This window comes from Pseudomonas sp. QD4 (assembly GCF_049199125.1).
Taxonomy (GTDB): Bacteria; Pseudomonadota; Gammaproteobacteria; order Pseudomonadales; family Pseudomonadaceae; genus Aquipseudomonas.
Map to the genome: position 1 here is coordinate 1,712,225 of NZ_JBLZOM010000002.1, position 54,124 is coordinate 1,766,348.

The window sequence follows — 54,124 nt, forward strand, 5'->3', positions numbered from 1 at the left end:
GAGGCGGAAAAGATACTGCCCACAGCAATCTGTACGCCCTGGTCGAGCAGCGCGCGGTTGAGCTTGAGGGTGTCGAAGCCTTCCGGCAGTTCGATCCACAGCATAAAGCTGCCCTGGGGCCGACTGGCGCGAGTGCCCAGGGGGAAGTAGCGGCTGACCCAGTCGAGCATCATGTCGCGATTGCGCTGGTATTGAGCGCGCATCTTGCGCAAGTGGGGTTCGAAATGGCCGGCCTTGAGGAACTCGGCAATGGCGATCTGCGGTTGCGGCGCGGTGGAGCCGGTGCTGATGTATTTCATGTGCAGCACCCGCTCCAGATAGCGCCCCGGCGCGACCCAGCCAATACGCAGGCCCGGGGCCAGGGTTTTCGAGAACGAACTGCACAGCAGCACCCGACCGTCTTCGTCGAACGACTTGATGGTGCGCGGGCGCGGGTAGGTGTAGGCCAGTTCGCCATACACATCGTCTTCGATGACCGCCACGTCAAAGCGTTGGGCCAGGGTCAGCAGCGCGCGCTTGCGCGACTCGGGCATGATGTAGCCCAGCGGGTTGTTGCAGTTGGGGGTCAACTGTATGGCCTTGATCGGCCACTGCTCCAGGGCCAGTTCCAGGGCTTCGAGGCTGATGCCGGTCAGCGGGTCGGTGGGGATCTCCAGGGCTTTCATGCCCAGGCCCTTGAGGGTCTGCATGGCGCCATGAAAGCTCGGCGAGTCCACCGCAACGATGTCGCCAGGCTCGCAGATGGCGCGAATGCTGGTTGAAAGCGCCTCATGGCAGCCGGTGGTGATCACCAGGTCATTGGCTTGCAGCTGGCAGCCGGAGTCGAGCAGCAGGCGGGCGACCTGTTCGCGCAGTTCGAGCACGCCGTAGATGTTGTCGTAATACAGGCCGGGCATGTCCTGGCGCCGGCTGATGCGGGCCAGCCCGCGGAGCAGGGGTTTCAGGGTTGGTGTATTGATATCCGGCATGCCCCGGCCCATCTGTATGACGTCTTTGCGCGGCACGCTGCGCACCAGTTCCAGCACCTGTTCCCATTGCGATATCTCCACCGGCCGTTGCGCCGGGCGGCCGATGGCGGGCAACGCCGGCAGTTCGCGGCTGGCCGGTACAAAGTAGCCGGACTTGGGCTTGGGCATCGCCAGGCCGTTATCTTCCAGCACTCTGTATGCCTGCTGCACAGTGCTCAGGCTGACACCGTGCTCAACACTCAAGGCGCGCACCGAAGGCAGGCGGTCGCCGGGGCGGTAGAAGCCCTGCTCAATGCGGGTGCCCAGCAGTTCGGCAAGGTTGACGTAGAGGGTCATGGCAGGCACTCGCGCAAGGGATTGATTAAAGAACCAGTACAGATGGACGGAAAATACAGGATTCAGCCATCAGTGGGGGAATTCTGTATGGAAATAATACCAGCGCTTTGAATCTGTCATGGTTTCAGGCACCCGCGCATCATGTTTGCTCATGGCCACCCAAGTAAACAGGAGCAAACAACAATGAACGGCTTGAGCGATGTGCGTCTGTCGTTACACAGTCAGGAACTGGCGGTTGGGCACGAGCGGGCGATGCAGGCGGTGATGTCCCGCAACTCGCCGCGCGCCCTTGGCCGCTGGGGCCTGTACTGGCATCGGCTGCGTACCCGCAAGGCCTTGCTCGCCCTGACGGCTGACGAACTGCGGGACATCGGGCTTAGCCGGGAGCAGGCGCGCCGCGAAGGGCTCAAGCCGTTCTGGCGTCTCTGAAGAAGGGCTCTGGCGCTGCTGCACGCCGTCAGGCCATTGGGCGGCAGCAATGCCAGGGGGAGGGCGGTGCGGTGTCAGCCGAGCTCCTTGAGGCGGTGCCAGAGCATGCCCAGTGCCAATAGCGGCGAACGCAAGTAGCGGCCGCCTGGGAAGGTGATGTGCGGCACCTTGGCGAACAGCTCGAAGCCGCCACCCTGCTGGCCGCTGATGGCTTCGGCCAGCAGCTTGCCGGCCAGGTGCGTGGCATTCAGCCCATGACCTGAATAGGCCTGGGCGTAATACACATTCGGCTGGTCCTTGAGCCGGCCGATCTGCGGCAGGCGGTTGGCGCCGATACCGATCATCCCGCCCCATTGATAGTCGATCTTGACCCCGGCCAGTTGCGGGAACACTTGCAGCATCTTCGGCCGCATGTACGCGGCGATGTCCTGCGGGTCACGCCCGGAGTAATGGCAGGCGCCGCCGAACAGCAGGCGCCGATCCGCCGAAAGCCGGTAGTAATCCAGGGCCACCCGCTGGTCGCAGACCGCCATGTTCTGCGGCAGCAACTGCTGTGCCTGCTGCTCGCTCAACGGCTCGGTGGCGATGATGTAGCTGCCGGCGGGCAACACCTTGCCACCCAGCTCCGGGTTGAGGCCATTGAGGTAGGCGTTGCAACCGAGCACCAGGGTCTTGGCGCGGACCAGGCCGCGGGCGGTGTGCACCCTGACCTGGCTGCCGTAATCGATGCGTGTCACGGCTGAATGTTCGAACACTTGCACCCCCAGCCGCTGCGCCGCGGCGGCCTCGCCCAGTGCCAGGTTCAAGGGGTGCAGGTGCCCGGAGCCCATGTCGATCAAACCGCCGACATAGCGCTCGGAGCCGACCACGCTGTGCATTTCATGGGCTTGCAGCAGGCGGGTTTCGTGGCGATAGCCCAGCTCGCGCAGTTCTTCGGCGTCTTCGGCGAAACCCTCCAGGTCCCTGGGCTTGTTGGCCAGGTCGCAGTAGCCCCAGGTCAGGTCGCAGGCGATCTGGAACTGTTCGACCCGCTGGCGCACGATGTCCACCGCTTCCAGGCCCATCAGCTTCATCTGCCGAACGCCGTCGTCGCCCAGCACCTTGCTGAACTGCTCCAGGCCATGGCCGACGCCGCGAATCAGTTGGCCGCCATTGCGCCCGCTGGCGCCCCAGCCGATCTTGCGCGCTTCCAGCAGCACCACACTGAAGCCGCGCTGGGCCAGTTCCAATGCGGTGTTCAGCCCGGAGAAGCCGCCGCCGACCACGCAGACATCGGCCTGCAACTCGCCGGCCAGCGCCGGATGATCGGGCTGTGGCAGGCTGCTGGCGGCGTAATAGGAGGCGGCGTGACGGTCGCTCGGGGCAGGTTGCTGAACACCGGGGTTCATGTGCGTGAATCCTGATTGGGGTGTTTGGAAAATTTGACGGAGCATAAGCCTGACCTTTCGTCGGCGGCAACAGCGGTCGGGGTGCGCTGTCTGTTGGTGGGCTTTTAGGGCAAAATCCCCGGCTGTATTTGCCCGGTAACCTTGCCAATGAGCTGCAACAGCCAGAAAGTCCGCCTGCTGCGTCAGCAGATTCCCTCGTTCGAGTGCGTCCCCGGCTGCCATGACTGCTGCGGCCCGGTGACCACTTCAACCGAGGAGATGTCGCGCCTGCCACGCAAGACCGCGGCCGAGCAGGACGCTGCCATGGACGAGCTGAACTGCGTGCACCTGGGCCCCAACGGCTGCACTGTATACGACGAAAGGCCGCTGATCTGCCGCCTGTTCGGCACCACCCCGAGCCTGCCGTGCCCCAATGGCCGGCGCCCGGTGGAGATGATCCACCCTCGGGTCGAAAAGCAGATCCACGAGTACATGGCGAGCACCCGCCAGGTGCTGGTCTAGCGCTTTACTTGGGTCACCCCGGCACTCTCGAGTCGGCCTGCGCCGGATTTCAGTCCGGAATCGGCAGGCTCAGGCTCTCCTTCACCTCTTCCATCACGATATAGCTCTTGGATTCGCGCACGTGGGGCAGCTTGAGCAGGATGTCGCCCAGCAGCTTGCGGTAGGACGCCATTTCGGAAATTCGGGCTTTCACCAGGTAGTCGAAGTCGCCCGAGACCAGGTGGCACTCCAGTACGTGGGGCAGCTTGAGCACGGCGCGGCGGAACTCTTCGAAGGTGTCGCCGGACTTGTAGTCCAGGCTGATTTCGACGAACACCAGCAGGCTGCCCTTGAGGTGCTGCGGATTGAGGCGCGCGTTGTAGCCCATGATGATCCCTTCGCGCTCCAGGCGCCGGACCCGTTCGGTGCAGGGAGTGGTCGACAGGCCGACCTTCTCTCCCAGCTCGGTAAACGAGATACGCCCGTCGGCCTGGAGGATGCGCAGGATGTTGCGATCTATCTTGTCCAGCTCGCGTTTTGTCTGGTGATTGGTGCGCATAGGGGATGCACCTCCGTCAAAAGGGTTTTTGCCGAGAATTGTCGCCAAATATAGGCAGTTATATAGTGAAATGCACTGCCCATTGCTTTTTATACTGCGCACATCTTCGCTCTGAATAACAAACGTCAGCGGTTTAGCCGCGATGAGGGATATGAAAATGCGCGTTATGGTCTTGGGTAGCGGCGTAATCGGTACCACCAGTGCCTACTATCTGGCCCGAGCAGGTTTTGAAGTGGTGGTGGTCGACCGTCAGCCGGCCGCTGCCATGGAAACCAGTTTCGCCAACGCCGGTCAGGTGTCGCCGGGCTATGCCTCGCCATGGGCCGCACCTGGCGTGCCGCTCAAGGCCATCAAGTGGCTGCTGCAGCGCCACGCGCCGTTGGCGATCAAGGCCACCGCCGATATCGACCAGTACCTGTGGATGGCGCAGATGCTGCGCAACTGCACCGCCAGCCGCTACGCCGTGAACAAGGAGCGCATGGTCCGCCTGTCCGAGTACAGCCGCGACTGCCTCGACGAACTGCGCGCCGAGACCGGCATTGCCTATGAAGGCCGCAGCCTGGGCACCACCCAGCTGTTCCGGACCCAGGCCCAGCTCGATGGCGCGGCGAAAGACATCGCCGTGCTCAAGGAGTCCGGTGTGCCTTTCGAACTGCTCGACCGCGAGGGCATCGCCCGCGTCGAGCCCGCCCTGGCCAACGTCACCGATATCCTCGCCGGCGCCCTGCGCCTGCCGAACGACCAGACCGGCGATTGCCAGATGTTCACCTCGCGCCTGGTGGAAATGGCCACCCAGCTGGGTGTGGAGTTCCGTTTTGGCCAGGACATCCAGCGCCTCGACTTCGCCGGCGACCGGATCAATGGCGTATGGATCGACGGCAAGCTGGAAACCGCCGATCGCTACGTGCTGGCCCTGGGCAGCTACTCGCCGCAACTGCTCAAGCCGTTGGGGATCAAGGCCCCGGTGTATCCGCTCAAGGGTTACTCCCTGACCGTGCCGATCACCAACCCGGCGATGGCCCCGACCTCGACCATTCTCGACGAGACCTACAAGGTCGCGATCACTCGCTTCGACAACCGTATCCGGGTCGGCGGCATGGCCGAGATCGCGGGCTTCGACCTGTCGCTGAACCCGCGCCGGCGCGAAACCCTGGAGATGATCGTCAACGACCTCTATCCTCAGGGCGGCGATCTGGCGCAAGCCAGCTTCTGGACCGGCCTGCGGCCGACCACCCCGGACGGCACGCCGATTGTGGGTGCCACACCGTTCCGCAACCTGTTCTTGAACACCGGTCACGGCACCCTGGGTTGGACCATGGCGTGCGGTTCCGGTCGCTTGCTGGCTGACCTGATGGCGAAGAAAACGCCGCAGATCAGCGCCGAAGGCCTCGATATTTCTCGTTACGGTAATTCTCAGGAGACAGCCAAGCATGTCAATCCAGCGCCAGCTCACCAATGAACGCATGAGCCAGATTGTCGTTCACAGCGGCACCGTCTATCTGGCGGGGCAGGTCGGCGACGACATGACCGCCGGAATTGAACAACAGACCAGCGAAACCCTCGCCAACATCGAGCGTTTGCTGGACCTGGCTGGCACCGAAAAGAGCAAGTTGCTGTCAGTGACCATTTACCTGAAAGACATCGACGCCCACTTCGAGGGCATGAACGCTGTCTGGGACAAATGGCTGCCAAAAGGCGTCGCTCCTGCCCGTGCCACAGTCGAAGCCAAGCTGTGCGAGCCCGAGATCCTGATCGAGCTGTCCGTAGTCGCCGCTTTGCCTTAAACACCGATCCCTCTGCCGGTGCTGTCGGCGGCTCACGCCTTCGGCCAGCACCGGTTTTTTCTTCCCCCATGACCGCCTAGAAGTCTGCCGCCATGCGTCCTGCCCGTGCCCTGATCGACCTTCAAGCCCTGCGTCACAACTACCAACTGGCCCGCGAGTTGTCGGGCGTCCGTGCCCTTGCCGTGATCAAGGCCGATGCCTATGGCCATGGCGCGGTGCGCTGTGCGCAGGCACTGGAAGGCGAGGCCGACGGTTTTGCCGTGGCCTGCATCGAAGAAGCCCTGGAGCTGCGCGCGGCGGGGATTCGTGCGCCGGTGCTGCTGCTCGAAGGCTTTTTCGAGGCCGATGAGTTGGCGCTGATCATCGAGCATGACTTCTGGTGTGTGGTGCATTCGCTGTGGCAACTCGAGGCCATCGAGAAGGCAACCCTGGCCAAGCCGCTGACGGTCTGGCTCAAGCTCGACTCGGGCATGCACCGGGTTGGCCTGCATCCCAAGGATTATCAGGCTGCCCATCAGCGGCTGCTGGCCAGTGGCAAAGTGGCGAAAGTGGTGTTGATGAGCCACTTCGCCCGGGCCGATGAGCTCGATTGCGTGCGCAGCGACGAGCAGGTGGCCGTGTTTCAGGCTGCCCGCGAGGGGCTGGCGGCCGAGGTCAGCCTGCGCAACTCGCCGGCGGTCCTGGGTTGGCCGAGTATTCCCAGTGACTGGGTGCGCCCCGGCATCATGCTGTATGGCGCAACCCCGTTCGAAGAAAACAACCCGGTGGCCGCGCGCCTGCAACCGGTCATGACCCTGGAATCGAAAGTGATTTGCGTGCGTGAGTTGCCAGCCGGCGAGCCGGTGGGCTACGGCGCCAAGTTCGTCACCACGCGGCCGATGCGCATTGGTGTGGTTGCCATGGGGTATGCCGACGGTTACCCACGCCAGGCGCCGACCGGCACGCCGGTCCTGGTGGCTGGCCAGCGCAGCCAATTGTTGGGTCGAGTGTCCATGGACATGCTGTGCATCGACCTCACCGATGTGCCGCAGGCCGGCCTGGGCTCGACCGTGGAGCTGTGGGGTAAAAACATCCTCGCCAGCGACGTGGCGATGGCTGCGGACACTATTCCGTACCAGATTTTCTGCAACCTGCGCCGAGTGCCAAGGCTCTACTCCGAGGGCTGACGGCCAGTGGTCGGAACCTGACAGGCCGCTCCTGGGTGGATTGGAGGGCAAGTGTTGTAAATACTGAACGCTATCGCCATGATAATGCTCAATTACAACAACGCCTGATTCCCTAGGAGACTGCCGCATTGGACGTCGGTGAACGACTGCAATCCATCCGTAAACTGAAAGGTCTTTCCCAGCGTGAACTTGCCAAGCGCGCGGGCGTCACCAACAGCACCATTTCGATGATCGAGAAGAACAGTGTCAGCCCCTCGATCAGCTCGCTGAGGAAGGTTCTTGGCGGCATCCCCATGTCCATGGTCGAGTTCTTTTCCGAGGAAATCCTCCAGGAAACCCCGAGCCAGATCGTCTACAAAGCCCATGAACTGATCGATATTTCCGATGGCGCCGTGACCATGAAACTCGTGGGGCGCGCCCATCCCAGCCGTGCCATCGCCTTTCTCAACGAGATCTACCCGCCGGGCGCCGACACCGGTGAGGAAATGCTCACCCACGAAGGCGAAGAAACCGGAATTCTCGTGGAAGGCCGCCTTGAACTGGTGGTCGGGCTTGAAACATTTGTGCTCGAAGCGGGCGACAGCTACTACTTTGAAAGTACCAAGCCGCACCGTTTCCGAAATCCTTTCGATGTACCGGCGCGACTAATCAGCGCAGCCACGCCAGCGAATTTCTAATAGAAGAGGCGTCCTGCAAGGCTTGCGGCGACGCCCGAAGTGCCATTTCGCCACCTTTAAGACCCCATCGACTTTAGGGTTGTTTCAGTGTGGCGGGCTAACCGTTATACTTGCGCCCGCCTGCGAAACCGTGGCCGTGGGCGTGACTAGCCACCATTGAGGGTGTACGCGTGAACCTAATTATGAAAATGCTGGCCGCACCAGCAACCGTATTGGCCCTATGGGCAGTCAGCGCTCAAGCTGCGACTAATGATGATATTGCCCAACGCCTTGCACCGGTCGGTCAGGTCTGTGTTCAGGGGCAGGAATGCAAGGGCATGGAAGTCGCCGCCTCTGTCGGTGGTGGAGGGGCGAAAACCCCTGATGAAGTGATTGCCAAGCATTGCAACGCTTGCCATGGCACCGGTCTGCTCGGCGCACCGAAAATCGGTGACACCGCAGCCTGGAAAGAGCGTGCCGATCACCAGGGCGGCCTCGACGGCATCCTGGCCAAGGCCATTACCGGGATCAACGCCATGCCGCCAAAAGGCACTTGTGCCGATTGCTCCGATGACGAGCTCAAAGGCGCCATCGAGAAGATGTCTGGCCTGAAATAAGGTCAATCTTCAGCGAAAAAGCCGCTTACGAGCGGCTTTTTTGTGCCCGCGATTCGGCCTCCACACTGGTCAATGCAGTAAAGACCCGGCAAGCTCGGTCCAACCCCAATTCATGGAACGTTCGGGAGAGTCGTATGGTGCAGTTGTGTTCAATCGAGCAGGCAGTCGATGACGTGCTGGCGCGCCTGCCGGCGCATATTCACATGGGCATGCCCCTGGGCCTGGGCAAGCCTAACCAGTTTGCCAATGCGCTGTACCGCCGCATCAAGCAACTGCCCGAACGGCAGCTGACCATCTACACCGCCTTGAGCCTGGGCCGTCCGACCCTGGGCGATGGCTTGCAGAAGCGCTTTCTCGAACCCTTTGTCGAACGCATATTCGGCGACTATCCCGAGCTGGATTTCCTCGCGGACCTGCAACACGACAGCCTGCCCCGCAACATCCATGTCGAGCAGTTCTTCATGCAGCCCGGGAGCCTGCTCAACAGTGCCCCCGCGCAGCAGGACTATGTCAGCAGCAACTACAGCCACGCCGCCCGCGACATCAACGCCAGTGGCCTGAACCTGGTGGCGCAGTTGGTGGCCAGCCACCCTGATCATCCGGATCGGCTGAGTCTGAGCTGCAACCCGGACATTACCCTTGACCTGCTGCCGATGATTGCCAAGCGTCGTGCTGCCGGCGAGACCATCCTCATGGTCGGCCAGGTTCACGACGAGCTGCCGTACATGCCGGGTGACGCCGAACTCGACATGGACGGCTTCGATCTGCTGATCGATGAAAAGGACCGCACCACGCTGTTTTCCACGCCGAACATGCCGGTGGGGTTCCAGGACCATTTCATCGGTTTGCACGCCAGCACGTTGGTGCGCGACGGCGGCACCTTGCAGATCGGCATCGGCTCCATGGGCGACGCCCTGACCGCCGCACTGCTGGCCCGGCAGGCGGACAACGACGCCTATCGCTCACTGCTGACCGACATCGATGCCTATTACTGGGCGCCGCTGATTGGCCGCGAAGGCGGAGTCGAGCCCTTTGCCAAGGGCCTCTACGGTTGCAGCGAAATGTTCGTCAACGGCCTGCTGGTGCTGGCAGACGCCGGGATCGTGCGGCGCAAGGTCTACCCGGATATCAAGACCCAGCAGCAGGCCAATGACGGCACCCTGGATGAAGCGGCGCAGACCGACGGCATCTCGGTGCACGGCGGGTTCTTCCTGGGGCCGCGCAGTTTTTATCAGCGCCTGCGGGAGCTGCCGCAAAGCAAGCGCCTCGAATTCAACATGACGCGCATCAGCTACATCAACGAGCTGTATGGCCAGGAAGAGCTCAAGCGCCTGCAACGTCGGGATGCGCGGTTTATCAACAGCTCGATCATGGTCACCTTGCTCGGTGCCGGTGTCGCCGATCAGTTGGAAGACGGCCGGGTGCTGAGTGGGGTCGGCGGGCAGTACAACTTCGTCGCCCAGGGCCATGCGCTGGAAGGCGCGCGTTCGGTGCTGATCCTGCGCAGCTGGCGTGAGTCGGGCGGCGAGGTCAGTTCGAACGTGGTCTGGGAGTACGGGCACTGCACCATCCCGCGCCATCTGCGCGATATCGTGGTCACCGAGTACGGCATTGCCGACCTGCGGGGCAAGACCGACGCCAAGGTGATCGAGGCCCTGCTCAATATCAGCGACTCACGCTTCCAGCCCGGGTTGATCGAGCAAGCGCAGAAAGTCGGCAAGCTGCCCAAGGACTTTCAGCTGGAACCGCGATTTACCGACAACAGCCCACAGCGTTTGCAGGCGATTCGTGCACGGCACCCGCACTTGTTCCCGGAGTATCCGTTGGGTACTGATTTCAGTGCGCAAGAGCGGGATCTGCTGCGGGCCCTCAACTGGCTCAAGAGCAAGTTCAAGCTCACCGAGATTCTGGAGCTGGGCAAGGCCGCGCTGGACGCGCCGGAGGCCGAGGCTTTTCCCCTGCACCTGGCGCGCATGCAGCTGGAGAAACCCGAAGGCTTGCGTGAGGATCTGTATCAGCGGCTGCTGCTGGCAGCCTTGCAGGAAACCCGCCTGTAACGGCGGATTACCCGTGGCGCCGGCACGCCGCCGGCGCCGTCGCGCACTTTACTCGATGAAGCTGACCACGCCGCCGGCCAGGGATTGCACGCGGGCCAGAGACTCCACGCGGTAGCCCTGGGCATCCAGTTCGGCACGCCCGCCCTGGAACGACTTTTCGATGACGATACCCAGGCCGGCAACGGTGGCGCCGGCCTGCTTGATGATCGAAATCAGCGCCTGGGAGGCCTTACCGTTGGCCAGGAAGTCATCGATGATCAGCACCCGGTCGCTGCTGGTCAGGTGCCGTGGCGAGATGGCCACGGTGCTTTCCGTCTGCTTGGTGAAGGAGTAGACGGTGGCCGACAACAGGTTCTCGGTCAGGGTCAGGGACTGGTGCTTGCGGGCGAAGATCACCGGCACACCGAGGTTCAGGCCGGTCATGATCGCCGGGGCAATGCCCGAGGCTTCGATGGTGACGATCTTGGTAATGCCCGAGTCCTTGAACAGCGTGGCGAATTCGTCGCCGATCAGCTTCATCAGTTGCGGGTCGATCTGATGGTTGAGAAAGGCGTCGACTTTCAGGACCTGATCGGAAAGCACGATGCCTTCTTCGCGAATTTTCTTGTGCAGTGCTTCCATGAAGCTTTCCTCTTTGGGCGCCTTGTGCGCCTAAGCGCTGATAAATAGTGTGCGGTAAAAAGTCGGCAATTCTAGCGCTTTAACATCGCGCGTATATCCGCCAGTGCGGTGTTTCCGCGAACGGCTTTGACTTCGGTCGGCGTGTCGTCATTGCCTTCCCAGGCCAGGTCGTCCGGTGGCAGCTCATCGAGGAAGCGGCTGGGCGCGCAATCGATGATCTCGCCGTACTGCTTGCGCTTGGCGGCAAAGGTAAAGGCCAGGGTCTGGCGTGCGCGGGTAATGCCCACGTAGGCCAGGCGCCGCTCTTCCTCGATGGTGTCGGCTTCGATACTGGAGCGGTGCGGGAGGATTTCCTCTTCCATGCCCATGATGAACACGTAGGGGAATTCCAGGCCCTTGGAGGCATGCAAGGTCATCATCTGCACACCTTCGGCGCCGTCTTCCTCTTCCTGCTGACGTTCCAGCATGTCGCGCAGGACCAGCTTGCCGATGGCGTCTTCGACGGTCATGTCGCCGTCTTCGTCTTTTTCCAGGGTGTTTTTCAGGGCTTCGATCAGGAACCACACGTTGCCCATGCGGTAGTCGGCGGCCTTGTCGCTGGAGCTGTTGGTGCGCAGCCAGTTCTCGTAGTCGATGTCCATGACCATGCTGCGCAGGGCAGAGATCGGGTCTTCGCCGGCGCACTGCTCGCGCACCCGGTCCATAAAGCGCTTGAAGCGCGCCAGGCGGTCGGTGAAGCGGCTGTCCAGGTGCTCGCCGAGACCGATTTCATCGGTGGCGGCGTACATCGAAATCTTGCGTTCGGTGGCGTAGTTGCCGAGTTTTTCCAGGGTCGTCGAGCCGATTTCCCGGCGCGGCACGTTGATCACCCGCAGGAAAGCGTTGTCGTCATCCGGGTTCACGATCAGGCGGAAGTAGGCCATCAGGTCTTTCACTTCCTGGCGTCCGAAAAAGCTGTTGCCGCCGGAAAGCCGGTAAGGAATTTGGTGGTGCTGTAGCTTCAGCTCGATCAGCTTGGCCTGGTAGTTACCGCGATACAGGATCGCGAAATCGCTGTACGGGCGATCGGTGCGCAGGTGCAGGGTGAGAATCTCCACCGCTACCCGCTCAGCCTCGGCGTCTTCGTTGCGGCAGCGGATCACGCGGATCTCGTCGCCGTGGCCCATCTCGCTCCACAGTTGTTTTTCAAACTCGTGGGGGTTGTTCGAGATCAGCACGTTGGCGCAACGCAGGATACGGCTGGTGGAGCGGTAGTTCTGCTCCAGCATCACCACTTTCAGGGACGGGTAGTCGTCCTTGAGCAGCATCAGGTTTTCCGGGCGGGCGCCGCGCCAGGCGTAGATCGACTGGTCGTCGTCGCCGACCACGGTGAACTGGTTGCGCGTGCCGATCAGCAGCTTCACCAGCAGGTACTGGCTGGCGTTGGTGTCCTGGTATTCGTCCACCAGCAGGTAGCGGACCTTGTTCTGCCATTTTTCCAGGATGTCGGTGTGCTCCTGGAACAGCTTCACCGGGAGCAGGATCAGGTCGTCGAAGTCCACCGCGTTGAACGCCTTGAGCGTACGCTGGTAGTGGGTGTAGACGATGGCGGCGGTCTGTTCCTTGGGGTTGCGTGCGTTTTCCAGGGCTTCGGGCGGCAGGATCAGGTCGTTTTTCCAGGCGCCGATCATGTTCTTGATCTCGTCGACGCCGTCGTCGCCCGAGTATTCCTTCTGCATGATGTCGGTCATCAGGGCCTTGACGTCGGTCTCGTCGAAGATCGAGAAGCCCGGTTTGTAGCCCAGCCGCACATGTTCCTTGCGGATGATGTTCAGGCCCAGGTTGTGGAAGGTGCACACGGTCAGCCCACGGCCCTCGCCGCCCTTGAGCAGGGTGCCGACACGCTCCTTCATCTCCCGCGCCGCCTTGTTGGTAAAGGTCATGGCCACGATGTACTGGGCGCGGATGCCGCAGTTCTGGATCAGGTGCGCGATTTTGCGGGTGATCACGCTGGTCTTGCCGGAGCCAGCACCGGCGAGCACCAAAAGAGGGCCGCCGACGTAGTTCACGGCTTCTTGCTGCCGGGGATTGAGTCGGGACATGACGGAAAAGGGAGTCTGTTGCGAAATGGGCGGGCATTTTAACAGGCTGGACAGATTCTGCTGCCTCTCTCCGACTTGTGACGCAACACGCGATCTAAATTTGCCGGTTTTGATACTTTCCCGCAGGATGCGCGCTGAATATGCGTCTAATGTTCGAGTTAGAGCGGTACAAGAAATTGCGTTTGATAATCAATATCATTTGTCATTGTTTATTCGCGCGTCATAATGCCCACCGCCAACTTCTTTTGCAGAGTCTAGGGAGCTAGCTTGTCTAAGCCTGTCGAACCCTTGCGTTTGCTGCTACTGGCCGAAGAGCCGGCATGGGCAGCGTTGTTGCGCGAGTGTCTCGCTCCGTTGGGAGACTCGGTTGTGCTGATCAGTGCCCCGACCTGGGATTCTGTCAGCCGTCTGTTCAATGACGATCGCAGCGCGGTCTTGTTGACCATTGCCTCCTTGCAACCGGCCCCCGGTCGCTGCAGTTTGCCCACCGTCCTGCTGTTGGACCACGAACCCTCGGTGACCCCGGTGGGTGTCAGTGACTGGCTGATTCGCAGCGCCCTGAACCCCGATATCCTGCGGCGTTGCCTGCGCCATGTGCGTGAGCGCGGCGTGCTGGAAACCACGCTGCAGCGCCTGGCCGAACAGGACCCGCTGACCGGTATCGCCAACCGCCAGGGGTTCCAGACCCTGCTTGCCGCGCGCCTGGTTGAAAACGAAGGACGCGGGCTCGCACTGGGGCACCTGGACCTCGACAACTTCCGGCATGCCAACGACGCCCTTGGCCACCAGGCCGGCGACCGCTTGATCCTGCAGGTGGTCTCGCGGCTCAAGAGCCAGCTTGAGGCCGGCGATCAACTGGCGCGCCTGGGCAGCGACGAGTTTGCCTTGCTGATCGATACACGCCGGGCGCCGCAGCGGGCCGAATGGATGGCCGAGCGCATTACCGAGGCCATGGCCGAGCCTTACTGGATCGACGGTGAAAGCCTGCTGATCGGCTGCAGCCTGGGCGTGGCCCATGCCCGGGCCAATGCCGGGGCGGACCCGCTGATGTGGCACGCGCACATCGCCATGCAGCAGGCCAAGAGCACCCAGGGCTGCACCTTTCATATCTTCAATGAACGCATCAATCGCAATGCCCGCAGCCTCGCCGACCTGGAAAGCGAACTGCGCCGAGCCTTGCGCCGCGACGAGCTGGAGCTGCATTACCAGCCGCGCCTGAACCTGCATGACGGACAAATCGTCGGCCTCGAGGCCCTGGTGCGCTGGCGCCACGGCGAACGCGGCCTGCTGCCGCCCAGCGAGTTCGTGCCCCTGGCCGAGCAGAGCGGGTTGATCGTGCCCTTGGGTTACTGGGTGATTTCCCGTGCCCTGCGGGACATGCAGGCCCTGCGTGAGCGCGGCCTGCCGCCGCTGCACATGGCGGTCAACCTGTCGTTCCGGCAGTTCCAGGACAGCCAGTTGCTGTCGACCCTGAGCCGGCTGATTGCCGAGCGCGGCGTCGAAGCGCAGTGGCTGGAGTTCGAACTGACTGAAACCGCAGTGATGCGCCGCAGTGACCTGGTCAAGCAGACCATGGACGCCCTGGGGCGCCTGGGCGTGCGCTTTTCCCTGGACGACTTCGGCACTGGCTTCTCGTCCTTCGTGCACCTCAACAGCCTGCCGATCGCCCTGCTCAAAATCGACAAGAGTTTTGTCGGCGGCATGGAGCTGCGCGAGGAGAACCGCAAGCTGGTTCACGCCATGATCAACCTGGCGCACAACCTCAACCTGGAAGTGGTGGCCGAGGGGGTCGAAACCCCGGAGCAACTGGCCCTGCTGCGCGGCTTCGGCTGCGACCAGGCGCAGGGGTACCTGATCAGCAAACCGCTGCCCCTGGCGGAGTTGGTGGAGTACCTGACCTTTGGCAGCAGCCAGCGATCCATGGCGGACGTGGTGAGCTAACCCGCCTGGCGAGGGGGCAATCCCGCTCGCCGGTTCAACCGATCTTTACGAATCCACCTGGGCCGAGGCATAGGCCGACGGTTGCACCTGGGGCTCCAGGCGCAACATGCGTTTCATCCGCCATTCGAAGGCCAGGGTCAGGCTGATGGCGGCGCACGCCAGGCCCAGGGCCAGGCCCCACCACACGCCGGTCGGCCCCCAGCCCAGGGTGAAGGCCATCAACCAGGCCGCCGGGGCCCCGATCAACCAGTAGCAGCCGAGGCCGACGAGGAAGGTGGTCTTGGCGTCCTTGAGCCCGCGAATCGCGCCCATGGCGATGGTTTGCGTGCCGTCGAACAGTTCGAACCAGGCCGCTACCGCCAACAGGCTCACGGCCAGGTTGATCACTTCGCGGAAGGCCGGGTCATTGTGGTCCAGGAACAGCCCGATCAACTGATTCGGCAGCAGCCAGAACACCATGGCAAAACACAGCATCGCTACCGCACCGAAGGCGATCCCCACCCGTCCCGCCAGGCGCGCGTCGAGCAATTGCCCTGCGCCGTAGTGCTGGCCGATGCGCATGGTGATCGCATAGGAAATCCCCGCCGGCACCATGAACGCCACCGAAACGATCTGCAACGCGATCTGGTGCGCTGCCAATTGGGTGCTGCCCATGGTGCCCATGCACAGCGCGGCGAAGGCAAATAATCCGACCTCGACCGCATAGGTGCCGCCGATGGGCAGGCCCAGGCGCCACAGCTCCCGCAGGTAGTGGCGGTTGAGCCGGGACAGGCCCTGGCGCAACGGATAAGCGGCGTACGCCGGGTGCTGCCGGATGTGCCAGGCCAGAGCCAGGGCCATGCAGTTGGCGACGATGGCGGTCACCAGGCCGATGCCCATCAGGCCCAGTTTCGGCAGGCCGAACATGCCGGTAATCAGTGCGTAGTTGAGCAGGAAGTTGGCCACGGTGCCGCCCAGGCTGATGACCATCACCGGCGTGGCGCGGCCGATAGCGCTGGTAAAGCCGCGCAAGGCCATGAAGCTCAGGTAGCCGGGCAGGGCGAAGGGCAGAATCAGCAGGAACTGCGCGGCGGAGTCGACGTTGGTTGCGGTCTGGCCGAACAGCAGCAGCACCGGCTTCAGGTTCCACAGCAGCAGCCCTGCCACCAGCGCCATCAGCCAGGCCAGCCAGAGCCCGGCCTGGGTCAGGCGCGTGGCGCCTTCGATGTCGCCGGCACCCTGACGAATCGCCACCAGGGTGCCGACCGCGGCAATCACCCCAATGCAGAAAATCGACACGAACGAATAGCTGGCCGCGCCCAGCCCGCCCCCGGCCAGGGCCTCTGGGCTGAGCCGGGCCATCATCAGGGTGTCGGTGAGGACCATCAACATGTGCGCCAACTGCGAGGCGATCAGCGGCCCCGCCAGCCGCAGGATGGCCCGGAGTTCGGTTCGTGCTGGATGCTGCATGGTCATCAGGCTCGGCAATGGGCAATGGGTCAAGAGCGCTGATTCTCGGCGCTTGTGGCGCATTGCACAAAAGGATAAAAACGATTGCTGGCATGATTAAAACTCATGCGAACTCGTTTCTGGTAGCGTGGCCGCACCGCCCACGGAGAGCGTTATATGTCTCGTCGTCTTCCTGCCCTGTATGCCTTGCGCGCCTTTGAGGCTGCGGCCCGGCACAGTTCGTTCACCCGCGCGGCCGAAGAGTTGTCGATTACCCAGAGCGCGGTCAGCCGGCATATCCGCACCCTGGAGGAGCACTTCGCCTGCCGGCTGTTCAAGCGCAGCGGGCGTAACCTGCAACTCACGGAAGCCGCGCGCCTGCTGTTGCCGGGCGTTCGCGAAGGCTTCAGCGCCCTGGAGCGGGCCTGCAATACCTTGCGCGCCGAGGATGACATCCTGCGGATGAAGGCGCCGTCGACCCTGACCATGCGTTGGCTGCTGGCGCGGCTCAGCCGTTTTCGCCACCTGCAGCCGGGCAACGAGGTGCAACTGACCAGCGCCTGGATGGACATCGATTCGGTGGACTTCAACCAGGAACCCTTCGATTGCGCGGTGCTGCTGAGCAACGGCCACTTTCCGGCGGACTGGGAGGCCAGCTACCTGTTTCCCGAGCTGTTGATCCCGGTCGGTGCGCCGAACCTGCTCAATGACCAGCCATGGGATGTGGCGCGCCTGGCCGTCACCGAATTGCTGCACCCGACCCCGGACCGCCGCGACTGGCGCAGCTGGCTGGAGCGCATGGGTTTGTCCGATCAGGTCTCGCTCAAGGGCGGGCAGGTCTTCGACACCCTGGAGCTGGGGATGATTGCCGCGGCCCGGGGCTACGGCGTGTCCATGGGCGATTTGCTGATGGTCGCCGAAGATGTGGCCCAGGGTCGGCTGAGCCTGCCGTGGCCGACTGCGGTGGCCAGTGGCGAGAACTATTACCTGGTCTGGCCGAAAACCCGGCCCGGAGGTGAACGTTTGCGTCGCCTCAGCGATTTTCTCCAGGGCGAGGTCCAGGCCATGCAATTGCCTGAGGTAGAGCGCCTCGGCTGAAACGATGTAGCGCCCGTGGGAGCGGCCTTGAGCGATAACCGTGCGAATTGCTCAAGTATTCATCGTTGCCGCCGAATCCTAGAAAGTGGAACTTGCGTCCTGCAGCGTTCCCCCCGTCCCCATTACTGGAAAATTTTGCCGAGCACGCGACCTGATCAGGATGATCCGGGCTCTCGGTCAGGAGCCGTCATGCCTCAACCCCGTGCCCGGATTGCCTCACAGCTGGGCCTTGCCCTGGCTGTGATCTTGGCGATCGTGATCAGCGGCAGTGCCGTTTTTGCCCTGCGTTCGCTGGATTCCGCCAACCTCGACACGCGGGAAGAGCACCTGGCCAGCGAAGCGCGGCTGCTGGCCGATCAGCTCAACACGTTCCACAGCACCCTGCGCGAAAGCACCCAGCGCCTGAGCGGGCTGTTCGAAAAACGCTTCAGCGGCGGCCTGAGCCTGCACCCCGAGCAGCCGGTGACAGTGGCCGGCACCTCCACGCCGGGCCTGCACCTGGGCGGCCAGGTGTTGAACAACAACTTCGAGGAGGTCGACGAGTTCAAGCAGATGACGGCTGGCGTGGCGACGGTGTTTGTCCGCAGCGGCGATGATTTTGTCCGCGTCAGCACCTCGCTGAGCAAACAGGACGGCAGCCGCGCCATCGGCACCTTGCTCGACCATGCCCACCCGGCCTACCAGAAGCTCATGGCGGGGCAGGGTTACGTCGGCCGCGCGCTGCTGTTCGACCGCTCCTACATGACCCAATACACGCCGGTGCGCGACAGCAGCGGCAAGGTGATTGCGGTGTTGTTCGTCGGTTTCGACTACACCGATGCGCAGAACGCCCAGTTCGACAATCTCAGGCGCTTCCGCATCGGCCAGACCGGTTCTCTGGCCTTGCTGGATGAGCAAAACAAATGGCTGGTTCCGCCTGCCGGCGTGCAGGCGCTGGATCAGGCGCTGCCGACCATGGCCGAGCTGATTCGCCAACCGGGCAAGGGCCGCTTCTGGAGTGACAAGGCCGAAGACTTCTACAGCCTGGCGGTGCCGTTCGAGGGTGGCCCCTGGGCGGTGGTGGCGAGCATGCCGAAAGCGGAAATCCGCGCGGTGACCTGGAGTGTCGGCCTGCGCCTGGTCATCGGCAGTCTGCTGGCGATGCTGCTGGCGGTAGGCGCGGCGGTCTGGCTGTTGCGCAGCAAACTGGCTCCCCTGGCAGACCTGGTGCGTCAGGCCGAGGCCCTGGGCGCCGGCGACTTGAGCGTACGGCTGAATGTGTCCAGCCAGGATGAGATCGGCCAGCTGGCGCGCAGTTTCAACCAGATGGGCGAAGCCCTGTCGACTATGGTCGAGCACATCCGCCGGGCGGCCCAGGAGGTCAACGGCCGGGCCCAGGCGTTGTCCGGATTGTCCGGTGGCGCCTACGAGGGCATGGAGCAGCAGTCCGGCGAAATCACCAGCATGGCGGGCGCCGTGGAAGAGTTCAGCGCCACCTCGCTGAACATCGCTGACAACATGGGCAACACCGAGCGCCTGGCTCAGGAAAACGCCCAGCAGACGCGCATCGGCCGCACCTCGATGGAAGAGGCTTCATCCTCCCTGGAGCAGATCGCCAGCGCCCTGAACAGCACCGCCACGGTGATCAACACCCTGGGCCAGCGCTCCCAGGAAATCGGCGGCATTGTCGGGGTGATCACCGCCATTGCCGACCAGACCAACCTGCTGGCGCTCAATGCGGCCATTGAAGCCGCCCGGGCTGGCGAGCAGGGGCGCGGATTTGCAGTGGTGGCCGATGAGGTGCGCAACCTGGCCTCGCGCACCCGTGAGGCAACCGATGAAATCTCGGTGATGATCGGCAGCATTCAGCAGGAAACCGGCAACGCCATCAGCACCATGGAGCAGGGCAACCGGTTGATGCAGGAGGGCCTGTCGCGCAACGCCAATGTGGCTTCGGCCCTGGCGCGGATCGATGAACAGAGCCGCAGTGCCGGCCAGCAGTTCGCCGCCATCACCACCGCGACCCAGGAGCAGAGCAGCACCGCGACCCTTCTCAGCAGCAACCTGCAAAGCATCGCCCAGGCCAACAGCGAGCAGCGTGAAGTGGTGTCCAACCTGGCGATCACCGCCAAGGAACTGGAAGCTCTCGCCGCCGACCTGCGCCACGAAGTCGACCGCTTCCGCTAAAGCGCGTCGCACACCTGTAGCCGCTATCGGGCCTGACTGCGCTGGCCTGATCGAACACCGGGCAGTGGCCGCGCGCTGAACGGCGCTCGGCGGCTACAGGCCGGGGTCTACCCGCTTGCCGATATCCCGCAGGCGGGCCAGTTGGTCGACCATGGTCGGCGCCTCGTCCAGGCTGCTGACAAAGGTCCACAGGTAGGTCATCACCGCATACACATGGCCGGCCTTGACCGCTGGCGACAGGGCCAACTGGCTGATGGCGACCACAAACAGCGCCGCCGCCACCGTGCCGATAAACAGGTAGGCCACCGCTTCGCGGTCCGAGAGCCGGATACGCAGGCGTGACAACACCCGGTAATGGCGCTGCAATGACGCCGCGCCGACCCGGGCGACCATGCCGATCTCTTTTTCCAGCCGGTCATTGAGCCGCTCGTGCAGTGCCTGGTTGCGCCGGGCAAAACGCGGCAACAAGGCGCAGCACAGGATCAGCGCCAGCAGGCACGCCAGGCCGATCCACGGCTCGATCAGCGCCAGCATCGCCGCTGCGCCGACAATCGAGACCAGGGCGGTGGCGATGGTCGGAATGTGTTTCTCGAAGAAATCGACGAACTCCCGCGCCAGCACCACCCGTGCCGCGGCGGTGGACGTGTCCTGATTCAGCAGGCGCTGGTTGAGGATCACCGGCACCGCGAGGTCGGTGTAGATGCGGGTGAAGGTCCGGGTGTCCACGGCGCGTCGCGCGGCACCGACCACCCAGAACGCCAGCACCACCACCGCGTACACCAGGGCGCTGCCGGTGTCGCCGCGAATGATCGAGTCCACCGCAAAGCCGGCGAACAGCGGGTAGGCCAGGAGCAGGGCATTTTCCAGGGCCACCAGGCTCAGGGTGAAAAACAGTTTGCCGGGGTACGCCCGGGCGATGGCCTTGAGGGTTTGGCCAGCGGATTGCTGACCGATCTTTTTGCTTTCATCCACAAGAATTTGCGACGTAACGGCTGACATGGGTGCACCGAAGGGAAGATAAACGCTAATATTGAGCGACTGCTCAATTATCTTTGAGCGATCGCTCAAAAAGCAAGCGCCGTCCATCCAGCGGCGTCCGGAGGCAAGCCCCATGTCGCGTATCGACCGTAAAGACCAGATCATCGCCGCCGCCCTGGAGCTGTTTCGCAGCAAGGGTTTCGCCGATGTGTCCACCCGGGATCTGGCAGAACACGCCGGTTTGTCCCGCAGCCACGTCTACCACTACTTCAGCGACTGGAATGAACTGCGCCGTGAGGCCTTCGTGCGCTTTGCCGACGAGCAGCTTGAAACTGCGCGCCAATCCCTGGCTGGTGCCGCGCCGCTGGAAGCGCTGCAAGGCTTCCTGCGCGACTGCCTGCCCGACTCGGCGGACGCCGGCTGGGCGCTCTGGCTGGACGCCTGGGACGAGGCCATGCACGACGCGCCCATGGCCGAGGCGTACCTGAAGATCAACGGCGAATGGCAGGCGATGCTGGCGCACATCATCGAGCAGGGAGTGGCCGATCAAGTGTTTTGCTGCCAGAACGCCGAACGCGCAGCGCGCCAATTGTTCGCCCTGACCATGGGCTATGCCGATGACCTGTTGTTGCAGCCCTCGCATGCGGCGGCGGCAGCGGCTTTGGACGAAGTCATGGAGGTGGCGCGGCTGGTGCTGAAGATCCGACTAGTCGACTGATGCTGGGGTTCGCCTGATCTTGTCTGCCTGATGCCGTTTTTTATGCTTGCTGAAACGTTTCTTCAGCGCTATAAAAATTGCACAACTCCAAGAAAGGCAACTTCCATGACTCCGCTTAAACTGTTTGTCACCCTGGGCGCGCTGACGGCCGCCTCCCACGCCATGGCCTGGGACTATGTACTGCTCGACACCGACAAGGCCGCGCAAAACCTGCACATCACCAGCCAACAGCTGGGGCTCAAAATCGACAAACCCTTCTCTGTCACCCTGCGCACCCTGCACGGCGGGCGCCAGGAAGGGGTGAGCATTGTCGACATCGATAACGGCGCGATGAAACTCTCGGTCGTCCCCACCCGTGGCATGAACGTCCTTCAGGCTTCCGTAGGCTCGGTGCGCCTGGGGTGGGATTCTCCGGTCAAGGAAGTGGTCAATCCGGCCTTTATCGAGCTCAACGGCCGCGGTGGCCTGGGTTGGCTCGAAGGCTTCAACGAGCTGGTCACCCGCTGCGGCTACGAATGGGTCGGCCATCCGGGGATGGATAACGGCGAGCTGCTGACCCTGCATGGCCGGGCGGCGAATATTCCGGCGAACAGAGTCACCCTGCACATCGACGAAAAGCCGCCCTATGCCATCAGCCTGCGTGGCGAGCTCAAGGAGCAGGCGTTCAAGAAGGTCGACTTCACGGTGGTCACCGAACTGCTGACTGAACCCGGCAGCGTGAGCTTTGCCCTCAACGACACCCTGACCAACAACGGCGATTACCCGAAGGAATACCAGGCGCTGTACCACAGCAACTTCAGCACACCGTTCCTTGAAGAGGGCGCACGTTTTGCCGCACCGGTGAAGCAGGTCTCGCCGTTCAACGACAAGGCCAAGGCGGACCTGGGGCAGTGGCAGACTTATCGCGGCCCAACCCGCGACTACGACGAAACCGTCTACAACGTGGTGCCTTATGCCGATGCCAAGGGCGAGACCCTGGCCGTGCTGCACAACAAGGCCGGCAACCTTGGCGTCTCCCTGGGCTTCAACACGCAACAGTTGCCAGTGTTCTCGCTGTGGAAAAATACCGACACCCAGGGCCAGGGTTATGTCACCGGCCTGGAGCCGGGCACCAGCTTCTCCTACAACCGTCGCTACCAGCGCCCGCTGAACCTGGTGCCGACCATCGGCGCCAAGGAGCAGCGGCAGTTCCAGATTCGCTACAGCCTGCTGGCGGACAAGCCGGCTGTGGATAAGTCCCTGGCCCGGATCACCCAAATCCAGGACGGACGCCAGACTGAAGTGCGGCCAACGCCCCTGGTCGACCTGTCCAAGGAGTGATCAGACACTGCTGGCGCTGGGGCGGTATTGCAGTGCTTCCGCCAGGTGCTCGCGACTGATCTGTTCGCGTTGCTCGAGGTCGGCCAGGGTCCGGGCGACATTGAGCAGGCGATGCGCGGCGCGCAGCGACAGGGTCAAACGTTCGCAGGCGTTCTCCAGCCAATGCTCGTCGGCTGTGGATAACCTGCAATGCGCGCGCAGCTTCGGCAAATCGAGAAAGGCGTTGGCGCAACCTTGGCGTTGCTGCTGGCATTCCCGGGCCTGTGCCACCAAGGCGGCGGCGTGGGCAGTGTCTGCCCCGGGCTGCGGGGTGGGGTTCAAGGCGGTGGTTTCCCGGGCGACGGTCAGGTGCAGGTCGATTCGGTCGAGCAGCGGGCCCGAGAGCTTGTTGCGATAGCGCTGGATCTGCTCCGGGGTACAGCGACAGCGGCCGCTGGGTTCGCCCAGGTAGCCGCAGGGGCAGGGGTTCATCGCCGCCACCAGCTGGAAGCGCGCCGGAAAATGCACCCGATCCCGGGCGCGGGCGATCACGATTTCGCCCGATTCCAGCGGTTCTCGCAGCACCTCCAACACCTTGCGGTCGAATTCCGGCAGCTCATCGAGAAACAGCACCCCGTGATGGGCCAGGGTGATTTCTCCGGGTTGCGGTTTCGAGCCTCCACCCACCAGTGCCGGCCCGGACGCGGAGTGGTGTGGCTGGCGAAACGGTCGTTGTGGCCAGTGGCACAAGGGGATGTGGCTGGCGACCGACTGAATCGCCGCCACTTCCAGTGCCTCCTGTTCCTGCAATGGCGGCAGCAGGCCGGGCAAGCGGCTGGCAAGCAGGGTCTTGCCGGTGCCTGGCGGGCCGCTGAACAGCAGGTTATGGGCACCTGCCGCCGCCACCAGCAGCGCCCTTTTGGCCGCCAGCTGGCCCTGGACTTCATTCAGGTCGGGGTAAGGGCGGTCCGCTTGCAGCAAACCATTGGAAACAAACGGCTCGATCGGCGCATGGCCATTGAAATGCGCCACCGCCTCCAGCAGATGGTCGACCGCGATCACTTTCAGGCCCGATGCCAGGCAGGCTTCTTCGGCATTCGCCCGCGGTACCACCAGCGTGCGTCCGGCGCTGCGCGCGGCCAGGGCCGCCGGAAGCACGCCGCGCACCGCGCGCACGGCGCCGGATAACGCCAGCTCACCCAGGCATTCGACTTCATCCAGCGCCAGGCTGGGCACCTGCACGCTGGCGGCGAGAATGCCCAGGGCAATCGCCAGATCGAAGCGTCCGCCGTCCTTTGGCAGGTCGGCCGGTGCCAGGTTGAGGGTGATGCGCCGTGCCGGAAAGTTGAAACCCGAGTTGATGATCGCGCTGCGCACCCGGTCTTTGCTTTCCTTGACCGCGGCTTCCGGTAGCCCCACCAGGGTCAGCGCGGGCAGGCCGTTGGCCAGGTGCACTTCGACGCTGACCGCCGGTGCCTGTACGCCGACTTGAGCGCGGCTGTGGATGATCGCCAGAGACATGAGCCCTTCCTTGGTGAGGCCCATGCCGCGTCCTGCGGCGGGCGTTACAAGGATAGTTGGCGTGGCGCCGGCGGCAGCCGGGCAATGCTCACAGGATGTGTCATCCCGGTGAGTGGTCGCCCCTGACCTGGGCCTGGCCGGGCCCTAGATTCCCGCGCAGCCGGTCATTCGGTTGGCGGGTTGAGCCGGGCTTCGAGTTCGCTGACCTTGGCTTCAAGGCTTTCCAGGCGGGCGCGGGTGCGGGCCAGCACCACCATTTGGCTGTCGAATTCTTCGCGGCTGACCAGGTCCAGTTTGCTGAAGCCGCTTTGCAGCAGGGCCTTGAACTGGCTTTCGATTTCATTGCGAGGCAGCGGGGTGTCGCCGCTGAACAGGCGGGAGGCGTGGCCGCTCAGGGCGTCGAGAAGGTCTTTGGGCGCGAGCATGGGAAGGTCCTGAAAACTGATGGCGCGCAGTGTATCACGCAGCATTCGCAGGCACGGACGAGGGCAGGGACGCACGTTTTTCGCGCATGGCGCTGCGCGGCGACGCACCGTTTTTGTGCGTATCTGCGGCGGTGATGGCGAGCTGATACTGGCGATCGTCGGCAAGGGGTTGAAATCAGGGGCTTTTCAGGAGCTGGCAAGGTTTCTGCTTAGGAGCTGATGACCCATGCACTGATGCAGTCGCTGTGACGAATGCAGTGCGGCAGACGTAGCGGGAAGTGTTTCGTCAGGAGCGGTTAGCTGGTGTCGGTCTGGCAGCGGAAGGCCGACGATGCGTTACAAAGCCAGGCACTGCGCTTAGACTTGAGTCGGGTTTGTTTTCCTGGGGCAAGTCCACCAATTCGGGAGAGAGTTTTCATGAAGCTAGTCACTGCCATCATCAAGCCGTTCAAGTTGGACGACGTGCGCGAGTCGCTGTCCGAGATCGGCGTGCAGGGCATTACCGTTACTGAGGTCAAAGGCTTCGGTCGGCAGAAGGGCCACACCGAGCTGTATCGCGGCGCGGAATACGTGGTCGATTTCCTGCCCAAGGTGAAGATTGATGTCGCCATTGACGACAAGGATCTTGACCGGGTTATCGAGGCGATAACCAAGGCTGCCAACACCGGCAAGATCGGTGACGGCAAGATCTTCGTGGTCAATCTGGAACAGGCTATTCGCATCCGTACCGGCGAAACCGATACCGACGCAATCTAAGCCGCCAAACCCCAACGCCCCAGGAGAAAACAATATGACTCTGCGTAAATTCGCAGGGCTAGGAGCCCTGTTGTCCCTCGTAATGCCCAGCCTGGCCATGGCGGCAGACGAAGTGGCGGCTCCAGTCCTCAACTCCGGCGACACCGCCTGGATGCTCACCTCGACGGCCCTGGTGCTGTTCATGACCATTCCCGGCCTCGCGCTGTTCTACGGCGGCATGGTGCGTTCGAAAAACATTCTGTCGGTGCTGATGCAGTGCTTCGCCATTACCGGCCTGATCAGCATCCTGTGGGTCATCTACGGCTACAGCATTGCCTTCGATACCACGGGCATGGAACAAGGCGTCGTCAACTTCAACTCGTTCTTCGGCGGCATGGGCAAGGCGTTCCTTGCCGGTGTCACTCCGTCCAGCATCACCGGGCCTGCGGCGCTGTTTCCCGAGGCGGTGTTCATCACCTTCCAGATGACCTTCGCGATCATCACTCCGGCGCTGATCGTCGGTGCTTTCGCCGAGCGCATGAAGTTCTCCGCGATGCTGATCTTCATGGGCGTCTGGTTCACCCTGGTTTATGCACCGATCGCGCACATGGTCTGGTCCGGTAACGGCGGCCTGATGTGGGACTGGGGCGTACTCGACTTCGCTGGCGGCACCGTGGTGCACATCAACGCCGGTGTGGCTGGCCTGATCGCCTGCCTGGTACTGGGCAAGCGCAAAGGCTTCCCGACCACGCCGATGGCTCCGCACAACCTGGGTTACACCCTGATGGGCGCGGCCATGCTGTGGGTCGGCTGGTTCGGCTTCAACGCCGGCTCCGCTGCCGCCGCCAACGGCACCGCCGGCATGGCGATGCTCGTGACTCAGATCGCAACCGCTGCCGCGGCCCTGGGCTGGATGTTCGCCGAGTGGCTGACCCACGGTAAGCCAAGCGCCCTGGGTATCGCTTCGGGTGTGGTTGCCGGCCTGGTGGCCATCACTCCAGCCGCTGGCACCGTGGGCCCGATGGGCGCCCTGGTGATCGGCCTGGCCGCTGGCGTCGTGTGCTTCTTCTGCGCCACCAGCCTGAAACGCAAACTGGGCTACGACGACTCCCTGGACGCCTTCGGCGTGCACGGTATCGGCGGTATCCTCGGCGCGATCCTCACCGGTGTGTTCGCTGCTCCGTCGCTGGGTGGCTTCGGCACCGTGACCGACATCGCCGCACAGGTCTGGATCCAGTGCAAAGGCGTGGGCTTCACGGTGATCTACACCGCGATCGTCACCTTCATCATTCTCAAGGTGCTGGATGCCGTCATGGGCCTGCGCGTGACCGAGGAAGAAGAAGCGGTCGGCCTCGACCTGGCGCAACACAACGAGCGCGGCTACAACTTGTAGGTTCGCGAAAAAAAATGCCCGGCTTGCCGGGCATTTTTTTGCCCGGCGTTTGTCACTAACGCAAGGCTGAAAGGTTTTTTCCCCGGCGAGTCCAGGGGTTTGCCGTCGCTATTTTTCCCTGGCCAATTGCTTACAGCGCAGGGCGAGTATTAGGCGCTTTGTTTTTTCCCAGAGCGCGCTAGAATGCGCGCCGAATGTGCGGAGAACTGTATGTGGCAACAGACTCTGATTACCCTGCGGGCAAGGCCCCGAGGCTTTCACCTGGTAACGGACGAATTGCTCGCCGGCTTGCCTGAGTTGAAGGCCTGTCGGGTCGGTCTGTTGCATCTGTGGCTGCAGCATACCTCGGCCTCGTTGACCATCAACGAGAACGCCGATCCGGCGGTTCGACGTGACTTCGAGCGTTTTTTCAACGGGCTGGTGCCGCAAGGTATGGCCGGGTATGAACATAACGACGAAGGCGCGGACGACCTCCCGGCGCACTTCAAGGCCAGCCTGCTGGGCTGCCAACTGAGCTTGCCGGTATCGGCAGGGCGCTTGGCGCTAGGCAGCTGGCAAGGTGTTTATCTGGGCGAGCATCGAGATCATGGCGGTGCCCGTAAAGTCCTTGCCACCTTGCACGGTGATAAGGCATAAGCCGCTGGTTACCAGCGGATGTTGATTTTTTTCCAGCGACCTTCGACAGTCGGCTCAGCTGGGCTATAACTAATCTGCTTTTCGCAAGTCATGAGGTAGAACATGAGCGACGATGATCTGGAAAACGACGACCTCGAAGTAGGCGACGAAGACGAAACCGAAGAAGGTCTTGAAGCGGCCGCCGATGACGTGGTCGAAGACGATGGTGGCGATGCTCCCGCGCCGACCGCCAAAGGCAAGGCCAAGGCTGCCGTATCGGTAGACGAGCTGCCGAGCGTCGAGGCCAAGAACAAAGAGCGTGATGCACTGGCGCGTGCCATGGAAGAGTTCCTGGCCCGTGGCGGTAAAGTGCAGGAAGTCGAGGCCAATGTGGTCGCTGACCCGCCCAAGAAGCCTGACAACAAGTACGGTAGCCGCCCTATCTAAGGCGCCTGCCCCGAAAAAGCCCGCCGTCGCTGCGGGTTTTTTTTGGCGCGCAAAAAAGTGGAGAGACGCAGCGAGAGGCAGCGGCAAGCTGTAAGCCGTCAGCTTGGAGCTTGGAGCTTGGAGCTTGGAGCTTGGAGCTTGGAGCTTGCGGCTTAGCCCTATCTCCAGCGGCCGAGGAGGGCGGGGAGCTCGGTCAGGCTGCGGATCTCGGCGTCGGGTGCGCGCTCGGCCTCCCAGGTTTTGCCGCCGGGATTGAACCAGATGGCCCGCAAGCCTGCCTGTTGGGCGCCGGCGATGTCGTCGCCGGGGTGGTCGCCGATATGTACGGCGCTGTCTGCTGTCGCCCCGCCCCGCTGCAGGGCCTCGTGGAACAGGCGCGCATCGGGCTTGGCGATGCCGATGTCTTCAGCGCACAAGGCGAACGTGAAGTAGTCCGCCAGGCCCAGGCGGCGCACGTCGGCATTGCCGTTGGTGACCACGCCCAGGGCGAAATGGTTGGCCAGGGCTTCCAGGGTCGGCACGACTTCGGGAAAGATCTGCAACTGGTGCCGGGCGTGCAGGAATACCTCAAAGCTCTGATCGGCCAGTTGATTGGCCTGGACCTGGTCGTACCCGGCTTCTTCCAGGGCATGAAACAGCACGCGGCGGCGCAGGGCGCTGATGCGGTGCTTGAGGCTCGGATCCTGGCCCAGCACCCGTTCGCGAATGGCCCACAGATGCTCCACCGGCACACCGCCCAGGTTGGGCGCGTGTTCGGTCAGCCACTGGCGCAGGGTGGCTTCGGCGCTGACGATCACCGGCGCGGTATCCCACAGGGTGTCGTCGAGGTCGAAGGTGATCAGCTTGATGGTCATTGCTCACCGCCTTTGGTGCGTTTGGCCCGAGGATGGGCGCTGTCGTAGACCGACGCCAGGTGCTGGAAATCCAGGTGGGTGTAGATCTGCGTGGTCTTGATGTCCGAGTGGCCCAGCAGCTCCTGCACCGCGCGCAGGTCCTGGGAAGACTCCAGCATATGGCTGGCGAACGAGTGTCGCAGCATGTGCGGGTGCAGGTTCTGCCCCAGTTCGCGCTCGCCCGCAGCCTTGACCCGTAGCTGGATCGCCCGCGGGCCAAGACGCCGGCCCTTCTGGCTGACGAACACGGCATCGTCCGCCGGATTGCTCAGGGCCCGCAGGGGCAACCACAACTGCAGCGCCTCGCGGGCCTTCTTGCCCACCGGCAGGACCCGGGTCTTGCTGCCCTTGCCATGCACCTGGACCAGGCCGTCCGCCAGGTCCAGTTGGTCCAGGTTGAGCCCGGTCAGCTCCGACAGGCGCAGGCCCGAGGAGTAGAACAGCTCCAGGATCGCCTGGTCGCGATGGGCCAGGAAATCGTCCTCCACGGCGCCGTCCAGCAGTTGCAGGGCGCGGTCGGTGTCCAAAGTCTTGGGCAGGCGGCGTTCGCCCTTGGGCGGCGCCAGGCCATTGGCCGGGTCGTGGTTGCACAGGCCTTCACGGTTCAGATAGTGGTAGAGGCCGCGCACCGCCGACAGCAGGCGCGCCAGGCTGCGGGATGATTGTCCCTGCTGATGCAGGCGGGCGACCATGCTGCGCAGGGCCTGGATGTCGAGAGTCGCCCAACTGGCGACCTGCTGCTTGGCACACAGGGCCAGCACTTTGTTCAGGTCACGGCGGTAGGCTTCCAGGGTATGGGGCGACACCTGGCGCTCACTGCGCAGGTGCTCGCAGTAGGCGTCCAACTGCCGTTCCATGCTCAGCGTACCGAGCGCAGCGAGTGGGTGAAGCGCGGCAGGAGTCGACCCAGGACTTCGGCGATATAACTCAGAAACAGCGTGCCCACCGAGCTCTTGTAGTGCTGCGGGTCACGGCTGGCGATGGCCAGTACGCCGTGCACGCCCTGATGGGCAATGGCGACCACGGCGGTGGAGCCGATCTGCTTGCGCTGTTCTTCGCCGAACAGGAAGTCCAGCTCATGCTCGCGCAGGCTGCCGCTGACGCTCTTGCCCTCGGTGAGCAGGCCGCCAATGGCGGTCTGGGCCTCGCCGGCACTGACCCAGCGACCCACCGGCATGGCGTTGTCGCCAAACAGGATCAGGCTGACAAAGGGCACCTGAAAATCCTGGCGCAGGCTGTCTTCGACACTCATCACCAGGTCTTCGAGGCTGGTGGCATCCATCAGCGCCAGAATCAGGCGGCGGGTCTTTTCGAACAGCCGGTCGTTGTCGCGCGCCACATCCATCAATTGCGAGAGGCGGTGACGCATCTCGATGTTGCGTTCGCGCAGGATCTTCATCTGCCGCTCCACTAGCGAGATGGTGTCGCCACGCTGGTGGGGAATACGCAGGGCCGGGAGCAGTTCTTCGTGTTCGACGAAGAAATCCGGATGAGCCTCAAGGTAGGCGGCAATGGCCGCTGCCTCCAGGCTTTCGGAAGGGGATTCGTCGGGCTTTTCGGCTGGAACCTGAGGCTGGTCGGTCATGGGGTTCGCTCACTCATAGACGCACTTGTCCTTCGTATACGCGTACTGCCGGGCCGGTCATCATCACCGGTTGGCCTGGGCCTGCCCATTCGATGGACAGGCGCCCGCCTGGCAGGTCGATCAATAGCGGCGAATCCATCCACCCCTGGCTGATCGCGGCCACTGCGGCTGCGCAAGCTCCGGTACCGCAAGCCTGGGTTTCCCCGGCCCCACGTTCCCAGACCCGCAGCTGCGCGCGCTGGCGGTCGATGACCTGGAGAAAACCGACATTGACCCGGGCCGGAAAGCGCGAGTGATGTTCGATTTTCGGGCCCAGCTCGTGCACCGGCGCGTTGTTGATATCGTCGACTCGCAGCACCGCGTGGGGGTTGCCCATGGACACGGCGGCCAGCTCGATCTGTTGGCCGTCGACATCAAGTGGGTAGCTCAAGGCCTGGGCCGGCGCGTCAAACGGGATCTCGGCCGGAACCAGGCGCGGGGCGCCCATGTTGACGCTGATCTGCCCGTCGTTGCGTATATCCAGCTCGATGATGCCGCTCTTGGTCTCGACCCGGATCTGGCGCTTGGTGGTCAGGCGCTTGTCCAGGACAAAGCGCGCGAAGCAGCGGGCACCGTTGCCGCACTGCTCCACTTCGGAGCCGTCGGAGTTGAAGATCCGGTAGCGGAAGTCCACATCCGGGTTGCTTGGTGCTTCGACAATCAGCAACTGGTCAAAACCGACACCGGTGTGGCGGTCGCCCCATTGCTTGGCGTGTTTGGGCAGAATGTGCGCGTGCTGGCTGACCAGGTCGAGAACCATGAAGTCATTGCCCAGGCCGTGCATCTTGGTAAAACGCAGCAGCATGGCTTACTCCGGCAGCAGGCTTTCGCCAGCAAACAACTCGGCTACCGTCTCGCGGCGACGCACTTCAACAGCCTGGTCACCATCGACCAACACTTCGGCGGCGCGGCCGCGGGTGTTGTAGTTGGAGCTCATGACGAAACCGTAGGCACCGGCGGAATGCACGGCCAGCAGGTCGCCTTCTTCCAGCGCCAACTGGCGTTCCTTGGCCAGGAAGTCCCCGGTCTCGCAGATCGGGCCGACGATGTCGTAGGTCCGTGGCTCGGCATCCCGAGGACGCACGGCCGTGACGTCCATCCAGGCCTGGTACAGCGCCGGGCGGATCAGGTCGTTCATGGCGGCATCGACGATGGCGAAGTCTTTGTGTTCGGTGTGCTTGAGGTACTCGACCTGGGTCAGCAGGACCCCGGCGTTGGCGACAATGAAGCGTCCGGGTTCGAACACCAGGGCCAGGTCGCGGCCGTCGAGACGCTCGCGCACGGCCTTGACGTAGTCGGCCGCCAGCGGAGGTTCTTCATCGCGATAACGCACGCCCAGGCCGCCACCGAGATCGATGTGGCGCAGGTAGATCCCGCAATCGCCGAGGCGATCTACCAGGTCCAGCAGGCGGTCGAGGGCGTCGATGAAGGGCGCCAGGGTCGTCAGTTGCGAACCGATATGGCAGTCGACACCCACCACTTCCAGGTTCGGCAGTTGTGCGGCGCGGACATAAACGTCTTCGGCGTCGGCGATGGCGATGCCGAACTTGTTTTCCTTGAGACCGGTGGATATGTACGGGTGGGTGCCGGCATCCACATCCGGGTTGACCCGCAACGATACCGGGGCCCGCACACCCAGCTCGGCGGCCACGACCTGCAGGCGCTCCAGCTCGTCGGTGGATTCGACGTTGAAGCAGTGCACCCCGACTTCCAGGGCGCGGCGCATGTCTTCGCGGCTTTTGCCGACACCGGAGAAGACGATTTTGTCGGCGCTGCCACCGGCGGCCAGAACCCGTTCCAGCTCGCCACGGGAAACAATGTCGAAACCGGCGCCCAGGCGAGCCAGGACGTTCAGAACACCAAGGTTGGAGTTGGCTTTTACCGCAAAGCACACCAGGTGCGGCGTGCCGGCAAGGGCATCGGCGTACGCGAGGTATTGGGCTTCGATATGCGCTCGGGAATAGACATAGGTTGGCGTGCCAAAGCGTTGGGCAATGGCGGACAACGCTACACCTTCCGCGAACAGCTCACCGTCGCGGTAGTTAAAAGCGTCCATGTTTTGCCCTTAGTAGGAGTCGTGCTTGTGCGACTGCGATTGCGACTTCGCTTGTTCTTCAGGGGACTTGCTGTCATCGGGGAGATACAGCGGACCTTTTTGACCACAGGCAGTAACGAGGCAGGCAACCGCGACGAGCGCAGCAAGGGAAGAGATCAGGCGCTTCATGGCGAAATCCTTGAGAATGCGTTAATTGCGCCCGAGTATACCGGCCACCTTGCAGCTTGCCTATGCGGCGCGGCTCCCGTCCGGCGGGCCTTTGCCCGCGGCGCCCGGGTGTCGGCGGGCGGGCACGGAAATAATTTGCATGGCCTTTGTGCCCTTGATCGGTATCCTTTGCATTCGCCTGGATGCCTCCGTATCTTGCGGCGCTTGAGCGTGAGTAGACACTTTTTGAGGTTGCCACAATGAGTTTGACTGAAGCCCGTTTCCACGACCTGGTCGATACGACCCAGCAGATGCTGGAGGATATTTTCGACGAGAGTGACCTGGACATCGATCTGGAGAGCTCGGCCGGTGTCCTCACCGTCAAGTTCGAAAACGGCAGCCAGGTGATCTTCAGTCGCCAGGAGCCTTTGCGTCAGCTGTGGCTGGCGGCGCGCTCCGGTGGGTTCCACTTCGACTACGACGAAGAAAGCGAGCGCTGGATGTGCGACAAGAGCGAAGAGCAGCTGGGCGAAATGCTCGAGCGGATCGTCGAAGAGCAGGCAGATATCAAGCTTGAGTTCGAAGGGCTCTGAGACCGTGACCCAGACCGCGCCGGTGCGTGCCCCCAAGCCGCTGTACAGCAATATCAGCCCGGCGGTGGCGTCGCCGTGCATCAGCCTGTGCCGCCTGGACGAAGAGAAAGTCTGCCGCGGCTGCTTTCGCCATGTCGAAGACATCCGCGAATGGCGCTCGGCCGATGACCAGCGGCGGCGCGATATCTGCGCCCAGGCGCTGACACGCCGAAATGCGGCAGCCGACCTCGGCTAGGGTCTGTGGCCGGCGGCTTGTTTATTTATTGTGCTGTGGTAGTGTCCGGTTACGCCTCGCCACATCGAGGTCTGTGAGAACCCCGTCTTATTTGGCGGGGTTTTGCTTTTTTGTGCAGAAAAAAGGAGTCTGCCTGGATCATGAGCACCGCACCTACCATCATCCTCACCCGCCTTGACGTGCAACGTCTGGAGCGCCTGATCGACAGCCTGGACGACTCGCTGCCTGGCGTTATCGCGCTGCAAACCGAGCTGGATCGCGCCGAAACACTGGTTGGTCACGATGAAGTCCCAGCGGGTGTCGTGACTATGAACTCGCGTGTGCATTGCCGTGAAGAAGGCAGTGGCAAGGATTACCACCTGACCCTGGTGTACCCGCAGGACGCCAATGCCGACGAAGGCAAGATTTCAATCCTGGCCCCGGTCGGCAGTGCGCTGCTGGGTTTGCAGGTGGGTCAGCACATCGACTGGCCGGCGCCGGGCGGCAAGACTCTGAAGCTGGCACTGCTGGAAGTGGAATACCAGCCTGAAGCGGCCGGCGACTTCCATCTCTGAAGCCCCCTAGACCTGCTCGAGCGCGTCGTTCAGTGCGCGCTCCAGGTCAGACTTGTAGCGCAGGTACAGATTGCTCGGGCTTTGTGCATCGCCCAGCAGGCCCGACAGATCCAGATCGGTGATGTAGCAGCGATAACGCTGCGTCTCGTGCCGCTGCTCGACGATTTCCCGGGCGACCACGCTGAACAGCTGGTCGCCATGCTCCAGTTCGGAGAACTCCCGCTGATTGCAATACAGGGTGACCTGCACCTGGCCCGGTGCAGCCTTGCCGATGATTGCCTGCACGTCATAAAACGGCTTGTCCACCGGGGTCAGCGGCGCCGGGCGCGGTTCCACGCGGCGCGCCCGGCCGCTGCCCGACGGCAGGATCTGGTAGTACCAGGCTTCCAGTGGCGCTACCGGCTGGCTGGCATCCATCGGCAACAGCGCGTCCCGGCGATACAGAATTGACTGCAGAAAGCGTTGCAACGGCACCAGCAGGCTCTGCTCGTCGTGGTAAGGCAGGCGCTGCTGCCAGAGGGCATTGAATTCATCGAGCACGTAGAGTTCGGCTTCGCTGTCGATGATCCGATAGAACACCTGGATGCACTCGGGCTGGCCCATGGGCAGGACCAGCGCCAGGTCCTGATCCTCCAGGGCCATCGGGTCCAGGTGCAGCGGGCTGTAACTCAGCTGTTCTTCGCCGAGGTAGGCTAACAGCGCCGGCAGGCTTGCCAGGGCCACATGGTTGACCTGCCCCGGCACCAGCTCCAGCACGTGGTAATGCTGCTGCACCTGGATCAGGTAGCGATGGTTGAGCTGGCTGAGCAACAGGTTCTGCGCCATGTCGAAGATTTCTTCGACGCGCTGGGCGATGAACTGGGCGCGGTTGTGGCAGAAACAACGCACCCGCAGCCGTGGCTGGGTGCCGCGCGGCAGGTTGTTGAGGTAGTCGCGCAGGCAGTCGAGCAGGGCATGGGCGCCGTCGTAGCGGCTGACCATCACCTCGTTCCAGCTATTGAGCGTGACCTGGTCGAGGGTCAGCACCAGGTTTTCCCGGACCCCGGCATAACTCAGGGAGTCGGTACGCTCGGTGGTCATCAGGATATTCAAGTCGCGGTGATGCTTGAGCGGGTCGACGCCGATATTCACCAGCACCAGCACCTCGCTGGGCACGCTGGCATGCAGCAACTGCTCTTCGCTGACCGTGGTCAGGGGCAGGGCGATGGTTTGTTGCAGGCTGCCCAGCAGGTTGAACAGCTCGAATTCGCTGAGGTCGCTGGTGCCGGGGTGCAGGGCCAGGCGTGTAGTGCTGTCGATCACGCCGTTGCGATGGCACCAGGTCAGCAGCTCCAGCAGCTCGCGGCTGCGCTTGATCGGCGCGAAATTTTCCCATTCCAGGGCGCTCAGGCTGCCGTTGTACAAACCCCAATGGGATTGCCCGGGTTCCTTGCGGTTCGGCGACTGGACCAGGGTCAGGGTGTCTTCGGCCAGGTCCGGGGCGATCCCCGGGTTGATGAATTCGATCTTCCCGGCCTTGCGCTCGAAGGCCGCGTACAGCCTGCGCCCGAGCACATTGAGGTCGCGCTTGTTGATCAGGCTGACGGTCTGCTCGGTGCGGGCGAACTGGGTCAGGAAGCGGTAGCTGTAGTTCAGTTCGTTGACCAGCGCTCGGCGCTCGGCGCTGACCTGGCGCACCTTCCACTGGCTGCGACTGTCGAGCATGGCCAGCTGGCGCTGGTCCCAGCCCCATTCATTGGCCAGGCGTTCGAGCAACAAGCGTTGCCAGCTTGGGTTGCGTGCGCCGCTGCCGCTGCTGAGCTTGCGATTGACCTTGAGGTACAGGCTGCGTCGCACCAGCTCCAGGCGTTCGGGTTCGGCGCGGGCCTTGAGGTATTCCTCGATACGCCGGTAGACCACGATGTAGGGGTCCAGCTCGTCCAGGTCCAGGCGGTTGGCGAACACCGCCTGCTTGAAACGCAGGCTCAGGCACTCGACCTTGGGGTGCTCGCTGGCATAGACCTCGGTCAGCAGCAGCTTGAGGACCGACTTGTACGGTGACTCGATGCCCTTGAACAACTGCCACAGCCCGGCGCCAATGAATTCCCCAGGGGGGATGCGCGCCAGGTGGCCGAGGTCGAGGTTCTCCTCAGCCGGCACAAAGCGCTTGGACAGCAAGGTTTGGGTGTACTGGGCGTAGCGGGTTTCCTCATACACCGGCACCAGCCACCACAACGGGGTGCGCCCGGCCAGCCAGATCGCGGTGCGATAGAACTCGTCGAGCAGCAGGTAGTGCTGGGTGGTGCCGCAGTCGTCGGAACTCAGCTGGGTATCGCGCTCGCCGCGCACGAAGCGGCTCGGATCGATCAGGAAGAAGTGCGCCTCGGCGCCCTGGCTGTCGGCCCAGGCTTCCAGCAGCTGGCATTTCTTGCGTAGCTCGGCGAGCTCGCTGTCGCTCAGGTCCGGTGCGTGGCAGACCCAGACATCCATGTCGCTCTGGTCGGCCTGGGCCAGGGTGCCCAGGCTGCCCATCAGGAACAGACCATGGATCGGTCGCGGCGGATTGCCGTGGCGTGCCTTGTAGGAAAACGAGCGGGTCAGGCGCTGGGCTTCGGCCAGGGCCTGGGCGTCGGGTTCGTAATTGGACAGCCCGGCCGGGGTGCTGCCGGAAACATAACCTGGCAGCAGCGGATGATTGACGTGGAAGAACAGCGGCAGCAGGTTGAGCACGCCCTGCTGGCGTGGCGACAACCCCTCCATGGCCCGGGCCATGCGGCCTTCATTGAGCTTGAGAAAACGCGCACGCAGTTGGCTGAGAACCTTGCGGTCGATTCCCTCGTCCAGATCGGGGCGGATTTCATGGGTGCGGGTCATTGCTAACGGCTCGCGCAGCTCGAACGTGGGAGGTATCGGTCGCTCGGCAGTTTACAGCCAGACGGGGCAGGCCTTAAGTCGAATTTTGATTTTTGACGTCAGATTTCCATCACCCGGAAGGGGTGCGCCCGCGGAATCCGACAGACGGGGATCCCGGGGGCCGGACGCGAGCGTTTAAGCGGTTTCGTTGACCGCCAGAATGGTCAGCAGGCCTTGGGCGTGCTCGGCAGCATCCCGACCCAGGCTGGTCAGGTAGCCGCCATCGGGCTGGGTAATCAGGTCTTTGTCGAATAGGCGTTGTGCGGCAGCGATAGCTTTCGGGGCAGCGGTCTGATGAATTTTCAGGCCTTCCTGGGAACTGTCCAGGTTGAAGAGTGCAAGGATTTCCAGTTCGGCAACCAGCTCAGGGGTATACGACATAAGGACTCCAGACTTTCTAGGAATTAGACGACAGCGTTCCTAAGGTGAACGCAGTTGTGCGGCCTGTCCAGTATTCGCGGTGGGCTTTTTCAGTGCGGGGCAGCGGTGTATGGCCGCAGGCGGCTTGTCGGTGCAGTGGTGGCGTCGGTCGCGCCGGGCAAATGCCGGCACGCCACCGGCGACAGGGGGGGGCGACCAGGGGGAGCGCCGGTTGCTTGGATGCAGGCAGGTCCGGCTTTCTGGGTGCAGTCTGGGTTTACTTCTTCTCTGGCGGCAGCTCGGGCAGGGCGCGCAGGGCTGTTTCATACCATTGGGTGTCGAACGCCCGGTCTTCTTCGAGGATGGCGTCGATCTCCACGGCCAGCACGTGGGCCATCAGGCTGAGGATTTCCTCGCGTTCGTAGCCGACCAGGGTCAGCTTGTTGAACGTGGCCTTGGCCGCTGGCGGGTTGTCGCTTTCGATCTGGTTTTCGATCGCTTCGATCAAGGTGTTTTCGGTGAATTCTTCTTCGTCGTGGTCGATGTCGGTCGGCTCGCTCATGGCAGGCTCCTCAAGGAAAGGTCGCCAGTTTACCTGCATTCAGAGCGCTGATGCTGCTGGCGAGAGTGGACCCCAGGATCTATAAAGAGGCGCTGCCAACCCCCTGCACGGCCCGGAGGCTATGTGATGCTCAAGCTCTATGGATTCAGTGTCAGCAACTACTACAACATGGTGAAACTGGCGTTGCTGGAGAAGGGGCTGCCCTTCGAGGAAGTTCCGTTCTACGCCGGCCAAAGCCCGGAAGCGCTGGCCATCAGCCCACGGGGCAAGGTGCCGGTGTTGCACGTGGAGCAGGGCTTTATAAACGAAACCAGCGTGATCCTCGAATACATCGAGCAGACCCAGGCTGGCCCGAAACTGCTGCCCACGGATCCTTACCTGCGAGCGCAGGTGCTGGCCCTGGCCAAGGAGATCGAGCTGTACATCGAGTTGCCGGCCCGCGCCTGCTACCCCGAGGCGTTCTTCGGCATGCCGTTGCCGGCTGTGATCAAGGAAAAATCCCATGCCGACCTGCTGCAGGGGTTCGCCGCCCTGGGCCGACACGCCAAGTTCGCGCCCTATGTGGCGGGCGACAGTCTGAGCGTGGCGGATCTGTATTTCATGTACAGCGTGAGCCTGGCCTGCGCGGTGGGCCAGAAGCTGTTCGGCGTGGATTATCTGGCGCAGATGCCGTCAGCCAAGGTGCTGCTCGAACAACTCGAGCAACGTCCCCATGCCCGGCGCGTGGCGGCTGACAAGGATGCGGCGATGCCGCAGTTCCTGGCGATGGTCGCCAGCAAGAAATAGAACCTCAGGTGGGGCGCCAGCCGGCCCGCTCCAGCGCCAATGGCTGGAACGGGCTGGTCGGCGAGCGGTTTAGCGGCTGGCCAGGAGCGCCTGGCCGCGAACCACGGCAGCCTTGACCTGGGCCGGCGCGGTGCCGCCGATGTGGTCACGGGCATTCACCGAGCCTTCCAGGGTCAGCACGGCGAACACGTCCTGCTCGATCTGATCGCTGAATTTGCGCAGCTCTTCCAGGCTCATTTCCGCCAGGTCCTTGCCGCTTTCCACACCGTACTTCACGGCGTGGCCGACGATTTCGTGGCAATCACGGAATGGCAGGCCGCGACGCACCAGGTAGTCGGCGAGGTCGGTGGCGGTGGAGAAGCCGCGCAGTGCTGCTTCGCGCATGATGGCGTGCTTGGGCTTGATGGCCGGGATCATGTCGGCGAAGGCCCGCAGCGAATCGCGCAGGGTATCGGCGGCGTCGAACAGCGGTTCCTTGTCTTCCTGGTTGTCCTTGTTGTAGGCCAGGGGCTGGCCTTTCATCAGGGTCAGCAGGCCCATCAGGGCGCCGAATACCCGGCCGCTCTTGCCGCGAACCAGCTCCGGCACGTCGGGGTTTTTCTTTTGCGGCATGATCGAGCTGCCGGTGCAGAAGCGGTCCGGAAGGTCGATGAACTGGAACTGCGCGCTGGTCCACAGCACCAACTCTTCGGAGAACCGCGACAAGTGCATCATCGCGATGCTCGCGGCGGCGCAAAATTCGATGGCGAAGTCGCGATCGGAAACGTTGTCCAGGGAGTTGCCGCCGACGGCGTCGAAACCCAGCAGCTGTGCGGTGTATTCACGGTCGATGGGGTAGGTGGTACCGGCCAGTGCGGCGCTGCCCAGGGGCATGCGGTTGGTGCGCTTGCGGCAGTCGACCAGGCGCTCGTAGTCGCGGCTGAGCATTTCGAACCAGGCCAGCATGTGGTGCCCGAAGGTCACCGGCTGCGCGGTTTGCAGGTGAGTGAAGCCGGGCATGATGCTGCCGGCTTCGCGCTCGGCCTGTTCCAGCAGACCTTTTTGCAGACGGGTGATCTCAGCCAGGATCAGGTCGATTTCGTCGCGCAGCCACAGGCGGATATCGGTGGCGACCTGGTCGTTACGGCTACGCCCGGTGTGCAGCTTCTTGCCGGTGATGCCGATGCGGTCGGTCAGGCGCGCCTCGATGTTCATGTGCACGTCTTCCAGGTCGATGCGCCAGTCGAAACTGCCCGCCTCGATTTCGCCCTGGATGGTGTTCAAGCCTTCGATGATGGTGTCGCGCTCGGCATCGGTCAGCACGCCGACCTTGGCCAGCATCGTGGCGTGGGCGATCGAGCCCATGATGTCGTGGCGATACAGGCGCTGGTCGAAAGTGACAGAGGCGGTGAAGCGGGCGACGAAGGCGTCGACGGGTTCACTGAAGCGGCCGCCCCAGGACTGATTGGTCTTGTCAGTGCTCATGAAATCGCTCGTGATCTGCTGAATGGAAATGGCGTGAAAAGTTGTCGCGGATAATAACAGGGTTGCCCGGACTGTCGTTGGCGCCGGTCGGCAGGATTTTTATTTGTCATGGGGCCGGGTTGACGGCTTGTCGCCGGCCTCGGGCGCGCAGAGACTAGGGTCGTGCCCTGCATCGCGCAGGGGACAGCAAGCGGCAATGGCTGGGCGTGGTAGCGATTATGTTGAAACGATATTTTTCGATTGAGCAATATCGTCTTAGCAACCGTCTACAGTTGGACTGTAGTACCAGCGCACTGGCGCAGACCCTTGTGGTCTCGGGCCGGGCCTGGCAATCGAATGTGGCGATCGCTCCCGGCCATGGAGCCCCCGGTACAGCGAGGGTGCACGGGCATAACCTGGGGCGACGGTAGAAGAGGGGGCAGGTATGTCGGGTATCAGCAGACCCTGCGACGGCGTCGTGCTTCCAAGGTTGTGGAGCGGTATCGGGCAGGTCCGGGCAAATATTGGTAACCGGCTTGCGGCACTTTTTGGCCTTCGCACTAGTCTTAGCGTGGATCGCCGTGACGGACGTCACTTCACCTGTCTACGCTATCCTTGTGCGAGACTCACGCAGGAATCCAGCGCTATATGAATGTCCTGATCGTTGATGACGAACCCCAAGCCCGCGAGCGTCTGAGCCGTATGGTCAGTGAACTCGAGGGATACAGTGTCCTGGAGCCCAGCGCCACCAATGGCGATGAGGCGTTGACCCTGATCGACAGCCTGAAGCCGGATATCGTCTTGCTTGATATCCGCATGCCCGGCCTGGACGGTTTGCAGGTCGCCGCCAGGTTATGCGAGCGGGAAACTCCACCCGCCGTGGTGTTTTGCGCGGCCCAGGATGAATTCGCGCTCGAAGCATTCGACGCCAGCGCCGTGGGCCATCTGGTCAAGCCGGTGCGCCCCGAATCCTTGCTCGAAGCCCTCAAGCATGCCGAACGACCCAATCGCGTGCAGCTGGCAGCCTTGACTCGTCCTGCCGCCGAAAGCGGCAATGGGCCGCGCAGTCATATCAGCGCCCGTACCCGCAAGGGGATTGAGCTGATCCCCCTGGCCCAGGTGATCTATTTTATCGCCGATCACAAATACGTGACCTTGCGCCACGAGGGCGGAGAAGTGCTGCTGGACGAGCCGCTCAAAGCGCTTGAAGACGAATTCGGCGATCGTTTTGTGCGCATCCACCGCAATGCCCTGGTGGCCCGCGAGCGCATCGAGCGTTTGCAGCGAACACCCCTGGGGCACTTCCAGTTGTTTCTCAAAGGCCTCAATGGCGACGCCCTGATCGTCAGCCGACGGCATGTCGCGGGCGTGCGCAAAATGATGCAGCAGCTTTAGGACGGCCATGGGACGTCGCCGAGCTGGGCCCCGAGGCCGGGCAGGCGGCGCTGTTTCTGATACAAGTCAAAGCGGATTTGGCTGAGCTGTTATTATCTGCCGTATCTATTCAGTACGGATTGATCCATGTCCTCTCGCGAGATCCGCATCGCTACCCGCAAAAGTGCCCTGGCCTTGTGGCAGGCCGAATATGTCAAAGCCCGTCTCGAAGAGGCCCATCCGGGTCTCGTGGTGACGCTGGTGCCCATGGTCAGTCGCGGCGACAAGCTGCTTGATTCGCCACTGTCGAAAATCGGTGGCAAGGGCCTGTTCGTCAAGGAACTGGAAACCGCGCTGCTGGAGAACCAGGCCGACATCGCCGTGCACTCGATGAAAGACGTGCCCATGGACTTCCCCGAAGGCCTGGGCCTGTTCTGCATCTGCGAACGCGAAGACCCGCGCGACGCCTTTGTTTCCAATACCTACGCCAGCCTTGAGCAATTGCCCGAGGGCAGTATCGTCGGCACCTCCAGCCTGCGTCGTCAGGCGCAGTTGCTGACCCGCCGCCCTGACCTGCAGATCCGCTTTCTGCGTGGCAACGTCAACACCCGGCTGGCCAAGCTGGATGCCGGCGAGTACGACGCGATCATCCTGGCTGCCGCCGGCCTGATCCGCCTGGGTTTTGAAGATCGCATCAGCTCCTCGATCAGTGTCGATGACAGCCTGCCGGCCGGCGGCCAGGGCGCGGTCGGCATCGAATGTCGCACCGCCGACAGCGAGATCCACAAGCTGCTCGTACCGCTGCACCACGCCGACACCGCCACCCGCGTGACCGCCGAGCGTGCCCTCAACAAACACTTGAATGGCGGCTGCCAGGTGCCGATCGCATGCTACGCCGTGCTTGAAGGCGAACAGATCTGGCTGCGTGGCCTGGTCGGCGAGCCGAGTGGGGGCCTGCTGCTCAGCGCGCAAGCCCGTGGCCCGCGTGCTGCGGCATCCGAGTTGGGAGTACAGGTGGCGGAAGACCTGCTGGCCCAGGGCGCCGACGATATTCTGCGTGCAGTCTATGGCGAGGCTGGCGAAGAGTGACCGGCTGGCGTCTGCTGCTGACCCGGCCGACAGAGGAGTCGGCGGCGTTGGCCGCGACTCTGGCAGATGCGGGTTGTTTCAGCAGCAGCCTGCCGCTGTTGGAGATCGAGCCCCTGGTGCTGGGCGAGGCGCAGCGGGCGACGTTGCTGCAACTGGAGCGCTACTGCGCCGTGATCGTGGTCAGCAAGCCGGCCGCACGCCTGGCAATTGAATTGCTCCAGGAGTTCTGGCCACATCCGCCTCGCCAGCGCTGGTTCAGCGTGGGTGCGGCCACCGCACAGATTCTCGCTGACCACGGCCTTGATGTGTTCTACCCGGAACAGGGCGATGACAGCGAAGCCTTGCTTGAGCTTCCCCAGTTGCGCGAGGCTATTGCCCGCCCCGAGCCGCGCGTCCTGATCGTGCGTGGCGAAGGCGGACGCGAGCTGCTGGCTGAGCGCTTGGGCAATCAAGGTGCTAGTGTCGAATACTTGGAACTGTATCGCCGTTGCCTGCCCGCTTATGCCGATGGCAGCCTGGTACGACGTATTCGAGCGGAACGCTTGAACGGGCTGGTGGTCAGCAGTGGACAGGGTTTTACGCACCTGCATCAAATGGCGGGCGCGGCCTGGGACGAATTGGCGCAGTTGCCGTTGTTTGTTCCAAGCCCACGGGTCGCCGAGATGGCGCGTGCTGCCGGGGCCCAAACAGTTGTGGATTGTCGTGGCGCCAGTGCCGCGGCCTTGCTAACGGCGTTACGGGAGCAACCCGTGCCCGTTCTCTAATGCAAAGGATGGATACGTGAGCGAAACGACCTTGCCTGAAGATCAAGTCCAGCCGGCGCTCAACGCCCCGACTGAACCCGCAACCCCAGTCGCCCAGCGTCGCGGTAACGGGTTGGCGATTCTGGCCCTGTTGCTGGGCGCGGCGGGTGTCGCCGCCGGTGGTTGGGGCGTGTGGCAGGTGCGCAACCTGCAAGCCCTCAACCAGCAGCAATTGGCACAACTGCAAACCCTGGGTGACCAGGCGCAGGGCCTGAAGCTCAGCGAGCAGCGGATGGGCACGCGCCTGGATCAAATGCCGCCGGCCAATGAGCTGGAAGCCAGCCGCAACCTGGTGGCGCAATTGCAGCGCGATCAACAACACCTCAGTCAACGCCTGGAGACCGTGCTCAGCGCCAGCCGTAAAGACTGGCGCCTGGCCGAGGCCGAGCATCTGCTGCGCCTGGCCAGCTTGCGCCTTTCGGCATTGCAGGACGTCAACAGCGCGCGGGCCCTGGTCCAGGGCGCCGATCAGATCCTCGGCGAGCAGGACGACTCGGGCGCCTTCGCCGCCCGCGACGCATTGGCCAAGAGCCTGGTCGACTTGCGCAGCGTCAAGCAGCCGGACCGTACCGGGTTGTTCCTGCAATTGGGCGCCTTGCGCGGCCAGGTCCTGCAGCTCACTGCTCTGGCGCCGGAGTTTCACCCAAGTACCGAATCGTCGAACCTGCCGGCTGATGGCGATGGCGCCACCCGCTGGGCACGCTGGTGGGATCAGATCTCGCGCTACATTCGCATCGACTTCGACGCCGACAAGAACATCCAGCCGCTGCTGGCCGGGCAAAGCCTGACCCAGGTGCGCCTGGCACTCAGCCTGGCATTGGAGCAGGCGCAGTGGGCGGCGCTCAATGGCGAGGCAGAGGTTTATGCCCAGGCCCTGGCCGAGGCCCGCGACGTGCTCACCAGCAATTTCAGCCTGGACAATCCGCAAAGCAAACTGATGCTGGAGCAGATAATCGAGGTCGGCAAACAACCGGTGAAGGTGGTGACGCCCGACCTGACCGAGACCCTGAACACCGTCCAGGGGTATCTGGAACGACGTAACCTGCGGGTCGACGAGTCGCTGAAGCCAGCGGCCAAACCTGCCGCCAACCCGGCGCAGGAGACCAGCCCATGAAGCGCGTGTATGTGATTGTACTGCTGGTGGTCGCGGCCATCGGTTTGCTGGGGTTGGCGATTGCCGAGCATCCGGGTTACGTACTGATCGCCTACAGCAGCTTCCGTTATCAATCGAGCTTTTGGGCTGCCCTGGCAGTGGTGGCGCTGATCTGGCTGGCCGTGTGGGGCATCAAAGTGCTGATCGAGCTGGTGACCGCCTCCAGTGGTGTGGTTAACCCCTGGTCGCGCCGCAATCGCAGCCGTCGGGTGCAGATCGCCATCGAGCAGGGCCAGATGGATCTGGCCGAAGGACGCTGGGCCAGTGCCCAGCGGCACCTACATCGGGCGGCCGAAGCCGAGCGCCAACCGCTGCTGTACTACCTTGGCGCGGCGCGGGCGGCCAATGAACTGGGTCACTATGAGGAGTGCGACAGCCTGCTGGAACGTGCCCTGGAGCGTCAGCCCCAGGCCGAGCTGGCAGTGGCCCTGAGTCACGCGCAGTTGCAGACCGACCGTGGCGACACCGACGGTGCGCTGACCACCCTGCAGGCCATGCACGAGCGGCATCCCCACAGCGTGCAAGTGCTGCGTCAATTGCAGCGTTTGCATCAGCAGCGCGGGGACTGGTCGGCGCTTATCCGCCTGCTGCCCGAGTTGCGCAAGGACAAGGTCCTGCCGCCCGCCGAGCTGGTCGAACTGGAGCGTCGGGCCTGGGGTGAGAACCTGACCCTGGCCGGGCGCCGTGAAGAAGACGGCGCGGTGGGTCTGCAGTCCCTGGACCGAGCCTGGCAGCAACTCACCTCCGCTCAGCGTCAGGAGCCGCAACTGGTGCTGGCCTATGCCGACCAACTGCGCCAGCTGGGCGCCGAGGTTCAGGCCGAGGAAGTCTTGCGCGGCGCGCTCAAACGCAAGTACGACAGCCATCTGGCACGCCTCTATGGTCTGTTGCGCGGGGCTGACCCTGCGCGTCAGCTGCAAGCGGCCGAGCACTGGCTCAAGGATCATCCGGATGACCCGAGCCTGCTGCTGACCCTGGGGCGTTTGTGCCTGCAGAACAGCCTGTGGGGCAAGGCGCGGGATTATCTGGAAAGCAGCCTGCGAGTGCAGCGCAATCCTGAAGCCTGTGCCGAGTTGGCGCGGTTGCTGGCCCAACTGGGTGATACCGAGCGCAGTAATCAGCTGTTCCAGGAAGGTCTGGGCATGCTCGACGAGCGCTTGCTGGCCGCACCCTTGCCCGTTCCTGCTCGGGTTTGACGGCCTGCCGGCCGACTCTGCGAGGAGCCGGCCGGACGCTTTCAATCAACGGTTCAATCACTTTGGGCCGATTCGCTTGGAGCTGACGCATGGCGCTTCTTGAAAGGTGCGTGCGCTTTCTCTACCGTGACTGCCTGTTTCTTGCGTAACGGATACGTCATGTCGCTGGCCGGCTCACGCTCGCTTTTTTTCCTGGTATTTGCGGTAGGCGCCTTGGCCTCCTGGGCCGGGTGGCACCTGCAATATGGGGTGGGCCTCGAGCCGTGCTCGCTGTGGAGCGTGCAACGCTTTTTCATCCTGCTGTTCACCGTCGTCAGTCTGGTTGCCGCCGTGCACGGTCCCGGGCGCCAGGGCAGTCGTGGCTACTGGTTGTTGAATCTACTGAGCAGCCTGGGCGGGGTGCTGACCGCCGGGCGGCATGTCTTGCTGCAGAATGTCGCCTCGGATCAGCTGCTGGCGTGCTTGCCGGACATACCTTTCATGCTCAGGAACATGAGCGCGGTGCGCACGCTGCAATTGGTCTTCCAGGGCACCTCGGACTGCGCTGATGTGACCTGGACCCTGGTCGACATGAGCGCGCCGGAGTGGAGCCTGCTGGTGTTCGCTGCAATGCTGGTTTTGAGCGTCTACCGCTTGCTGCGCATGGCTCGGCGGCGGCCGGTCTTGCCCTAAGTCAGGTTTTGGGTAACTGCGGCGGATTAAACACTTGTATGAACTTTATCTCCTGCGTACCTTGAAGCAGTTGTCGCGCGGGCATAATCTGGCCCGCACGTGTCAAAGCTATCTGTTGTTCGATGCCGTTCCGCCTGCTGGGGCTTGAGCTTTCAAGTCATGGGTCAGGAGCAGGGGCGGCATGACCCATAAGGGAAGAGAGATCACCATGCTCGAAAGTTGTCAGAATGCTCAGGAACGCTGGGGTGGAGTGCATCTGCTGATCGATCGCTGGTTGCAGGCACGTCACGAACTGGTTCGGGCCTATGATGCTCTCGGCGCAGAGCCCGAAGCGCTGGCTGAGAATCGCACGCTGCTGCAGGAGTTTTGCGGAATCCTGGTTGATTACGTCTCGGCCGGACACTTCGAAATCTACGAGCAACTGACCAGCGAAGCCAAGGCCTTTGGTGACAAGCGCGGGCTGGAGTTGGCCGAGACCATTTACCCACGGATTGACGTGATCACTGAAAAGCTCCTGACGTTCAATGATCTGTGTGACCAGGGCAAGTGTGTTGCCGAGAAATTCAAGGAGCTCGGCGGCCTGTTGCATGAGCGCTTCGAATTGGAAGACTGCCTGATTGAAGTGCTGCACAACGCGCACAAGGAAGAGGTTGTCGCCCAGGCTTGATTCCCGGCAAGGGCTTTAAAGAAACGGTGCGCATGGCGCGCCGTTTTTCGTTTCTGTGCCTCAGCCGCTGACGCCGAGCAATTCGATCTCGAACACCAGCGGTGTGTAAGGCTCGATCAGATCCCCGGCACCTTCGGCGCCGTAGGCCTGGGCCGAGGGGATGACCAAGCGCCATTTGGCGCCCGTCGGCATCTGCTGCAAGGCGCTGCGCCAGCCGGCAATCACGCTGTCGAGACGAAACCATTGAGGCTGGTTGCTCTGGTCGAACACCGTCCCATCGGGCAAGCGCCCGACATACTTGACCTGCACCGACCCGTTGGGCCCTGCCTTGGCGCCGCTGCCGGGGACGAGTTCGGTGAGCAGGATGCCATCTGCCAATGGGCGAACGCCTGGCTTGGCTTTTTCTTCGCTGAGAAAACGCTGTTCTTTCTCCAAGGCGATTTCGCTCTGGGGCTTGGCCGATTGCGCGCTGACCTGGGCCTCGTGCTGCGCGAGCACCTGCTCGATACGCTCATCGGTAAGGGCCAGCGGCTTGCCTTGGTAGGCTTGTTTCAAGCCGTCCACCAGGGCTTGCAGTTCAAGGTCGGGCACCTCCTGACGCAGCCGTTCGCCCAGGCTGGCGCCGAGGCTGTAGGCGAGATCGCGGGTGTCGTTTTGCGGTGCTTTTTCGCCAGCCTGGGCCAGGGGCAAGAGCAGACTCAACGATAAAAAAAGGTAACGCGACATGGGCGTTCTCCGGCCTGAGAGGGTGTGGATTATGCCAGTGTGAGGGAGGCGGCTGCAGGGCAACTTTGCAGAGGCGGAACAACATTTTCAATCGGCTGCAACGCCGGGCTTTCGATACTGTCAACATGACCTAGCGGCGGTAGCAGCAGAGGTCTAGTATGAGCCGCAACTCACGTCAGCCAGGAGGTAACCCATGTCGGCGAATAAGAAGCCTGTAAACACTCCGTTGCATTTGCTCCAACAGCTTTCGGGCAGCTTGCTCGAACATTTGGAAAACGCTTGTTCGCAAGCCTTGGCTGATGCTGAAAAACTGCTCGCCAAGCTGGAAAAGCAACGGGGCAAGGCGCAAGAAAAACTGCACAAATCGCGCACCAAATTGCAGGACGCCGCGGCGGCCGGCAAGGCCAAGGCACAGGCCAAAGCCAAGGACGCAGTGAAAGAACTTGAAGACCTGCTGGATGCGCTGAAGGCGCGTCAATCCGAAACCCGCACCTACATTCTGCAACTTAAACGCGATGCCCAGGAAAGCCTGAAACTGGCTCAGGGTGTTGGTCGTGTGAAAGAGGCCGTAGCCAAGGCGCTGACCTCGCGTGCAGCCAAACCTGCTGCTCCTGCGCAGAAACCTGCTGCCAAAGCTGCAGCCAAGGCGCCGGCCAAGGCAGCCGCCAAGCCTGCAGCAAAACCCGCGGCCAAAGCTGCGAGCAAGCCAGCAGCCAAGCCCGCCGCGAAAAAACCAGGCGCCGCCAGCGCCGCGAAACCGGCTGTTAAAACCGCAGCTGCCAAACCGGCTGCCAAGCCTGCTGCCGCTAAACCGGTTGCCGCAAAACCTGCCGCCAAGCCGGCTGCCAAAACCGCTGCTGCAAAACCTGCCGCTAAACCCGCTGCCAAGCCTGCAGCTAAACCAGTCGCCAAGACTGCCGCAGCCAAACCCGCAGCGACCAAGCCTGCAGCCAAACCAGTAGCAGCCAAGACCGCGGCCAAGCCAGCGGCTAAACCTGCTGCGGCAAAGGCACCGGCTAAACCAGCGGCCAAACCCGCTGCAGCAAAGGCACCGGCTAAACCGGCAGCCAAACCTGCTGCTTCCGCTGCTGCAAAACCCGCTGCAAAACCTGTTGCTGCCAAACCGGCCGCAGCCAAACCAGCGGCCAAGCCAGCTGCAAAACCTGCCGCGAAAAAACCGGTTGCTGCCAAGCCTGCAGCCAAGCCCGCCGCTGCAAAGCCGGCCACCGCTCCAGCGGCCGCCAAGCCTGCGACTCCGGCAACTCCAGCAGCCAAACCGGCGGCACCTGCTCCAGTAGCTGCGCCAACATCGGCAACTCCTGCCAGCGCCCCTACCGGCAGCACCACGCCAACCAGCGCCTCTTAAGCGCCGGTCACCGCGACGCGCAGCGCCTGCAGCGCATCGCGGTCAAGGTTGGCGGCTTCGGCCGCCAGACCTTGCACCCAGGGCCATAAATCTTCGGCCTCAGCCTGCGGCCAATCCCTCGCCAGTGCTTCCAGGCGCAGTAGCAACTGCCGTTCTGCTTGCAGCTCCAGGGCCTTCACTTGCTCACGCAACGCTTTCAACTCGTGGTCGTCATTGGCCGCCTGGCGCCACCCTGTGCGCAACTGGCGCAGCGGCTGCACCACCTCTTCATGCCAGGGCGCAGCCAGCGCGTGCAGCTGTGACAGGCGCGAGCTGTTGCAGGCAACCCCACGTCCACCCAGCCAGGCAGCACACAGCAGCAGGCACACGTTGGCCCCTGCCGCCTGCAATTGCAGGCAGGCCGGTTCCACACCAGGGCGGGCGTAGGTCTTGAGGGTGTAGCTCCACAGGTCAGAGGACATATTGCTACTCGCGCCAGTTGCGAGCGAAGCTGGTAGACTCCGCCGCCATTATGATTCGACTTCAGAACCTGACTTTACAGCGTGGTCCGCAACGTCTGCTAGAAGACGCCGAGCTGACCCTGCACGCCGGCCACAAAGCCGGCCTGATCGGTGCCAACGGCGCCGGCAAATCCAGCCTGTTCGCCCTGCTGCGCGGGGAGCTGCACCCGGATTCCGGTGACTGCTTCCTGCCTGCCGACTGGCGCATCGCCCATATGCGGCAGGAGGTCGACACGCTGGAGCGCCTGGCGGTCGACTACGTGCTCGATGGCGACCTGCGACTGCGCCAGGTACAGCGTGAGCTGGCCGACGCCGAGGCGGCCCATGACGGTGCCGCCCAGGCCCGCCTGCACTCCGAACTGGACAGCGCCGACGGCTACACCGCCGATGCCCGGGCGCGCAAGCTGCTGGCCGGCCTGGGGTTCACCAACGAGCAGATGGACCGCCCGGTCGGCGACTTCTCCGGGGGCTGGCGGATGCGCCTGAACCTGGCGCAGGCGCTGATGTGCCCGTCGGACCTGTTGTTGCTCGATGAGCCGACCAACCACTTGGACCTCGACGCCATTATCTGGCTCGAAGAGTGGCTCAAGAGCTACCCGGGAACCTTGCTGCTGATTTCCCACGACCGCGACTTCCTGGATGCCGTGGTCGATCACGTGGCCCACGTCGATCAGCGCAAGATCACCCTGTACCGTGGCGGTTACACCGCGTTCGAACGCGCCCGTGCCGAGCGTCTGGCCCAGCAACAGCAGGCCTACGAGAAGCAGCAGGCGCAGCGCGCGCACATGGAAAGCTACATCGCCCGGTTCAAGGCCCAGGCCACCAAGGCGCGCCAGGCCCAGAGCCGGATCAAGGCCCTGGAGCGGATGGAAGAGTTGTCTGCCGCCCACGTCGATTCGCCGTTCGACTTCGTGTTCCGCGAGTCGACGAAGATCTCCAGCCCCTTGATCGACCTGTCTGATGCTCGCCTGGGTTATGGCGACAAGACCGTGCTGGAGAAGGTCAAGCTGCAACTGACCCCGGGTGCGCGTATCGGCCTGCTGGGCCCCAACGGTGCCGGCAAGTCGACCCTGATCAAAAACCTCGCCGGTGAACTCGAGCCGCTGGCCGGGCGCCTGACCCGGGGTGAAAACACCGTGGTTGGCTATTTCGCCCAGCACCAACTGGACTCCCTCGACGCCAAGGCCAGCCCGCTGCTGCACCTGCAGCGCCTGGCGCCTACCGAGCGCGAGCAGACCCTGCGCGACTTCCTTGGCGGTTTCGACTTCCGTGGCGCGCGGATCGACGAGCCTGTGCTGAATTTCTCCGGCGGCGAAAAAGCCCGCCTGGCCCTGGCCCTGATCGCCTGGGAGCGGCCGAACCTGCTGCTGCTCGACGAACCGACCAACCACCTGGACCTGGAAATGCGCCTGGCACTGACCATGGCGTTGCAGGAGTTCAGCGGTGCGGTACTGGTGGTCTCTCACGATCGCCATCTGCTCAAGAGCACCACCGACAATTTCTACCTGGTGGCCGACGGCAAGGTCGAAGAGTTCGATGGCGACCTCGACGACTACACCCGCTGGCTGGTGGATTACCGTCAGCGCAACGCTCCGGTCAGCACGACGCCGGTCAACCCGGACAAGACCGACAAGAAGGCCCAGCGCCAGGCCGCTGCTGCGTTGCGCCAGCAACTGGCGCCGCACAAGCGTGAGGCCGACAAGCTCGAAGCCGAGTTGGGCAAGCTGCACGAGAAACTGGCGAAGATCGATGCCAGCCTCGGCGACAGCGATATCTACGAACCTGCGCGCAAGAACGACCTGCGGGACCTGCTGGCCGAACAGGCCAAACTCAAGGTGCGCGAAGCCGAGCTTGAAGAAGCCTGGATGGAAGCCCTGGAGCTGCTGGAAAGCATGCAGGCGGAGCTGGAGGCGCTGTCCTGATGGAGGCCCTTCAGTTGCCACTGCCGGCGCAGTGGGTCGGCCCCTTGTGGATTGCCCTGCAAATTGTCCTGATCCTGCTGGCCGGGTACCTGGCGCAGCGCTTCGTGGCGCGTTGCCTGACCCGCCTTGGAGAGCGCTATCCGTTTCCGCCGCAGTTGCTGATGCCGCTGCGCGGAGGCCTGCGCTGGCTGATCATGGGCAGCGCGCTGATCTTTGTCCTGGAGCGCCTGGGGGTTTCGGCGACGGTGCTGTGGACAGCCCTGTCGGGGTTTGTCGCGGTGGCGGCGGTGGCGTTCTTTGCCATGTGGAGCGTGCTCTCCAACCTGCTCTGCGCGATTCTGATTTTCACCGTCGGGCCGTTTCGCCTGGGGGATATCGTCGAGTTGGTCGATACCGTCGACAAGCCCGGGGTCAAGGGCCGGGTAGTGGCGATCAACCTGCTGTACACCACCCTGGTCGAGGCGGAAGAAGCCGGTACCGGCAGCGCCATGGTGCAGGTGCCCAACAGCCTGTTCTTCCAGCGCTCGGTGCGGCGTTGGCGCGGGAATGATGTGCTGCCTATCGGGACGGGTGGGAAGTAGGGCTCTGCAATCTGCCGAGGGTTCTTCGGTGGCGGCTGGGGCAGCGTCCAAACGCGGCCCCAGCCTGCGGCAGCGGCTACCGGACGCACACCTCATCTTCTCCTGACACCTTGCGCGCCCTAGAAAAAAACATGGTCAGCCGCGAGTCGGAGGATTAGCTTAGGCAGCCACGATTGATTCGATCCGAGGTGCGCGATGGTTCTTGAGACATGGCTGGCGTTTTTTGCCGCCTGCTGGGTGATCAGTCTTTCCCCGGGTGCCGGCGCCATTGCGTCAATGTCCTGCGGTCTGCAATACGGTTTCTGGCGTGGCTACTGGAATGCCCTGGGCCTGCAACTGGGCCTGGCGTTGCAGATTGCGATCGTCGCCGCGGGCGTGGGGGCGATCCTCGCGGCGTCCGCCACCGCCTTCTACGCCATCAAGTGGTTTGGCGTGGCGTACCTGGTGTACCTCGCGGTCAAGCAATGGCGCGCACTGCCCAGCGACATGAGCGATGACGCGGCGATCCGCCCCATCGGCAAGCCCCTGGCCCTGGTTTTTCGCGGCTTCCTGGTCAATGTCAGCAACCCCAAGGCCCTGGTGTTCATGCTGGCGGTGTTGCCGCAGTTCATCGATCCCCATGCGCCGCTGATCAAGCAATACCTGATCCTGGGCGGCACCATGATTGTGGTCGACCTGATCGTCATGGCCGGCTACACCGGCCTGGCCTCCAAAGTGCTGCGCCTGTTGCGCACGCCGACCCAGCAGCGGCGGATGAACCGCACCTTTGCCGGGCTGTTCATCGGGGCCGCAGGGCTATTGGCGACCATTCGCAAAGCCGCGATCTAAACCTGGCGGGCATAAAAAAAGGCGACCTCGAAGGTCGCCTTTTTCATTGCCCGAGGGTTTAGCGCAGGATTACCGGCTGGGTGTCAGGCGGCAGGTTGTTGCGCGTCGGCGCTTGTCCTGGCTGCTGATAACCGCCGCGGCCCAGTTGCTCGGCCATCTGCCGGGCAACGTCTTCGCCCAGGGACTTGGACACTTCGCGCACCACCCGTGGGCGGTTCAGCGAGATCCGCACATCACGGTTGTTCACCAGCTTGGTGTCCTGACCTTCACCCATGGCGGTAAAGGCCGAGGTGATTTCGAAGGTCTTGGTGTTGATCAGGCTGAAGTCGGCCACCAGGGTCAGTGCCAGCACCGCCGAGTAGCTGTCGGTGTTGGCCAGCTCGTTGATATCGCGGTTGAAGTCGATATCCGACAGGGTGCCGAACAGCACGTAGTCGGCGCCCTTGAAGTTGCCGGCCTTGATGCGCTTGATCACGTCGTACACGTTGGCGGTGGACGCGCTGGTGTGGGGCGTGCCCTGCATCAGCTGGAACATCCCGGACTTGAGGATCTCGCCCTTGATGTCACCGGTGAACTTGCGCAGCTCACCTTCCTCGATGTAGCTGGTGCTCGACTCCATCTCGTTGTAGCTCGACGAACCGCTGGCGCTGGCATAGCCCTCGCGATAGCTGTTCTGCGACGACACGATGTGGATGTATTCCTGCACACGTTCCTGGTACGCCAGGTCCATGACTGCAACTTTAGGGGCCGCCTGCGCGCCAAACGCGCAAGCCAGGGCCATGATGCCAATCCATGCACGCATTGCTTAGCGCTCCGTGGTTTTGCGGATCTCTTTCTCGTCCATCCACTCGGCCAGACCGCTCTCGACGTCGATCAATTGCAGGCTGAATTTGTAGAAGACGTCCTTGTAGTCGCTGCTGCGCTTGACGATCGAGCTGATCGAACCTTCAAGACGGTATTTGGCGGCGATCATGTTGCCGGTCTTGGCCACGGTGCCTTTCTTGTACAGGCCGCTCTGGTTCTGCAGCTTGAGCTGGTCGACCTGGCTCTGCATCGCGGTGTTGTCGCTGGCGAAGCGGGCGGTGCCGGACTTCATCAGCTGGGTCTTGATCGAGGTGGTGATCTCGCGGGTATCGATGTACTCGCTGGTCTTGTTCTTCACGTCGTAGACCTGGACCACAGGGCGACCCTGCAGG

55 protein-coding genes and 1 pseudogene (2 of these 56 cut by a window edge) are annotated in these 54,124 nt (G+C 63.0%); 33 read left to right on the forward strand and 23 right to left on the reverse strand.

The genetic code is table 11. From position 1 onward, the window contains the following. Positions 1–1,304 carry the 5' portion of a PLP-dependent aminotransferase family protein gene (locus ACOZJV_RS18855; protein WP_421548222.1) on the reverse strand. It extends 130 nt beyond the left edge of the window, so only the first 1,304 of its 1,434 coding nucleotides appear in the window; the start codon lies at positions 1,302–1,304; the stop codon falls past the left edge of the window. 183 nt (positions 1,305–1,487) lie between these two features. On the opposite strand from ACOZJV_RS18855, the gene ACOZJV_RS18860 reads away from it, so the two are divergent. Beyond that, entirely contained in the window at positions 1,488–1,733 is a 246-nt protein-coding gene (locus ACOZJV_RS18860) for a DUF1127 domain-containing protein (RefSeq protein WP_421548223.1), read from the forward strand. Between the two features lie 74 nt (positions 1,734–1,807). Here ACOZJV_RS18860 and ACOZJV_RS18865 read toward each other — a convergent pair whose 3' ends face one another. Continuing rightward, complete coding sequence (locus tag ACOZJV_RS18865) at positions 1,808–3,121, reverse strand: NAD(P)/FAD-dependent oxidoreductase (protein WP_201128568.1); 1,314 nt, start codon at positions 3,119–3,121, stop codon at positions 1,808–1,810. A gap of 147 nt (positions 3,122–3,268) precedes the next feature. On the opposite strand from ACOZJV_RS18865, the gene ACOZJV_RS18870 reads away from it, so the two are divergent. Continuing rightward, positions 3,269–3,622, forward strand: a complete 354-nt coding sequence (locus ACOZJV_RS18870) for a YkgJ family cysteine cluster protein (RefSeq protein ID WP_020296005.1) — start codon at positions 3,269–3,271, stop codon at positions 3,620–3,622. A 49-nt stretch (positions 3,623–3,671) separates the two neighbouring features. Here ACOZJV_RS18870 and ACOZJV_RS18875 read toward each other — a convergent pair whose 3' ends face one another. Then, a complete protein-coding gene (locus ACOZJV_RS18875) occupies positions 3,672–4,160 on the reverse strand; it encodes an Lrp/AsnC ligand binding domain-containing protein (RefSeq protein ID WP_007932443.1) in 489 nt (162 codons plus the stop codon). 157 nt (positions 4,161–4,317) lie between these two features. Here ACOZJV_RS18875 and dadA point away from each other — a divergent pair, with 157 nt between their 5' ends. The 6 genes from dadA (at position 4,318) to ACOZJV_RS18905 (ending at position 10,440) form a co-directional block, all read left to right on the forward strand. Next, positions 4,318–5,619, forward strand: a complete 1,302-nt coding sequence (gene dadA, locus ACOZJV_RS18880) for a D-amino acid dehydrogenase (protein ID WP_020296004.1) — start codon at positions 4,318–4,320, stop codon at positions 5,617–5,619. Next, entirely contained in the window at positions 5,591–5,944 is a 354-nt protein-coding gene (locus tag ACOZJV_RS18885; RefSeq protein ID WP_421548224.1) for a RidA family protein, read from the forward strand. Before dadA ends, ACOZJV_RS18885 begins: the two co-directional genes overlap by 29 nt. A gap of 92 nt (positions 5,945–6,036) precedes the next feature. Continuing rightward, complete coding sequence (gene alr, locus ACOZJV_RS18890) at positions 6,037–7,110, forward strand: alanine racemase (RefSeq protein WP_421548225.1); 1,074 nt, start codon at positions 6,037–6,039, stop codon at positions 7,108–7,110. A gap of 128 nt (positions 7,111–7,238) precedes the next feature. Next, positions 7,239–7,787 (forward strand): cupin domain-containing protein, encoded by a 549-nt coding sequence (locus tag ACOZJV_RS18895; protein WP_020296001.1) that lies wholly within the window; start codon positions 7,239–7,241, stop codon positions 7,785–7,787. Between the two features lie 182 nt (positions 7,788–7,969). Continuing rightward, complete coding sequence (locus ACOZJV_RS18900) at positions 7,970–8,383, forward strand: c-type cytochrome (protein WP_078470467.1); 414 nt, start codon at positions 7,970–7,972, stop codon at positions 8,381–8,383. Between the two features lie 134 nt (positions 8,384–8,517). Continuing rightward, positions 8,518–10,440: an acetyl-CoA hydrolase/transferase family protein gene (locus ACOZJV_RS18905; protein WP_201128566.1), complete on the forward strand. Its 1,923-nt coding sequence runs from the start codon at positions 8,518–8,520 to the stop codon at positions 10,438–10,440. Positions 10,441–10,488: 48 nt separating this feature from the next. Here ACOZJV_RS18905 and ACOZJV_RS18910 read toward each other — a convergent pair whose 3' ends face one another. After that, positions 10,489–11,061, reverse strand: coding sequence for a xanthine phosphoribosyltransferase (locus ACOZJV_RS18910; protein ID WP_020295998.1), 573 nt, complete (start codon positions 11,059–11,061; stop codon positions 10,489–10,491). 71 nt (positions 11,062–11,132) lie between these two features. Then, a complete protein-coding gene (gene rep, locus ACOZJV_RS18915) occupies positions 11,133–13,142 on the reverse strand; it encodes a DNA helicase Rep (RefSeq protein ID WP_020295997.1) in 2,010 nt (669 codons plus the stop codon). 267 nt (positions 13,143–13,409) lie between these two features. Here rep and ACOZJV_RS18920 point away from each other — a divergent pair, with 267 nt between their 5' ends. Next, a complete protein-coding gene (locus ACOZJV_RS18920) occupies positions 13,410–15,083 on the forward strand; it encodes a putative bifunctional diguanylate cyclase/phosphodiesterase (protein ID WP_201128565.1) in 1,674 nt (557 codons plus the stop codon). Positions 15,084–15,128: 45 nt separating this feature from the next. Here ACOZJV_RS18920 and ACOZJV_RS18925 read toward each other — a convergent pair whose 3' ends face one another. Next, positions 15,129–16,538, reverse strand: a complete 1,410-nt coding sequence (locus tag ACOZJV_RS18925) for a NorM family multidrug efflux MATE transporter (protein WP_421548226.1) — start codon at positions 16,536–16,538, stop codon at positions 15,129–15,131. Between the two features lie 150 nt (positions 16,539–16,688). Here ACOZJV_RS18925 and ACOZJV_RS18930 point away from each other — a divergent pair, with 150 nt between their 5' ends. Both ACOZJV_RS18930 and ACOZJV_RS18935 read left to right on the forward strand, forming a co-directional pair. Then, complete coding sequence (locus ACOZJV_RS18930; RefSeq protein WP_078470470.1) at positions 16,689–17,609, forward strand: LysR substrate-binding domain-containing protein; 921 nt, start codon at positions 16,689–16,691, stop codon at positions 17,607–17,609. A gap of 189 nt (positions 17,610–17,798) precedes the next feature. After that, entirely contained in the window at positions 17,799–19,775 is a 1,977-nt protein-coding gene (locus tag ACOZJV_RS18935) for a methyl-accepting chemotaxis protein (RefSeq protein ID WP_421548227.1), read from the forward strand. Positions 19,776–19,868: 93 nt separating this feature from the next. On the opposite strand, the gene ACOZJV_RS18940 is transcribed toward ACOZJV_RS18935, so the two are convergent. After that, positions 19,869–20,774 carry an ABC transporter six-transmembrane domain-containing protein gene (locus ACOZJV_RS18940; RefSeq protein WP_421548228.1) on the reverse strand — a complete coding sequence of 302 codons (906 nt, stop codon included), beginning with the start codon at positions 20,772–20,774 and terminating at the stop codon, positions 19,869–19,871. Between the two features lie 112 nt (positions 20,775–20,886). On the opposite strand from ACOZJV_RS18940, the gene ACOZJV_RS18945 reads away from it, so the two are divergent. Then, positions 20,887–21,471 carry a TetR/AcrR family transcriptional regulator gene (locus ACOZJV_RS18945; protein ID WP_421548229.1) on the forward strand — a complete coding sequence of 195 codons (585 nt, stop codon included), beginning with the start codon at positions 20,887–20,889 and terminating at the stop codon, positions 21,469–21,471. 105 nt (positions 21,472–21,576) lie between these two features. Next, positions 21,577–22,791, forward strand: coding sequence for an aldose 1-epimerase family protein (locus ACOZJV_RS18950; RefSeq protein WP_078470474.1), 1,215 nt, complete (start codon positions 21,577–21,579; stop codon positions 22,789–22,791). On the opposite strand, the gene ACOZJV_RS18955 is transcribed toward ACOZJV_RS18950, so the two are convergent. After that, positions 22,792–24,291, reverse strand: a complete 1,500-nt coding sequence (locus ACOZJV_RS18955) for a YifB family Mg chelatase-like AAA ATPase (protein ID WP_421548230.1) — start codon at positions 24,289–24,291, stop codon at positions 22,792–22,794. Positions 24,292–24,455: 164 nt separating this feature from the next. Then, positions 24,456–24,716 carry an accessory factor UbiK family protein gene (locus tag ACOZJV_RS18960; protein WP_078470486.1) on the reverse strand — a complete coding sequence of 87 codons (261 nt, stop codon included), beginning with the start codon at positions 24,714–24,716 and terminating at the stop codon, positions 24,456–24,458. Between the two features lie 417 nt (positions 24,717–25,133). On the opposite strand from ACOZJV_RS18960, the gene glnK reads away from it, so the two are divergent. The 4 genes from glnK to sutA all read left to right on the forward strand — a co-directional run bounded on the left by glnK (position 25,134) and on the right by sutA (position 27,906). Further along, positions 25,134–25,472 (forward strand): P-II family nitrogen regulator, encoded by a 339-nt coding sequence (gene glnK / locus ACOZJV_RS18965; protein ID WP_002555808.1) that lies wholly within the window; start codon positions 25,134–25,136, stop codon positions 25,470–25,472. Positions 25,473–25,506: 34 nt separating this feature from the next. Beyond that, entirely contained in the window at positions 25,507–26,844 is a 1,338-nt protein-coding gene (locus tag ACOZJV_RS18970; RefSeq protein ID WP_078470487.1) for an ammonium transporter, read from the forward strand. 210 nt (positions 26,845–27,054) lie between these two features. After that, positions 27,055–27,480 carry a secondary thiamine-phosphate synthase enzyme YjbQ gene (locus ACOZJV_RS18975; protein WP_020295986.1) on the forward strand — a complete coding sequence of 142 codons (426 nt, stop codon included), beginning with the start codon at positions 27,055–27,057 and terminating at the stop codon, positions 27,478–27,480. Between the two features lie 102 nt (positions 27,481–27,582). Then, positions 27,583–27,906 (forward strand): transcriptional regulator SutA, encoded by a 324-nt coding sequence (gene sutA / locus ACOZJV_RS18980; protein ID WP_020295985.1) that lies wholly within the window; start codon positions 27,583–27,585, stop codon positions 27,904–27,906. Between the two features lie 158 nt (positions 27,907–28,064). On the opposite strand, the gene ACOZJV_RS18985 is transcribed toward sutA, so the two are convergent. The 6 genes from ACOZJV_RS18985 to lptM are packed head-to-tail and all read right to left on the reverse strand — an operon-like array spanning position 28,065 to position 32,647. Continuing rightward, positions 28,065–28,760: an HAD family hydrolase gene (locus ACOZJV_RS18985; protein WP_201128549.1), complete on the reverse strand. Its 696-nt coding sequence runs from the start codon at positions 28,758–28,760 to the stop codon at positions 28,065–28,067. Beyond that, positions 28,757–29,656 (reverse strand): tyrosine recombinase XerC, encoded by a 900-nt coding sequence (xerC, locus tag ACOZJV_RS18990; protein WP_201128547.1) that lies wholly within the window; start codon positions 29,654–29,656, stop codon positions 28,757–28,759. Before xerC ends, ACOZJV_RS18985 begins: the two co-directional genes overlap by 4 nt. 2 nt (positions 29,657–29,658) lie before the next feature. Next, positions 29,659–30,384, reverse strand: a complete 726-nt coding sequence (locus tag ACOZJV_RS18995) for a DUF484 family protein (protein WP_020295982.1) — start codon at positions 30,382–30,384, stop codon at positions 29,659–29,661. Between the two features lie 13 nt (positions 30,385–30,397). Further along, a complete protein-coding gene (gene dapF / locus ACOZJV_RS19000; protein ID WP_421548231.1) occupies positions 30,398–31,228 on the reverse strand; it encodes a diaminopimelate epimerase in 831 nt (276 codons plus the stop codon). A gap of 3 nt (positions 31,229–31,231) precedes the next feature. Beyond that, positions 31,232–32,479: a diaminopimelate decarboxylase gene (lysA, locus tag ACOZJV_RS19005; RefSeq protein WP_078470492.1), complete on the reverse strand. Its 1,248-nt coding sequence runs from the start codon at positions 32,477–32,479 to the stop codon at positions 31,232–31,234. A gap of 9 nt (positions 32,480–32,488) precedes the next feature. After that, positions 32,489–32,647, reverse strand: a complete 159-nt coding sequence (lptM, locus tag ACOZJV_RS19010; protein WP_020295979.1) for an LPS translocon maturation chaperone LptM — start codon at positions 32,645–32,647, stop codon at positions 32,489–32,491. Positions 32,648–32,886: 239 nt separating this feature from the next. On the opposite strand from lptM, the gene cyaY reads away from it, so the two are divergent. The 3 genes from cyaY (at position 32,887) to rnk (ending at position 34,008) form a co-directional block, all read left to right on the forward strand. Further along, on the forward strand, positions 32,887–33,219 hold the full coding sequence (cyaY, locus tag ACOZJV_RS19015) for an iron donor protein CyaY (RefSeq protein WP_020295978.1): 333 nt from the start codon (positions 32,887–32,889) through the stop codon (positions 33,217–33,219). Positions 33,220–33,223: 4 nt separating this feature from the next. Continuing rightward, positions 33,224–33,454 carry a DUF1289 domain-containing protein gene (locus ACOZJV_RS19020; RefSeq protein ID WP_078470493.1) on the forward strand — a complete coding sequence of 77 codons (231 nt, stop codon included), beginning with the start codon at positions 33,224–33,226 and terminating at the stop codon, positions 33,452–33,454. A 140-nt stretch (positions 33,455–33,594) separates the two neighbouring features. Beyond that, on the forward strand, positions 33,595–34,008 hold the full coding sequence (gene rnk / locus ACOZJV_RS19025) for a nucleoside diphosphate kinase regulator (RefSeq protein ID WP_020295976.1): 414 nt from the start codon (positions 33,595–33,597) through the stop codon (positions 34,006–34,008). A 6-nt stretch (positions 34,009–34,014) separates the two neighbouring features. On the opposite strand, the gene ACOZJV_RS19030 is transcribed toward rnk, so the two are convergent. The 3 genes from ACOZJV_RS19030 to ACOZJV_RS19040 all read right to left on the reverse strand — a co-directional run bounded on the left by ACOZJV_RS19030 (position 34,015) and on the right by ACOZJV_RS19040 (position 37,822). Beyond that, complete coding sequence (locus ACOZJV_RS19030; protein ID WP_421548232.1) at positions 34,015–36,861, reverse strand: class I adenylate cyclase; 2,847 nt, start codon at positions 36,859–36,861, stop codon at positions 34,015–34,017. A gap of 174 nt (positions 36,862–37,035) precedes the next feature. Continuing rightward, complete coding sequence (locus ACOZJV_RS19035) at positions 37,036–37,281, reverse strand: TIGR02647 family protein (protein WP_020295974.1); 246 nt, start codon at positions 37,279–37,281, stop codon at positions 37,036–37,038. A 256-nt stretch (positions 37,282–37,537) separates the two neighbouring features. After that, complete coding sequence (locus ACOZJV_RS19040) at positions 37,538–37,822, reverse strand: hypothetical protein (RefSeq protein ID WP_020295973.1); 285 nt, start codon at positions 37,820–37,822, stop codon at positions 37,538–37,540. Positions 37,823–37,948: 126 nt separating this feature from the next. On the opposite strand from ACOZJV_RS19040, the gene ACOZJV_RS19045 reads away from it, so the two are divergent. Next, positions 37,949–38,608: a glutathione S-transferase family protein gene (locus ACOZJV_RS19045; protein ID WP_421548233.1), complete on the forward strand. Its 660-nt coding sequence runs from the start codon at positions 37,949–37,951 to the stop codon at positions 38,606–38,608. A gap of 69 nt (positions 38,609–38,677) precedes the next feature. Here ACOZJV_RS19045 and argH read toward each other — a convergent pair whose 3' ends face one another. Then, positions 38,678–40,072 (reverse strand): argininosuccinate lyase, encoded by a 1,395-nt coding sequence (gene argH, locus ACOZJV_RS19050; RefSeq protein ID WP_020295971.1) that lies wholly within the window; start codon positions 40,070–40,072, stop codon positions 38,678–38,680. A 499-nt stretch (positions 40,073–40,571) separates the two neighbouring features. On the opposite strand from argH, the pseudogene ACOZJV_RS19055 reads away from it, so the two are divergent. From ACOZJV_RS19055 to ACOZJV_RS19090, 8 genes and pseudogenes are all read left to right on the forward strand, one after another. After that, positions 40,572–40,703, forward strand: a pseudogene (locus tag ACOZJV_RS19055) (sensor histidine kinase); the annotation flags it as partial. Then, complete coding sequence (locus ACOZJV_RS19060; RefSeq protein WP_078470496.1) at positions 40,700–41,446, forward strand: LytR/AlgR family response regulator transcription factor; 747 nt, start codon at positions 40,700–40,702, stop codon at positions 41,444–41,446. The pseudogene ACOZJV_RS19055 and the gene ACOZJV_RS19060, both read left to right, overlap by 4 nt. A 126-nt stretch (positions 41,447–41,572) precedes the next feature. Next, positions 41,573–42,514 carry a hydroxymethylbilane synthase gene (hemC, locus tag ACOZJV_RS19065; RefSeq protein ID WP_421548234.1) on the forward strand — a complete coding sequence of 314 codons (942 nt, stop codon included), beginning with the start codon at positions 41,573–41,575 and terminating at the stop codon, positions 42,512–42,514. Then, positions 42,511–43,278, forward strand: a complete 768-nt coding sequence (locus ACOZJV_RS19070; RefSeq protein ID WP_421548235.1) for a uroporphyrinogen-III synthase — start codon at positions 42,511–42,513, stop codon at positions 43,276–43,278. Before hemC ends, ACOZJV_RS19070 begins: the two co-directional genes overlap by 4 nt. A gap of 16 nt (positions 43,279–43,294) precedes the next feature. Continuing rightward, positions 43,295–44,431: a uroporphyrinogen-III C-methyltransferase gene (locus tag ACOZJV_RS19075; protein ID WP_421548236.1), complete on the forward strand. Its 1,137-nt coding sequence runs from the start codon at positions 43,295–43,297 to the stop codon at positions 44,429–44,431. Then, positions 44,428–45,666, forward strand: a complete 1,239-nt coding sequence (locus ACOZJV_RS19080; protein ID WP_078470500.1) for a heme biosynthesis protein HemY — start codon at positions 44,428–44,430, stop codon at positions 45,664–45,666. The genes ACOZJV_RS19075 and ACOZJV_RS19080 overlap by 4 nt, the downstream gene beginning before the upstream one ends. Before the next feature lie 159 nt (positions 45,667–45,825). Further along, positions 45,826–46,338: a disulfide bond formation protein B gene (locus ACOZJV_RS19085; protein ID WP_421548237.1), complete on the forward strand. Its 513-nt coding sequence runs from the start codon at positions 45,826–45,828 to the stop codon at positions 46,336–46,338. A gap of 208 nt (positions 46,339–46,546) precedes the next feature. Further along, positions 46,547–47,005, forward strand: coding sequence for an Rsd/AlgQ family anti-sigma factor (locus ACOZJV_RS19090; protein WP_078470502.1), 459 nt, complete (start codon positions 46,547–46,549; stop codon positions 47,003–47,005). A 60-nt stretch (positions 47,006–47,065) separates the two neighbouring features. On the opposite strand, the gene ACOZJV_RS19095 is transcribed toward ACOZJV_RS19090, so the two are convergent. Next, positions 47,066–47,731: an FKBP-type peptidyl-prolyl cis-trans isomerase gene (locus ACOZJV_RS19095; RefSeq protein WP_421548238.1), complete on the reverse strand. Its 666-nt coding sequence runs from the start codon at positions 47,729–47,731 to the stop codon at positions 47,066–47,068. 193 nt (positions 47,732–47,924) lie between these two features. On the opposite strand from ACOZJV_RS19095, the gene ACOZJV_RS19100 reads away from it, so the two are divergent. Next, entirely contained in the window at positions 47,925–49,097 is a 1,173-nt protein-coding gene (locus ACOZJV_RS19100) for an AlgP family protein (protein WP_421548239.1), read from the forward strand. Here ACOZJV_RS19100 and ACOZJV_RS19105 read toward each other — a convergent pair. Further along, on the reverse strand, positions 49,094–49,558 hold the full coding sequence (locus tag ACOZJV_RS19105; RefSeq protein ID WP_421548240.1) for a TIGR02444 family protein: 465 nt from the start codon (positions 49,556–49,558) through the stop codon (positions 49,094–49,096). The two genes, ACOZJV_RS19100 and ACOZJV_RS19105, sit on opposite strands and share 4 nt — an antisense overlap. 50 nt (positions 49,559–49,608) lie before the next feature. Between ACOZJV_RS19105 and ACOZJV_RS19110 the strand changes: the two genes are divergently transcribed. The 3 genes from ACOZJV_RS19110 (at position 49,609) to ACOZJV_RS19120 (ending at position 52,928) form a co-directional block, all read left to right on the forward strand. After that, positions 49,609–51,519, forward strand: coding sequence for an ATP-binding cassette domain-containing protein (locus ACOZJV_RS19110; protein ID WP_201128528.1), 1,911 nt, complete (start codon positions 49,609–49,611; stop codon positions 51,517–51,519). Then, positions 51,519–52,100, forward strand: a complete 582-nt coding sequence (locus ACOZJV_RS19115) for a mechanosensitive ion channel family protein (RefSeq protein ID WP_201128523.1) — start codon at positions 51,519–51,521, stop codon at positions 52,098–52,100. Before ACOZJV_RS19110 ends, ACOZJV_RS19115 begins: the two co-directional genes overlap by 1 nt. Before the next feature lie 195 nt (positions 52,101–52,295). Next, the gene (locus tag ACOZJV_RS19120) at positions 52,296–52,928 is read left to right on the forward strand and encodes a LysE family transporter (RefSeq protein ID WP_078470508.1); all 633 of its coding nucleotides are present in this window, start codon (positions 52,296–52,298) and stop codon (positions 52,926–52,928) included. 58 nt (positions 52,929–52,986) lie between these two features. Here the strand turns inward: ACOZJV_RS19120 and ACOZJV_RS19125 are convergent, their stop codons facing one another. Continuing rightward, a complete protein-coding gene (locus tag ACOZJV_RS19125) occupies positions 52,987–53,730 on the reverse strand; it encodes a hypothetical protein (protein ID WP_020295957.1) in 744 nt (247 codons plus the stop codon). Between the two features lie 3 nt (positions 53,731–53,733). Then, positions 53,734–54,124, reverse strand: the 3' portion of a protein-coding gene (gene lpoB, locus ACOZJV_RS19130) for a penicillin-binding protein activator LpoB (protein ID WP_078470509.1). It continues 197 nt past the right edge of the window; the window shows 391 of its 588 coding nt (coding positions 198–588); the start codon falls outside the window, past its right edge — the gene reads right to left on this strand; its stop codon occupies positions 53,734–53,736.

Bases quoted from the DNA above. Each gene is read 5' to 3' on its own strand.
- ACOZJV_RS18870 (WP_020296005.1), top strand. From the start codon at position 3,269: ATGAGCTGCAACAGCCAGAAAGTCCGCCTGCTGCGTCAGCAGATTCCC.
- ACOZJV_RS18900 (WP_078470467.1), top strand. From the start codon at position 7,970: ATGAAAATGCTGGCCGCACCAGCAACCGTATTGGCCCTATGGGCAGTC.
- hemC (WP_421548234.1), top strand. From the start codon at position 41,573: ATGTCCTCTCGCGAGATCCGCATCGCTACCCGCAAAAGTGCCCTGGCC.
- ACOZJV_RS19030 (WP_421548232.1), bottom strand. From the start codon at position 36,861: ATGACCCGCACCCATGAAATCCGCCCCGATCTGGACGAGGGAATCGAC.
- ACOZJV_RS19040 (WP_020295973.1), bottom strand. From the start codon at position 37,822: ATGAGCGAGCCGACCGACATCGACCACGACGAAGAAGAATTCACCGAA.
- ACOZJV_RS19110 (WP_201128528.1), top strand. From the start codon at position 49,609: ATGATTCGACTTCAGAACCTGACTTTACAGCGTGGTCCGCAACGTCTG.
- dapF (WP_421548231.1), bottom strand. From the start codon at position 31,228: ATGCTGCTGCGTTTTACCAAGATGCACGGCCTGGGCAATGACTTCATG.
- dadA (WP_020296004.1), top strand. From the start codon at position 4,318: ATGCGCGTTATGGTCTTGGGTAGCGGCGTAATCGGTACCACCAGTGCC.
- alr (WP_421548225.1), top strand. From the start codon at position 6,037: ATGCGTCCTGCCCGTGCCCTGATCGACCTTCAAGCCCTGCGTCACAAC.
- ACOZJV_RS19095 (WP_421548238.1), bottom strand. From the start codon at position 47,731: ATGTCGCGTTACCTTTTTTTATCGTTGAGTCTGCTCTTGCCCCTGGCC.
- ACOZJV_RS18875 (WP_007932443.1), bottom strand. From the start codon at position 4,160: ATGCGCACCAATCACCAGACAAAACGCGAGCTGGACAAGATAGATCGC.
- argH (WP_020295971.1), bottom strand. From the start codon at position 40,072: ATGAGCACTGACAAGACCAATCAGTCCTGGGGCGGCCGCTTCAGTGAA.
- ACOZJV_RS19060 (WP_078470496.1), top strand. From the start codon at position 40,700: ATGAATGTCCTGATCGTTGATGACGAACCCCAAGCCCGCGAGCGTCTG.
- rep (WP_020295997.1), bottom strand. From the start codon at position 13,142: ATGTCCCGACTCAATCCCCGGCAGCAAGAAGCCGTGAACTACGTCGGC.
- lptM (WP_020295979.1), bottom strand. From the start codon at position 32,647: ATGAAGCGCCTGATCTCTTCCCTTGCTGCGCTCGTCGCGGTTGCCTGC.
- ACOZJV_RS18935 (WP_421548227.1), top strand. From the start codon at position 17,799: ATGCCTCAACCCCGTGCCCGGATTGCCTCACAGCTGGGCCTTGCCCTG.
- rnk (WP_020295976.1), top strand. From the start codon at position 33,595: ATGAGCACCGCACCTACCATCATCCTCACCCGCCTTGACGTGCAACGT.
- ACOZJV_RS18860 (WP_421548223.1), top strand. From the start codon at position 1,488: ATGAACGGCTTGAGCGATGTGCGTCTGTCGTTACACAGTCAGGAACTG.
- ACOZJV_RS18945 (WP_421548229.1), top strand. From the start codon at position 20,887: ATGTCGCGTATCGACCGTAAAGACCAGATCATCGCCGCCGCCCTGGAG.
- ACOZJV_RS19045 (WP_421548233.1), top strand. From the start codon at position 37,949: ATGCTCAAGCTCTATGGATTCAGTGTCAGCAACTACTACAACATGGTG.
- ACOZJV_RS19105 (WP_421548240.1), bottom strand. From the start codon at position 49,558: ATGTCCTCTGACCTGTGGAGCTACACCCTCAAGACCTACGCCCGCCCT.
- ACOZJV_RS18865 (WP_201128568.1), bottom strand. From the start codon at position 3,121: ATGAACCCCGGTGTTCAGCAACCTGCCCCGAGCGACCGTCACGCCGCC.
- ACOZJV_RS18955 (WP_421548230.1), bottom strand. From the start codon at position 24,291: ATGTCTCTGGCGATCATCCACAGCCGCGCTCAAGTCGGCGTACAGGCA.
- ACOZJV_RS18930 (WP_078470470.1), top strand. From the start codon at position 16,689: ATGTCTCGTCGTCTTCCTGCCCTGTATGCCTTGCGCGCCTTTGAGGCT.
- ACOZJV_RS18995 (WP_020295982.1), bottom strand. From the start codon at position 30,384: ATGACCGACCAGCCTCAGGTTCCAGCCGAAAAGCCCGACGAATCCCCT.
- ACOZJV_RS19125 (WP_020295957.1), bottom strand. From the start codon at position 53,730: ATGCGTGCATGGATTGGCATCATGGCCCTGGCTTGCGCGTTTGGCGCG.
- ACOZJV_RS18975 (WP_020295986.1), top strand. From the start codon at position 27,055: ATGTGGCAACAGACTCTGATTACCCTGCGGGCAAGGCCCCGAGGCTTT.
- ACOZJV_RS18940 (WP_421548228.1), bottom strand. From the start codon at position 20,774: ATGTCAGCCGTTACGTCGCAAATTCTTGTGGATGAAAGCAAAAAGATC.
- ACOZJV_RS19090 (WP_078470502.1), top strand. From the start codon at position 46,547: ATGCTCGAAAGTTGTCAGAATGCTCAGGAACGCTGGGGTGGAGTGCAT.
- sutA (WP_020295985.1), top strand. From the start codon at position 27,583: ATGAGCGACGATGATCTGGAAAACGACGACCTCGAAGTAGGCGACGAA.
- glnK (WP_002555808.1), top strand. From the start codon at position 25,134: ATGAAGCTAGTCACTGCCATCATCAAGCCGTTCAAGTTGGACGACGTG.
- ACOZJV_RS18950 (WP_078470474.1), top strand. From the start codon at position 21,577: ATGACTCCGCTTAAACTGTTTGTCACCCTGGGCGCGCTGACGGCCGCC.
- ACOZJV_RS18970 (WP_078470487.1), top strand. From the start codon at position 25,507: ATGACTCTGCGTAAATTCGCAGGGCTAGGAGCCCTGTTGTCCCTCGTA.
- ACOZJV_RS19100 (WP_421548239.1), top strand. From the start codon at position 47,925: ATGTCGGCGAATAAGAAGCCTGTAAACACTCCGTTGCATTTGCTCCAA.
- ACOZJV_RS19035 (WP_020295974.1), bottom strand. From the start codon at position 37,281: ATGTCGTATACCCCTGAGCTGGTTGCCGAACTGGAAATCCTTGCACTC.
- ACOZJV_RS19115 (WP_201128523.1), top strand. From the start codon at position 51,519: ATGGAGGCCCTTCAGTTGCCACTGCCGGCGCAGTGGGTCGGCCCCTTG.
- ACOZJV_RS18885 (WP_421548224.1), top strand. From the start codon at position 5,591: ATGTCAATCCAGCGCCAGCTCACCAATGAACGCATGAGCCAGATTGTC.
- cyaY (WP_020295978.1), top strand. From the start codon at position 32,887: ATGAGTTTGACTGAAGCCCGTTTCCACGACCTGGTCGATACGACCCAG.
- ACOZJV_RS19080 (WP_078470500.1), top strand. From the start codon at position 44,428: ATGAAGCGCGTGTATGTGATTGTACTGCTGGTGGTCGCGGCCATCGGT.
- xerC (WP_201128547.1), bottom strand. From the start codon at position 29,656: ATGGAACGGCAGTTGGACGCCTACTGCGAGCACCTGCGCAGTGAGCGC.
- ACOZJV_RS18985 (WP_201128549.1), bottom strand. From the start codon at position 28,760: ATGACCATCAAGCTGATCACCTTCGACCTCGACGACACCCTGTGGGAT.
- ACOZJV_RS19120 (WP_078470508.1), top strand. From the start codon at position 52,296: ATGGTTCTTGAGACATGGCTGGCGTTTTTTGCCGCCTGCTGGGTGATC.
- ACOZJV_RS18925 (WP_421548226.1), bottom strand. From the start codon at position 16,538: ATGACCATGCAGCATCCAGCACGAACCGAACTCCGGGCCATCCTGCGG.
- ACOZJV_RS18905 (WP_201128566.1), top strand. From the start codon at position 8,518: ATGGTGCAGTTGTGTTCAATCGAGCAGGCAGTCGATGACGTGCTGGCG.
- ACOZJV_RS18910 (WP_020295998.1), bottom strand. From the start codon at position 11,061: ATGGAAGCACTGCACAAGAAAATTCGCGAAGAAGGCATCGTGCTTTCC.
- ACOZJV_RS19085 (WP_421548237.1), top strand. From the start codon at position 45,826: ATGTCGCTGGCCGGCTCACGCTCGCTTTTTTTCCTGGTATTTGCGGTA.
- ACOZJV_RS18960 (WP_078470486.1), bottom strand. From the start codon at position 24,716: ATGCTCGCGCCCAAAGACCTTCTCGACGCCCTGAGCGGCCACGCCTCC.
- lysA (WP_078470492.1), bottom strand. From the start codon at position 32,479: ATGGACGCTTTTAACTACCGCGACGGTGAGCTGTTCGCGGAAGGTGTA.